The 55711-nt window shown below is 65.2% G+C and carries 63 protein-coding genes and 1 pseudogene (2 of these 64 only partly in view); 2 read left to right on the top strand and 62 right to left on the bottom strand.

Annotated features, from left to right (window positions below; translation table 11 throughout):
- Positions 1-85, top strand: the end of a protein-coding gene (coaA, locus tag AC1M2K_RS16610; protein ID WP_480239265.1) for a type I pantothenate kinase. It extends 872 nt beyond the left edge of the window; the window shows 85 of its 957 coding nt (coding positions 873-957); its start codon lies beyond the left edge, outside the window; its stop codon occupies positions 83-85.
- 54 nt (positions 86-139) lie between these two features.
- Here coaA and glmM read toward each other — a convergent pair whose 3' ends face one another.
- The 16 genes from glmM to AC1M2K_RS16530 all read right to left on the bottom strand — a co-directional run bounded on the left by glmM (position 140) and on the right by AC1M2K_RS16530 (position 12333).
- On the bottom strand, positions 140-1501 hold the full coding sequence (glmM, locus tag AC1M2K_RS16605; RefSeq protein ID WP_480241818.1) for a phosphoglucosamine mutase: 1362 nt from the start codon (positions 1499-1501) through the stop codon (positions 140-142).
- Between the two features lie 27 nt (positions 1502-1528).
- Positions 1529-2014: a 30S ribosomal protein S9 gene (rpsI, locus tag AC1M2K_RS16600; protein ID WP_480239263.1), complete on the bottom strand. Its 486-nt coding sequence runs from the start codon at positions 2012-2014 to the stop codon at positions 1529-1531.
- Positions 2015-2042: 28 nt separating this feature from the next.
- On the bottom strand, positions 2043-2489 hold the full coding sequence (rplM, locus tag AC1M2K_RS16595) for a 50S ribosomal protein L13 (protein ID WP_480239262.1): 447 nt from the start codon (positions 2487-2489) through the stop codon (positions 2043-2045).
- A 137-nt stretch (positions 2490-2626) separates the two neighbouring features.
- On the bottom strand, positions 2627-3562 hold the full coding sequence (truA, locus tag AC1M2K_RS16590; RefSeq protein WP_480241817.1) for a tRNA pseudouridine(38-40) synthase TruA: 936 nt from the start codon (positions 3560-3562) through the stop codon (positions 2627-2629).
- Between the two features lie 79 nt (positions 3563-3641).
- Positions 3642-4184: a 50S ribosomal protein L17 gene (gene rplQ / locus AC1M2K_RS16585; protein WP_480239260.1), complete on the bottom strand. Its 543-nt coding sequence runs from the start codon at positions 4182-4184 to the stop codon at positions 3642-3644.
- A 49-nt stretch (positions 4185-4233) separates the two neighbouring features.
- On the bottom strand, positions 4234-5226 hold the full coding sequence (locus AC1M2K_RS16580; protein WP_480239259.1) for a DNA-directed RNA polymerase subunit alpha: 993 nt from the start codon (positions 5224-5226) through the stop codon (positions 4234-4236).
- Between the two features lie 125 nt (positions 5227-5351).
- The gene (rpsK, locus tag AC1M2K_RS16575) at positions 5352-5750 is read right to left on the bottom strand and encodes a 30S ribosomal protein S11 (protein WP_090712357.1); all 399 of its coding nucleotides are present in this window, start codon (positions 5748-5750) and stop codon (positions 5352-5354) included.
- A gap of 43 nt (positions 5751-5793) precedes the next feature.
- Positions 5794-6168 (bottom strand): 30S ribosomal protein S13, encoded by a 375-nt coding sequence (rpsM, locus tag AC1M2K_RS16570; RefSeq protein WP_480239258.1) that lies wholly within the window; start codon positions 6166-6168, stop codon positions 5794-5796.
- A 143-nt stretch (positions 6169-6311) separates the two neighbouring features.
- Entirely contained in the window at positions 6312-6425 is a 114-nt protein-coding gene (gene rpmJ, locus AC1M2K_RS16565) for a 50S ribosomal protein L36 (protein WP_011186712.1), read from the bottom strand.
- Positions 6426-6506: 81 nt separating this feature from the next.
- Complete coding sequence (gene infA, locus AC1M2K_RS16560; RefSeq protein WP_111720612.1) at positions 6507-6728, bottom strand: translation initiation factor IF-1; 222 nt, start codon at positions 6726-6728, stop codon at positions 6507-6509.
- Between the two features lie 146 nt (positions 6729-6874).
- Positions 6875-8020, bottom strand: coding sequence for a mannitol-1-phosphate 5-dehydrogenase (locus tag AC1M2K_RS16555; RefSeq protein ID WP_480241816.1), 1146 nt, complete (start codon positions 8018-8020; stop codon positions 6875-6877).
- Positions 8017-8457: a PTS mannitol transporter subunit IIA gene (locus AC1M2K_RS16550; protein ID WP_480241815.1), complete on the bottom strand. Its 441-nt coding sequence runs from the start codon at positions 8455-8457 to the stop codon at positions 8017-8019. Before AC1M2K_RS16550 ends, AC1M2K_RS16555 begins: the two co-directional genes overlap by 4 nt.
- On the bottom strand, positions 8454-10037 hold the full coding sequence (locus AC1M2K_RS16545; RefSeq protein ID WP_480241814.1) for a PTS mannitol transporter subunit IIBC: 1584 nt from the start codon (positions 10035-10037) through the stop codon (positions 8454-8456). Before AC1M2K_RS16545 ends, AC1M2K_RS16550 begins: the two co-directional genes overlap by 4 nt.
- Entirely contained in the window at positions 10034-11728 is a 1695-nt protein-coding gene (gene ptsP / locus AC1M2K_RS16540; protein ID WP_480241813.1) for a phosphoenolpyruvate--protein phosphotransferase, read from the bottom strand. Before ptsP ends, AC1M2K_RS16545 begins: the two co-directional genes overlap by 4 nt.
- Positions 11718-11984, bottom strand: coding sequence for an HPr family phosphocarrier protein (locus AC1M2K_RS16535; RefSeq protein ID WP_480241812.1), 267 nt, complete (start codon positions 11982-11984; stop codon positions 11718-11720). Before AC1M2K_RS16535 ends, ptsP begins: the two co-directional genes overlap by 11 nt.
- The gene (locus AC1M2K_RS16530; RefSeq protein ID WP_480241811.1) at positions 11977-12333 is read right to left on the bottom strand and encodes a PTS sugar transporter; all 357 of its coding nucleotides are present in this window, start codon (positions 12331-12333) and stop codon (positions 11977-11979) included. Before AC1M2K_RS16530 ends, AC1M2K_RS16535 begins: the two co-directional genes overlap by 8 nt.
- A gap of 226 nt (positions 12334-12559) precedes the next feature.
- Here AC1M2K_RS16530 and AC1M2K_RS16525 point away from each other — a divergent pair, with 226 nt between their 5' ends.
- Positions 12560-14464, top strand: a complete 1905-nt coding sequence (locus tag AC1M2K_RS16525) for a BglG family transcription antiterminator (protein ID WP_480241810.1) — start codon at positions 12560-12562, stop codon at positions 14462-14464.
- An 18-nt stretch (positions 14465-14482) separates the two neighbouring features.
- Here AC1M2K_RS16525 and AC1M2K_RS16520 read toward each other — a convergent pair whose 3' ends face one another.
- The 46 genes and pseudogenes from AC1M2K_RS16520 to AC1M2K_RS16295 form a co-directional block, all read right to left on the bottom strand.
- Positions 14483-15364, bottom strand: coding sequence for an aminodeoxychorismate lyase (locus AC1M2K_RS16520; RefSeq protein ID WP_480241809.1), 882 nt, complete (start codon positions 15362-15364; stop codon positions 14483-14485).
- Positions 15365-15380: 16 nt separating this feature from the next.
- Positions 15381-16208, bottom strand: a complete 828-nt coding sequence (gene map, locus AC1M2K_RS16515) for a type I methionyl aminopeptidase (RefSeq protein ID WP_480239249.1) — start codon at positions 16206-16208, stop codon at positions 15381-15383.
- A gap of 9 nt (positions 16209-16217) precedes the next feature.
- Complete coding sequence (locus AC1M2K_RS16510; RefSeq protein ID WP_480239248.1) at positions 16218-16802, bottom strand: adenylate kinase; 585 nt, start codon at positions 16800-16802, stop codon at positions 16218-16220.
- Entirely contained in the window at positions 16799-18121 is a 1323-nt protein-coding gene (secY, locus tag AC1M2K_RS16505; protein WP_480239247.1) for a preprotein translocase subunit SecY, read from the bottom strand. The genes AC1M2K_RS16510 and secY overlap by 4 nt, the downstream gene beginning before the upstream one ends.
- A gap of 159 nt (positions 18122-18280) precedes the next feature.
- Positions 18281-18967 (bottom strand): 50S ribosomal protein L15, encoded by a 687-nt coding sequence (gene rplO, locus AC1M2K_RS16500; protein WP_480241808.1) that lies wholly within the window; start codon positions 18965-18967, stop codon positions 18281-18283.
- Complete coding sequence (rpmD, locus tag AC1M2K_RS16495; protein ID WP_196833377.1) at positions 18967-19149, bottom strand: 50S ribosomal protein L30; 183 nt, start codon at positions 19147-19149, stop codon at positions 18967-18969. Before rpmD ends, rplO begins: the two co-directional genes overlap by 1 nt.
- Positions 19149-19868, bottom strand: a complete 720-nt coding sequence (gene rpsE / locus AC1M2K_RS16490) for a 30S ribosomal protein S5 (RefSeq protein WP_480239245.1) — start codon at positions 19866-19868, stop codon at positions 19149-19151. Before rpsE ends, rpmD begins: the two co-directional genes overlap by 1 nt.
- Positions 19865-20224 carry a 50S ribosomal protein L18 gene (gene rplR, locus AC1M2K_RS16485; protein ID WP_090712305.1) on the bottom strand — a complete coding sequence of 120 codons (360 nt, stop codon included), beginning with the start codon at positions 20222-20224 and terminating at the stop codon, positions 19865-19867. Before rplR ends, rpsE begins: the two co-directional genes overlap by 4 nt.
- A gap of 2 nt (positions 20225-20226) precedes the next feature.
- Positions 20227-20763: a 50S ribosomal protein L6 gene (gene rplF, locus AC1M2K_RS16480; protein WP_480241807.1), complete on the bottom strand. Its 537-nt coding sequence runs from the start codon at positions 20761-20763 to the stop codon at positions 20227-20229.
- Between the two features lie 7 nt (positions 20764-20770).
- Complete coding sequence (rpsH, locus tag AC1M2K_RS16475; RefSeq protein WP_196833374.1) at positions 20771-21169, bottom strand: 30S ribosomal protein S8; 399 nt, start codon at positions 21167-21169, stop codon at positions 20771-20773.
- Between the two features lie 224 nt (positions 21170-21393).
- Complete coding sequence (gene rplE, locus AC1M2K_RS16470; RefSeq protein WP_480239243.1) at positions 21394-21981, bottom strand: 50S ribosomal protein L5; 588 nt, start codon at positions 21979-21981, stop codon at positions 21394-21396.
- On the bottom strand, positions 21981-22340 hold the full coding sequence (gene rplX, locus AC1M2K_RS16465; RefSeq protein WP_480239242.1) for a 50S ribosomal protein L24: 360 nt from the start codon (positions 22338-22340) through the stop codon (positions 21981-21983). The genes rplE and rplX overlap by 1 nt, the downstream gene beginning before the upstream one ends.
- A gap of 2 nt (positions 22341-22342) precedes the next feature.
- The gene (gene rplN / locus AC1M2K_RS16460; RefSeq protein ID WP_480239241.1) at positions 22343-22711 is read right to left on the bottom strand and encodes a 50S ribosomal protein L14; all 369 of its coding nucleotides are present in this window, start codon (positions 22709-22711) and stop codon (positions 22343-22345) included.
- A gap of 34 nt (positions 22712-22745) precedes the next feature.
- Positions 22746-23060: a 30S ribosomal protein S17 gene (gene rpsQ, locus AC1M2K_RS16455; protein WP_480239240.1), complete on the bottom strand. Its 315-nt coding sequence runs from the start codon at positions 23058-23060 to the stop codon at positions 22746-22748.
- On the bottom strand, positions 23060-23380 hold the full coding sequence (rpmC, locus tag AC1M2K_RS16450) for a 50S ribosomal protein L29 (RefSeq protein ID WP_480239239.1): 321 nt from the start codon (positions 23378-23380) through the stop codon (positions 23060-23062). Before rpmC ends, rpsQ begins: the two co-directional genes overlap by 1 nt.
- On the bottom strand, positions 23380-23799 hold the full coding sequence (rplP, locus tag AC1M2K_RS16445) for a 50S ribosomal protein L16 (protein WP_090712289.1): 420 nt from the start codon (positions 23797-23799) through the stop codon (positions 23380-23382). Before rplP ends, rpmC begins: the two co-directional genes overlap by 1 nt.
- A 2-nt stretch (positions 23800-23801) precedes the next feature.
- Positions 23802-24557 carry a 30S ribosomal protein S3 gene (gene rpsC, locus AC1M2K_RS16440; RefSeq protein ID WP_480239238.1) on the bottom strand — a complete coding sequence of 252 codons (756 nt, stop codon included), beginning with the start codon at positions 24555-24557 and terminating at the stop codon, positions 23802-23804.
- Entirely contained in the window at positions 24557-24922 is a 366-nt protein-coding gene (gene rplV, locus AC1M2K_RS16435) for a 50S ribosomal protein L22 (RefSeq protein ID WP_480239237.1), read from the bottom strand. Before rplV ends, rpsC begins: the two co-directional genes overlap by 1 nt.
- 25 nt (positions 24923-24947) lie before the next feature.
- Complete coding sequence (gene rpsS / locus AC1M2K_RS16430) at positions 24948-25229, bottom strand: 30S ribosomal protein S19 (RefSeq protein WP_480239236.1); 282 nt, start codon at positions 25227-25229, stop codon at positions 24948-24950.
- A 12-nt stretch (positions 25230-25241) separates the two neighbouring features.
- The gene (gene rplB, locus AC1M2K_RS16425; RefSeq protein ID WP_480239235.1) at positions 25242-26081 is read right to left on the bottom strand and encodes a 50S ribosomal protein L2; all 840 of its coding nucleotides are present in this window, start codon (positions 26079-26081) and stop codon (positions 25242-25244) included.
- Positions 26082-26098: 17 nt separating this feature from the next.
- Positions 26099-26398, bottom strand: a complete 300-nt coding sequence (rplW, locus tag AC1M2K_RS16420; RefSeq protein WP_480239234.1) for a 50S ribosomal protein L23 — start codon at positions 26396-26398, stop codon at positions 26099-26101.
- 2 nt (positions 26399-26400) lie between these two features.
- On the bottom strand, positions 26401-27099 hold the full coding sequence (gene rplD / locus AC1M2K_RS16415) for a 50S ribosomal protein L4 (RefSeq protein WP_480239233.1): 699 nt from the start codon (positions 27097-27099) through the stop codon (positions 26401-26403).
- A gap of 4 nt (positions 27100-27103) precedes the next feature.
- A complete protein-coding gene (gene rplC, locus AC1M2K_RS16410) occupies positions 27104-27760 on the bottom strand; it encodes a 50S ribosomal protein L3 (RefSeq protein WP_480239232.1) in 657 nt (218 codons plus the stop codon).
- Between the two features lie 8 nt (positions 27761-27768).
- Positions 27769-28077, bottom strand: a complete 309-nt coding sequence (gene rpsJ, locus AC1M2K_RS16405; RefSeq protein WP_005050520.1) for a 30S ribosomal protein S10 — start codon at positions 28075-28077, stop codon at positions 27769-27771.
- Positions 28078-28710: 633 nt separating this feature from the next.
- A complete protein-coding gene (gene tuf, locus AC1M2K_RS16400; protein WP_480239231.1) occupies positions 28711-29904 on the bottom strand; it encodes an elongation factor Tu in 1194 nt (397 codons plus the stop codon).
- Positions 29905-30047: 143 nt separating this feature from the next.
- Positions 30048-32162 (bottom strand): elongation factor G, encoded by a 2115-nt coding sequence (gene fusA / locus AC1M2K_RS16395; protein WP_480239230.1) that lies wholly within the window; start codon positions 32160-32162, stop codon positions 30048-30050.
- 89 nt (positions 32163-32251) lie between these two features.
- The gene (gene rpsG, locus AC1M2K_RS16390; protein ID WP_480239229.1) at positions 32252-32722 is read right to left on the bottom strand and encodes a 30S ribosomal protein S7; all 471 of its coding nucleotides are present in this window, start codon (positions 32720-32722) and stop codon (positions 32252-32254) included.
- The gene (gene rpsL, locus AC1M2K_RS16385; protein ID WP_108391783.1) at positions 32722-33096 is read right to left on the bottom strand and encodes a 30S ribosomal protein S12; all 375 of its coding nucleotides are present in this window, start codon (positions 33094-33096) and stop codon (positions 32722-32724) included. The genes rpsG and rpsL overlap by 1 nt, the downstream gene beginning before the upstream one ends.
- 275 nt (positions 33097-33371) lie before the next feature.
- The gene (locus tag AC1M2K_RS16380; RefSeq protein WP_480241806.1) at positions 33372-34733 is read right to left on the bottom strand and encodes a hypothetical protein; all 1362 of its coding nucleotides are present in this window, start codon (positions 34731-34733) and stop codon (positions 33372-33374) included.
- A gap of 99 nt (positions 34734-34832) precedes the next feature.
- Positions 34833-35468: a spermidine/putrescine ABC transporter substrate-binding protein gene (locus AC1M2K_RS16375; RefSeq protein ID WP_480239227.1), complete on the bottom strand. Its 636-nt coding sequence runs from the start codon at positions 35466-35468 to the stop codon at positions 34833-34835.
- Positions 35469-35487: 19 nt separating this feature from the next.
- Positions 35488-36030 carry a DUF6121 family protein gene (locus AC1M2K_RS16370; RefSeq protein WP_480241805.1) on the bottom strand — a complete coding sequence of 181 codons (543 nt, stop codon included), beginning with the start codon at positions 36028-36030 and terminating at the stop codon, positions 35488-35490.
- Between the two features lie 4 nt (positions 36031-36034).
- Positions 36035-36703, bottom strand: a complete 669-nt coding sequence (locus AC1M2K_RS16365) for an FHA domain-containing protein (RefSeq protein WP_480241804.1) — start codon at positions 36701-36703, stop codon at positions 36035-36037.
- Positions 36700-39249, bottom strand: a complete 2550-nt coding sequence (locus AC1M2K_RS16360) for a transglutaminase TgpA family protein (protein ID WP_480241803.1) — start codon at positions 39247-39249, stop codon at positions 36700-36702. The genes AC1M2K_RS16365 and AC1M2K_RS16360 overlap by 4 nt, the downstream gene beginning before the upstream one ends.
- Positions 39246-40616: a DUF58 domain-containing protein gene (locus AC1M2K_RS16355; protein ID WP_480241802.1), complete on the bottom strand. Its 1371-nt coding sequence runs from the start codon at positions 40614-40616 to the stop codon at positions 39246-39248. The genes AC1M2K_RS16360 and AC1M2K_RS16355 overlap by 4 nt, the downstream gene beginning before the upstream one ends.
- Before the next feature lie 17 nt (positions 40617-40633).
- Positions 40634-41602 carry an AAA family ATPase gene (locus AC1M2K_RS16350; protein ID WP_480241801.1) on the bottom strand — a complete coding sequence of 323 codons (969 nt, stop codon included), beginning with the start codon at positions 41600-41602 and terminating at the stop codon, positions 40634-40636.
- A gap of 37 nt (positions 41603-41639) precedes the next feature.
- Complete coding sequence (locus AC1M2K_RS16345; protein ID WP_480241800.1) at positions 41640-46916, bottom strand: Ig-like domain-containing protein; 5277 nt, start codon at positions 46914-46916, stop codon at positions 41640-41642.
- Between the two features lie 134 nt (positions 46917-47050).
- A complete protein-coding gene (locus tag AC1M2K_RS16340; protein ID WP_480239220.1) occupies positions 47051-47770 on the bottom strand; it encodes a hypothetical protein in 720 nt (239 codons plus the stop codon).
- Complete coding sequence (locus AC1M2K_RS16335; RefSeq protein ID WP_480241799.1) at positions 47767-49374, bottom strand: serine/threonine-protein kinase; 1608 nt, start codon at positions 49372-49374, stop codon at positions 47767-47769. Before AC1M2K_RS16335 ends, AC1M2K_RS16340 begins: the two co-directional genes overlap by 4 nt.
- A 1-nt stretch (position 49375) precedes the next feature.
- On the bottom strand, positions 49376-50686 hold the full coding sequence (locus AC1M2K_RS16330; RefSeq protein WP_480241798.1) for an FHA domain-containing protein: 1311 nt from the start codon (positions 50684-50686) through the stop codon (positions 49376-49378).
- An 8-nt stretch (positions 50687-50694) separates the two neighbouring features.
- Positions 50695-51528, bottom strand: coding sequence for a PP2C family protein-serine/threonine phosphatase (locus tag AC1M2K_RS16325; RefSeq protein WP_480241797.1), 834 nt, complete (start codon positions 51526-51528; stop codon positions 50695-50697).
- Between the two features lie 29 nt (positions 51529-51557).
- The gene (locus AC1M2K_RS16320) at positions 51558-52418 is read right to left on the bottom strand and encodes a hypothetical protein (protein ID WP_480241796.1); all 861 of its coding nucleotides are present in this window, start codon (positions 52416-52418) and stop codon (positions 51558-51560) included.
- Entirely contained in the window at positions 52411-53031 is a 621-nt protein-coding gene (locus AC1M2K_RS16315) for a hypothetical protein (RefSeq protein ID WP_480239215.1), read from the bottom strand. Before AC1M2K_RS16315 ends, AC1M2K_RS16320 begins: the two co-directional genes overlap by 8 nt.
- Positions 53028-53630 (bottom strand): hypothetical protein, encoded by a 603-nt coding sequence (locus AC1M2K_RS16310; RefSeq protein WP_480241795.1) that lies wholly within the window; start codon positions 53628-53630, stop codon positions 53028-53030. Before AC1M2K_RS16310 ends, AC1M2K_RS16315 begins: the two co-directional genes overlap by 4 nt.
- Positions 53631-53660: 30 nt before the next feature.
- Positions 53661-55019, bottom strand: a pseudogene (locus tag AC1M2K_RS16305) (putative T7SS-secreted protein); the annotation flags it as partial.
- 36 nt (positions 55020-55055) lie between these two features.
- Entirely contained in the window at positions 55056-55379 is a 324-nt protein-coding gene (locus AC1M2K_RS16300) for a hypothetical protein (RefSeq protein WP_480239212.1), read from the bottom strand.
- 81 nt (positions 55380-55460) lie between these two features.
- Positions 55461-55711: the 3' portion of a WXG100 family type VII secretion target gene (locus AC1M2K_RS16295; RefSeq protein WP_480239211.1), read on the bottom strand. The gene runs 46 nt beyond the window's last position; only the last 251 of its 297 coding nucleotides appear in the window; the start codon falls outside the window, past its right edge — the gene reads right to left on this strand; its stop codon occupies positions 55461-55463.

Raw genomic sequence — 55711 nt, 5'->3', positions numbered from 1 at the left:
CCGGCCGACCAGGGCTCGGGCGAAGCTTGTCCTGCGGAAGGCGTCCGACCACACGGTCAGCCAGGTCCTGCTCCGCAAGGTCTGACCTCAGAAGGCCCGGCCTGCCGCGGATGCGACAGCCGGGCCTCCCCGCGGTGTTCTAGACGGCCAGGCGCTCCCGGACGACGTCGGCGAGTGCGTGCGCCAGTCGGTCGGCGGTGGGCTGGTCAGCGGCCTCGACCATGACCCGGACGAGCTGCTCGGTGCCGCTCGGGCGGAGCAACACGCGACCGGTGTCTCCCAGCTCCGCTTCGGCAGTGCGGACTGCTTCGGCGAGGACCTCGTCGGTGTGGATGCCTGTGCGATCCACGTCCTTCACGTTCACGAGGATCTGCGGGTAGACGTCCATCACGCTGGCGAGCTCCGCGGCGGTCTTGCCGGTGCGCGCCATCTCGCTGACCAGGTGCAGCCCGGTCAGGATGCCGTCGCCCGTGGTCGCGTACTCGCTCATGATGACGTGGCCGGACTGTTCGCCGCCGAGGGCGAAGCCGCTCTTGTTCATGGCCTCGAGGACGTACCGGTCTCCGACCTTGGTCTGCACCATGGAGATGCCGTGTTCTTCCATCGCGATGCGCAGCCCGAGGTTGCTCATCACCGTCGCCACGAGGGTGTCGTCCGTGAGGTGTCCGCGTTCCTTCATCGAGACGGCCAGGATCGCCATGATCTGGTCGCCGTCGATGATCTTGCCGTTCGCATCGACGGCCAGGCAGCGGTCGGCGTCGCCGTCGTGGGCGATGCCGATGTCCGCCTTGTGCTCGATGACCGCCTTGGCCAGGAGGTCGAGGTGGGTGGAACCGACACCGTCGTTGATGTTCATGCCGTCAGGGTCGTTACCGATGACGGTGAGTTTCGCGCCTGCGTCCCTGAACACCTCAGGGGACACTCCTGCCGCAGCCCCGTGGGCGCAGTCGAGGACGACGTGCAGCCCGTCGAGCCGGTGAGGCAGGCTGGCGAGGAGGTGGAGGACGTAGCGGTCCTCGGCATCGGCGAAACGCCGGATGCGACCGACCCCTGCACCTGTCGGTGCGAGCTTGGGTTCGGTCAGGTAGCTCTCGATGCGGGCTTCGACCTCGTCAGGCAGCTTGCGTCCGCCGCGGGCGAAGATCTTGATGCCGTTGTCCGGCGCCGGGTTGTGGCTGGCCGAGATCATCACGCCGAAGTCGGCGTCGATGTCCGCGATGAGGAAAGCGGCAGCTGGGGTCGGGATCACGCCGGCGTCGAGCACGTCGACCCCGCTCGAGGCGAGTCCGGCGGCGACGGCGGCGGCGATGAACTCACCGGAGACGCGAGGGTCGCGGGCCAGGACGGCGACGGGGCGCTTTCCGGCGGCTCGGCGGGCCTCAGCACTTCGGCCCTGCCCAAGCACCACAGCGGTGGCTTGGGCAAGGCCGAGAGCGAGGTCTGCCGTCAGGTCGGCGTTCGCGAGACCGCGAACGCCGTCAGTACCAAACAGGCGAGGCATGTAATACAGTCCAGGACCGAGGCGCGATTAGCGCTTCGAGAACTGAGGTGCCTTACGTGCCTTCTTGAGTCCGGCCTTCTTGCGCTCCTTGACGCGAGCGTCACGGGAGAGGAAGCCGGCCTTCTTCAGGGTTGCGCGGTTGTTCTCTTCGTCGATCTGGTTGAGCGCACGCGCGATGCCGAGGCGAAGCGCGCCGGCCTGGCCGGACGGGCCACCACCCGAGATGCGGGCGATGACGTCGTAGCCACCAGCGAGGTCGAGGACCGTGAACGGGTCGTTGATCAGCTGCTGGTGCAGCTTGTTCGGGAAGTAGTCGGCGAGCTCACGGCCGTTGACCGTGATCGTGCCGGAGCCGGGGATGAGACGCACGCGGGCGATGGCCTGCTTGCGACGACCGACGGCTGCGCCGGGAACGCTGAGGGCCGGGCGAGCCGCCTTGGGGGCTGCCTCGGTCGGCGTCTCGGTGGAGAAGCTCTCCGGGGTCTCTGCGATGGAATCTGAAATCTTCGCCACTGTAGGAATCCTTATGTCTATCCGGCGCTTACTGGGCGACCTGGTCGAGGGTGTACGTCTTGGGCTGCTGAGCAGCGTGCGGGTGCTCTGCACCGGTGTAGACCTTCAGCTTGCGCAGCTGCGCGGCGCCGAGGGAGTTCTTGGGGAGCATGCCGCGGACAGCCTTCTCCACCGCGCGACCCGGGTTCTTCTCGAGCAGTTCGGCGTAGGTCACTGCCTTGATGCCGCCCGGGTAACCTGAGTGGCGGTAGGCCTTCTTCTGGAGGAGCTTCTGACCGGTCAGGGCGACCTTGTCAGCGTTGATGATGATGACGAAGTCACCGGTGTCCATGTGGTTGGCAAAGGTGGCCTTGTGCTTTCCACGGAGGAGGATGGCGACGTGGCTGGCCAGGCGGCCGAGCACAATGTCGGTGGCGTCGATGATGAACCAGTCACGCTGGATCTCAGATGCCTTGGGGGAATACGTGCGCGTCACAATAGTGCTGCTTTCTTGTCGTAAGTTGGTTGGTCGTGAATCCCGCTCCGTTGGGAGTTCCGGAACCGGAACGCCGCAGGTGGAGGGCTCAACTTCGGATGCCGCGCTGCAGACAGAGCAGACACCAAGGAGCAAGCTTACCCGGCGTCGTCTCCAGGGTCAAACTCCGCGAACGGGCCGGAATCAGCGAACGGATCGGTTCCGTCCTGCAGTGTCCTCCGCGACCGGGTCAGTTCGGCCCGCATCTTCAGCAGGGAGTCGGTCGGGTACCCGACCTCGGCGAGAGTGAGCCCGCGGGCTGGCATCACGGCGAATTCGTTGGATCGGTCGAGCTCGTCGCGCAGCCGTGCGGCATCCTCCACCTCGAGCTTGCCCTCCCCCACCGCGACACACACGCCGACCAGGGCGCGAACCATGCTGTGGCAGAACGCGTCGGCGCGAACGTCGGCCACGAGAACGCCCCTGGCGTCCCTGGCCCAGCCGAACCGCTGAAGGGTGCGGATGGTCGTCCTCCCCTCCCGGGGCCTGCAGTATGTGGCGAAGTCGTGGAGTCCGACGAGTGACGCGGCCGCCGCATCCATCCGGTCGACGTCGAGTGGCGAGGGATGCCAGACGGTCTGCGCCCGCTCGAGCGGGTTCCTGAACGAGATGCTGTCGGCGACCCGGTACTCGTACCGTCGCCACACCGCCGAGAACCGCGCGTCGAATCCCTCTGCTGCCGGTGCCGCGTTCGTGATCACGACGTCCGGGTACTGGCCGAGGACGCCGTTAACCTTGCGGCGAAGGGCACTGCCGGTCGGGTGGAGCCCATCCCGCGCCGGGCGGCCACGACGCACCCGCGCGATCCGGTCGGCGTCGAGGTCGAGGTGGGCGACCTGCCCGGTGGCGTGAACGCCGGCATCGGTACGACCGGCGACAGACACGACGATGTGGTCGCCGTGCTTGCCGAGGATCGTCGTGATCGCTTCTTCGAGCACACCCTGGACGGTGCGCAGCCCTGGTTGCTTCGCCCACCCGGCGAAGTTCGAGCCGTCGTATGCGATGTCGAGGCGGAATCGCTGCGGCTGGGTCACCCGCCCAGTTTACGGGGCGGCCAACGACGAAGCCCCCGGTGTCCTGTCGGACACCGGGGGCTTCACCCGAGCGGAATGCTTACTTGTCTTCGGCCTTGTCGGCTTCGACGGCGTCGGTCGACTCAGCGGAATCGGTCGACTCGGCAGCGGGGGTCTCCTCGGCTGCGGCGTCATCTGCCACGACCTCGGTCTCCTCTGCCGGGGCGGCCTCTGCCGGCTTCTCAGCCTTGGCAGCGGTCTTCGACTTCTTCACCTTGGGGGTGACGGGCTCGAGGACCAGTTCGATCTGCACCATAGACGCGTTGTCGCCCTTGCGGAAACCGAGCTTGGTGATGCGGGTGTAGCCACCCTCGCGCTCGGCGACGAGCGGAGCGATCTCGGTGAAGAGCTCGTGGACGACCGAGGTGTCGCCGATCACGCGCATGACGCGACGACGAGCGTGCAGGTCACCGCGCTTCGCGAACGTGATGAGACGCTCGGCGACCGGACGGAGGCGCTTGGCCTTCGTCTCGGTGGTCTTGATGCTCTTGTGGGTGAACAGGGCAGCGGCCAGGTTGGCGAGCATGAGGCGCTCGTGCGCTGGTCCGCCTCCCAGGCGGGGGCCTTTAGTGGGCTGAGGCATTGTCGTTAATCTCCAGAATCAAAAAGTGAAAAGGCGTCGAGGACGAGCCTTAGTTGCTGGTCTCGTCTTCGTAACCCGAGTAGAAGTGGGCGCCGTCGAATCCGGGAACCGAATCCTTCAGCGAAAGGCCCATCTCCACGAGCTTGTCGCGAACCTCGTCGACCGACTTCTGGCCGAAGTTGCGGATGTTCATCAGCTGCGTCTCGCTCAGGGCGACGAGCTCGGACACCGTGTTGATGCCCTCGCGCTTGAGGCAGTTGTACGAACGAACGGACAGGTCCAGGTCTTCGATCGGGATCGAGAGTTCGCTGGAGAGGACGGCGTCGACCGGCGCCGGGCCGATCTCGATGCCTTCTGCCGCGTTGTTCAGCTCGCGGGCGAGACCGAACAGTTCGACCAGGGTCTTACCGGCTGATGCGATGGCGTCGCGCGGCGTGATGGCCGGCTTCGTCTCGACGTCGACCACGAGGCGGTCGAAGTCGGTGCGCTCACCGGCACGAGTCGCCTCGACACGGTAGGTCACCTTGAGGACGGGCGAGTAGATCGAGTCGATCGGGATCTGGCCCGCCTCGGAGAACTCGTTGCGGTTCTGCGTCGCAGACACGTAGCCACGGCCACGCTCGATGGTGAGTTCGAGTTCGAACTTCGCCTTGTCGTTCAGCGTCGCGATGACGAGGTCGGGGTTGTGCACCTCGACGCCGGCAGGAGCCGAGATGTCTGCAGCGGTGACCTGGCCTGCGCCGGTCTTGCGGAGGTAAGCGGTGATCGGCTCGTCGTGCTCGCTCGAGACGACGAGGCCCTTGATGTTCAGGATGATCTCGGTGGCATCCTCTTTCACACCGGGGATGGTGCTGAACTCGTGCAGCACGCCGTCGATGCGAATGCTGGTCACAGCAGCGCCCGGGATCGAGGACAGCAGGGTACGGCGAAGCGAGTTACCGAGGGTGTAACCGAAGCCAGGCTCCAGGGGCTCAATCACGAACCGGCTGCGGAACTCTGAGATGTTCTCTTCGGTGAGCGTTGGGCGCTGTGCAATAAGCACTATGTATTCCTTTCGGCTAAGTGTCCGCTATATGACACTTGCAATGGCGATGTATTGAGTTGTGTTCGTCAACGGTCGATTGAGCAGTGCCGCCTGGCACTGCTCAATCGACCATGGTGAAAGGCTTAAACGCGGCGACGCTTCGGCGGGCGGCATCCGTTGTGCGCCTGCGGGGTGACGTCGTTGATCGAACCGACCTCGAGGCCAGCGGCCTGGAGCGAACGGATCGCGGTCTCGCGGCCGGAGCCGGGTCCCTTGACGAAGACGTCAACCTTCTTCATACCGTGCTCCTGCGCCTGGCGGGCAGCCGACTCGGCGGCCAGCTGTGCGGCGAACGGGGTCGACTTGCGCGAACCCTTGAAGCCGACTCCACCTGAGGATGCCCAGCTGATGACGGCACCAGTGGTGTCCGTGATCGACACGATCGTGTTGTTGAAGGTGGACTTGATGTGAGCCTGGCCCACAGCAATGTTCTTCTTCTCTTTTTTACGCGGCTTGCGAGTAGCCGACTTGGGTGCTGCCATTGATTTCTCCTAAATCTTCCTGGCGAGACTCGAGGCCGAAGGCCTAGCGAGCCTTCTTCTTGCCGGCTACGGTGCGCTTCGGGCCCTTACGGGTGCGAGCGTTGGTCTTGGTGCGCTGACCACGGACGGGCAGGCCGCGACGGTGGCGGATGCCCTCGTAGCTTCCGATCTCGACCTTGCGGCGGATGTCGGCCTGTACTTCACGGCGGAGGTCACCCTCAACCTTGTAGTTGCCTTCGATGTAGTCACGCAGCTGGATCAACTGATCGTCGCTGAGATCCTTCACGCGGATGTCTCCGCTAATTCCGGTGTCGGCGAGGGTCTTCAGGGCCCTCGTGCGTCCAACACCGTAGATGTACGTCAGTGCGATTTCCACGCGCTTGTCGCGTGGGATATCTACGCCGGCGAGACGTGCCATGGTGGCTTCTCCTAGGAGTTTCGTGGAGGTGTGGAGCAGTTCCTGTGCCCGGGCCTCCGACCCGAGGTGTCACTCGAATGAGATCTGGAACTGCCGATATTTGTGTTGCTGGTTACTGCCGTTGTCCTCGTGAAAACGAAGGACTAACCCTGACGCTGCTTGTGGCGCGGGTTCTCGCAGATGACCATGACGCGTCCGTTGCGACGGATGACCTTGCACTTGTCGCAGATCTTCTTGACGCTGGGGTTGACCTTCATGTGATTCTCTCTTTTCGCTGTCGTCGTGCCTGGGCGCCTGAGAAGACTCAGGTCGAGCCGGGCCGTTACTTACAGCACGTCCTACTTGTAGCGGTAAACGATCCGGCCGCGGGTCAGATCGTATGGGCTGAGCTCAACGATCACGCGGTCCTCAGGAAGGATGCGGATGTAGTGCTGGCGCATCTTGCCGCTAATGGTGGCAAGAACGCGGTGGCCGTTCGTCAACTCAACGCGGAACATCGCGTTGGGCAGAGCTTCGACAACTGCGCCTTCGATCTCAATGACACCGTCTTTTTTGGCCATAGCCTCACTGTCGCTAAAAATAGTTCGCACTGGTCGTGCGGATGGATTATGGTGCTGCAAAGTCCTGTTGGATGACACGCCAGAAGCGTGCACAAAGCACCAACGGACAATCCTATGGTATTCGGCGGCTTTTCGCCAACCGACGACTACGCCGTGCGCGCCGCGACGATGCCGACGAGCTCGGGGAAGAGCGGATGCCCCTCCGTGAGCCCCGTGACCCGCTCCACGAAGCCTTCAGCGGGCAGCTCGGCGAGCAGCTGCAGCATCTCGACACTCTGCTCGTCGTCCGCGACATCGAAGCGCAGAGCCTGCCCGACGGCGTCGACGAGAGCCGTGTGTCCGAGACCGCGTTCGGCCAGTTCGGCCGCAGGAGAGATGAATCGCTCGTTCCTCGAGAGCTTCCGCAGCGGCTGGCGCCCCACCCGCTGCACGGTGTCGGGGAGATGAGGATTGGCGAACCTGACGAGGATCTTCTCCCGGTAGGCACGCTGGACCTCCGCGTCGATGCCGTGCTTGGCCACGAGGAGCGATGACGTCTCCTCGAGGACCCGCCTGACGGCATCCGCCACCCCCGCATCGGCGAGGGCGTCCGAGATCCTGTCGATCCCGGCGGCGAACCCGTAGTACGCGGCAGTGGCGTGGCCGGTGTTGACCGTGAAGAGTTTCCGTTCGATGTACGGCCCGAGGGCGTCGACGAATGTCGCACCCGGGATTGCAGGGGTGTCGTCGCCGAACGGCCCGGATTCGATCACCCACTCATAGAACGCCTCGACGGTGACATCGATCCCCGCCGCGGCATCCTGGCCGGGAACGATCCGGTCGACGGCGGTGTTGGCGAAGACCGCGCGGGCCGCGATGACGTCCCACTCGTCAGGGCCGACGCTCGACTGCACTTCGGTCCTGAGCAGCTCGGTGGCGTTGATGGCGTTCTCACACGCCATCACGGCCAGTGGTGCGAGGCCCGGGTCGCGGAGCGCGAGGCCGCGGGCGATCACCGGGGCGACGAATCGCAGAATGTTCGGGCCGACCGCCGTCGTCACGACGTCTGCGGTCTGGATCTCCGCGATGAGCCCGGTCTCGTGCGTCGCACTATTGACGGCCCTGAAGCCGGCGACGGTGCGTTTCCCGCCTCCGTCACCGACCTCGTGGACCGTGTACGACTCGCTCGAGGCGAGCGCGTCGATCAGGTCGGCGTTCACGTCGGCGAAGACGACCTCGTAGCCGGCGTCGTGGAGGAGGAACCCGACGAAGCCCCGGCCGATGTTGCCTGCGCCGAAGTGAACAGCCTTCATTCTGCGTTGACCTCCTCGAGAAGCGAGAACAGCTCAGCGGCATCCGTCGCCTCGATGAGCTTCTGCACCTCGTCCTCGTCGGAGAACACGATGGCGATCTTCGAGAGGATCTCGAGGTGCTCGTTGTTCAGCCCGGCGATGCCGACGGCGAACCTGACCTCGTCGCCATCCCAGTCGATCGGTGTCTCGTAGCGGACCAGGGAGAGAGCCGACCGGGTGATCCCATCCTTCGCCTCGTTCGTTCCGTGAGGGATCGCGAGGTAGTTGCCCATGTAGGTGGACACGGATGACTCGCGTTCGAGCATCGCGTCCACGTATTCGGGCAAGACAGCCCCTGCGGCGACGAGGAGCTCCCCCGCCTCCCTGATGGCCTCGTCCTTCGTGGTGGCCGACCCTGCGGCCACCACGTTCTGCGGCGTGAGGATGTGATCTGTCATTCGGTGCCCCCCTGGCTGTCGTTGCGCTTGACGAGTTCGACCACGTCATCGTACTTCGGGCTGTTCATGAAGTTGTCGACCGAGATGTGCTGCGAGTTCGGCGACTTCTCCCGTGCCCGGTCGGTGAGGTCCTGGTGGGTGATGACGAGGTCGGCATCACCGGTCAGGTTCGCGATCGACTGGTTGGTGACGGTGACGCCGTCGACGCCCGCCTTCTTGATCTTGTTGCGGAGGACCGAAGCACCCATGGCGCTCGAGCCCATCCCGGCGTCGCACGCGAACACGATGTTGCGGACGAGCGTCGCCGTGGCCGTTCCGGTCGCGGTGCCCGTGTCTGCGCTGCCCTCGGCGACGAGGCCGTCGAGCACTGCGCTCCTCTTGCCCTTGTTCGCCTCGGTGGCGGCCACCGCTGCGCTCATGTCGCCGGCGTTGCCCGAAGCCAGGTCACGCTTGCGTGATGCGCGCAGGATGATGGCTGCGATGAGGAACGACGTCGTCGCGGCCAGGATGACCGACAGGATGACGCCGACCATGCTGGAGAACGGCGTCTGGATGAGCACCGCGATGATGCTCCCAGGGGACGCGGGTGCCCGCAGGCCGCTCTGGAAGGCCACGTTGGTGGCGACACCGACCATGCCTCCCGCGATGGCGGCGAAGACGAGCAGCGGCTTCATCAGCACGTACGGGAAGTAGATCTCGTGGATGCCGCCGAAGAACTGGATGATGATCGCACCAGGAGCGCTCGCCTTGGCGATGCCGAGCCCGAAGAACGAGTAGGCCAGCAGGATGCCGAGCCCGGGGCCGGGGTTGGCCTCGATGAGGAACAGGATGCTCTTGCCGCTCTCCTCCACCTGCTGGACGCCGAGCGGAGTGAAGACGCCGTGGTTAATGGCGTTGTTGAGGAAGAGGATCTTGCCCGGCTCGACGAAGATGCTGACCAGCGGAAGAAGCGACAGGGCGACGAGCCAGTTGACCACGCTTTCGAGCGCCGCGCTCAGTGCGGTGATGATGGGGGCGATGCCGAAGAACGCCACGATGGCGAGGATCGCGCCGAGGATGCCTGCCGAGAAGTTGTTGACGAGCATTTCGAAGCCGGCCTTGATCTTGCCGTCCCAGATGCTGTCGACCTTCTTCATCAGCCAGGCCGCGAGCGGGCCCATGATCATGGCGCCGATGAACATCGGGATGCTGGATCCGACGATGACACCCATGGTCGCGATCGTTCCGACCACGCCGCCGCGTTCACCGTAGATCATCCGCCCACCGGTGTTGGCGATGAGGAGCGGGAGCAGGTAGGTGATCATCGGGCCGACGAGGCCGACGTACTGGGTGAACGTCGTGCCGTCCTCGGTCTGCGCGAGCGCGGTGGCCGCACCCTGCCAGCCGATGACATCCGCGTCTCCGAAACCGCCGAGGATGCCGTTGGGAAGCCAGCCGGTGGCGATGAAGAACGCGGTGATGAGGCCCCACGCAATGAACGCTGCGATGTTGGGCATCACCATGCCGGAGAGGAAGGTCCCGAATCGCTGGACGCGGACCCGTGCACCTCCCGGCTTTGTTGGGGTAGACGTCGTCGTCATGATTGTGCCTCTTTCAGGGTGAGTGCAGCGGAAGCTACCGCTGCGCGGGATTCGGCCGCCCCATCGGCGGCCAGGGCGATTTCGGCGAGGTGTCGTGCCTCGTCGATGGTGAATTTCAGGAGCGAAGCCCGGACGTCGACGAGCGCCGGGGTGGACATGGAGAGGGTTGTTGCGCCGAGTCCGACGAGGACGACGGCCAGGAGCGGGTCGGCTGCGGCTTCACCACAGATGCCGACCGGTTTCCCTGCAGCTGCACCTGCCGCGCCGACCTCGCCGACGAGGCGGAGGACGGCCGGGTGCCACGGATCCTGGAAGGCCGCGACGGAGCCGAGCATCCGGTCGGCGGCGAGGGTGTACTGCGTGAGGTCGTTCGTCCCGATCGACGCGAAGTCGGCGGAGCCGAGGATGCGGTCGGCGAGCAGTGCAGCAGAGGGGACCTCCACCATCACACCAGCGGTGCGGATGCCGTATTCGCGGGCGAGCCCGACGAAGTACCTCGTCTCCTCGACGGTGGAGACCATCGGCGCCATCACCCACAGTTCCGCCTCGGTGGCGGCGTCCGCCTCGGCGAGCGCCGTCAACTGCTCCCGAAGGATGTCTTCGCTGGCGCGGAGCGAGCGGAGTCCGCGGAGTCCGAGCGCCGGGTTCTCCTCGTGTGCGTCGTTGAGGAACTGCAGGGGTTTGTCCGCCCCGGCGTCGAGCACGCGGACGACGACCTTTTTCCCGGGGAACGCCTGGAGCAACCGGACGTAGTGCTCGCGCTGCTGGTCGACCGTCGGAGCCGAACCGCCGGCGTCGAGGAAGAGGAACTCCGTGCGGAACAGCCCGACGCCTTCGGCGCCTGCGTCTGCTGCGGCCTGTGCGCCCGCTGATGATCCGAGGTTGGCCAGCAGGGGAACGGCGGTGCCGTCGGCGAGTGCGCCAGGGGTGACGGGGGCGACCGACGCCGCCTGCCGTTCGGCGATGCGGCGTTCGGCATCGGCCTTCTGCTCGTCGGTGGGGTTGGCGATCACCGTTCCTGCGGCCGCGTCGACGATGACGACGGTGCCGTCAGCCAGCCCGGCGGCATCCACTGCGCCGACGACGGCGACGATGGACTTCTCCCTGGCGAGGATGGCCGTGTGCGAGGTCGGTCCCCCGTCACTGGTGACGAGGCCGAGTACCTTGCCGAGGTCGAGCATGGCAGTGTCTGCGGGGGCGAGGTCGCGCGCCACGAGTACGAACGGATGGTCGGGGTCCGGTAGCCCGGGGGCACTGACGCCGCCGAGGTGCGCGATGACGCGCTGCGAGACGTCGTCGAGGTCTGCGGCCCGCTCCCCCAGGTAGCCGCCCATGGCGACGAGCTGGTCGCGGAACGAGGCGAACGCCTCGAAGACGGCTCGTTCTGCGGTCTTTCCTGCGGCGAGGGACTCATCGATGGCATCCGAGAGCATCGGGTCCTCCGCCATCATCGCCTGAGCCTCGAGCACGTCGCGCGCCGCGCCGCCTGCGGTCTGCCCGCGTTGTTCGAGTTCACGGGCGACGACCCCGAGGGATGCCCGCGCCCTGTCTGTCTCCTCCGCCTGCGTCCTGCTGCTTGCGGTGTCCTCAGGGGCAGGCAGCGGTTCGGCCATGCGGGCGACGACGCCGACGGTGACTCCCTGTCCGATCCCGGTGCCGACGACGGCGGTGTCGGGGCTGCTACTCGTCATGGTCGGTCACCAGAAGCTCGACGAGGCTGTCGAGGACCGTTTCGGCGTTGTCCCCGTCGGCGGTGAGGGTGACGTAGTCTCCGTGGTTCACTCCGAGCGAGATGACACCGAGGATGCTCGCCGCATTGACCGGTTTGCCGCTGCCCTTGGCGAGCGTGACCTTGGACCCGGATGCCGTCGCGGCCTGGGTGAAGAGCTTTGCCGGGCGGGCGTGCAGCCCGTGTGACGATCCGATTCGAACGGTGCGTTCAGCCATGGGTGGGTCCTCCGTCGCTGCGTTGTGGTTCCCCCCGTTGAGACGACGCCCCTGCAGCTTCCAGGGCGAGGTCGAGGGCTTCGTCGCCGACCGGCGACGAGAAGACGGTTGCCGGCATGACGGCGACGGCGACGCCGGCCGCATCGGCGAGGGCGCGCACGTCGGCGAGGCGGTCGCCGAGGTGGGGCCCGAGCAAAACGACGTGGGCGGTCGGGAGCTGCTGGGCGAGCGTGTCGAGCGGGCAGGCCTCAGCGGTGGCGTCGAGTTCGCGGGCGTCTGCGGTCTTGCGGATGCGCCTGGCGACGAACGTCGAAGACGCTCCAGCGCCACACACCACGAGGATCCTCATCGATCCGCCTCCGTTGCCGTTCCGTGTATCCGTCGGTGCCGCCCGGTTCACACGCGGGCTTGACCGATTCTCCCGCCAGCCCTTTCCTCCGTGCCACCACAAAGCTTTCCGCCCCACCGGAAAAGATCGTTTCCTCCCCCCGCCGCTCGCGCTCAGATGGTTGACTCTGAGAGGACACCGGAGCCCAGAGAACCGTTCTCGCCTGAGGGTGCTCCCGAGGGAGATCGTGACACGCGACAGACAGGACAGGATCCTCACCTACCTCGCCCGCGCGGGCACGTGGGTGACGGCGAGCGAGCTCGCCGACGTCCTCGGCGTCACACCACGCAGCATCCGCAGTTATGTCACGGCGGTGAAAGCCAGGCCCGCGGGCAGCGCCGTCGTCGAAGCGGGACCGAACGGCTACCGGATCAACGCGGATGCCTACGGAGCCTTCCGCGTTGCGGCATCCGCCGAGCAGTCGGAGACGCCGCGCGACCGGCTGTACGGGATCGTCAGACGGCTCGTCGACAGCCCGGACGGGCTCGATGTGTTCGAACTCGCCGAGAGCCTGCACGTGTCTGAGTCGACCATAGAGTCCGACCTCGCCCGCGTGCGCCAGCTCCTCGCCGAAGCGGAACTCTCGCTGTCGAGGAGCGGGAGCACGGTGACCATGTCAGGAACCGAGCTCGCCAGCAGGCGACTGCTCTCGCGGATGTTCCGCGACGAGACGGAACGCGGGCTGATCGAACTCGAGGCGATCCAGCGCGAGTTCTCCTCCGACAGCCTCAGCGAGTTCAAGACCGCGCTGATCGACATGCTCACAGACAGGGGCTACGCCCTCAACGATTATGGGATCGACAACGTCCTCCTGCACATCGCCATCGCCGTGGACCGGGTGTCGAAGAACCGTCTCGTCCCCGAACCTCCCGCCAGACCGGTCGCCCCGCCCGACGGCATCCCCGCTGCCCTCTCCGCGCTCATCACCGCGCACTTCGACACAGCGCTCGGCGAGGCAGACATCGACTACCTCGCCTACCTGCTCTCCACGCGGGCCGTGACGATAGCCGCTGACGCCCCTGACTCGGGCTATCTCAACCAGGCCGACCTCGACATCGTCCGCGGCATCGTGCAGAACGCCGGCGAGGAGTACCTCGTCGACCTGTCGGACGAGGACTTCATCACCCGGCTCACCCTGCACGTGCAGAACCTGCTCAGGCGGGCCCACGACCACTCCTACTCGCGGAACCCGATGGCCAGGTCGATCAAGACCTCGTATCCGATGATCTACGAGCTGGCCGTCTACATCGCCAGCCGGCTGCAGCAGCACGGCGACGTCGAGATCAACGACGACGAGATCGCCTACATCGCCATGCACGTCGGCGCCCACCTGCAGCAGCAGTCGCGATCGGACGAGCCGCTTCGCTGCGTGATCGTCTGCCCCAACTACTACGACATGCACCTGATGCTGCGCGACAGGGTCATGCTCATGCTCGGTGACGCGCTCGAGGTGACCCGCGTGGTGACCCGCAGCGACGTCTCCTGGGCGGCTCTCGACGCAGACATCGTCCTGACCACGATCGAGCCTCCTGTGCCAGACGACGCCGTCCTCGTGATCCAGCCGTTCTTCACCCAGGGCGATGCCGACCGGGTACGCCAGGCGGTCAGCCGGCTCCGCCGGGTGCGCAGGCGGGCGCTGATCAAGGACGAGGTGCTCAAGTACTTCGACGAGTCGCTGTTCCTCCGCAACGTGAGGGCGAGGGACGAGACGAGCATGATCAGGCAGCTCGGCGACCTCATGGTTGCGCGGGGCGTCATCGACGAGAGCTACGTCGACGGGGCGATCGAACGCGAACGGATGTCATCGACGGCGTTCACCGACTCCCTCGCGGTCCCCCACGCCATGGCCATGACCGCTCGGTCGACGTCGATCGCCATCGCCGTCAATGAATCGAGCATGCCCTGGGGAGAGAACCGGGTGAACGTCGTCGCCTTCATCGCGTTCAGCGCGGCGGAGCGGGCCAACTTCCAGAGGGTGTTCGACCAGTTCGTCGAGGTGTTCTCCGAACGGGAGGATGTGCAGCGCATCGTCAAGAAATCCGTCGACTTCGGTGCGTTCATCGACGAGCTCGTCCACACCATGGACTCCTGACCGGGGCCGGGGTCGTTCTCAGGCCAGCAGCGCCGCGTTCATCCGATCGGTGAGGTCGGCGTCCCTGCCGATGGGCGTGCCGTCGACGGCGGTGACAGGGGCGGCGAGCCTCACGCTGGAGACGAGCCAGACGGCATCCGATCGAAGGAGCTCGCCGACCTGGACGGTGCGGTAGACGCAGTCGAACCCCTGTGCCGTGAGGTACGCGAACAGGTCGGCCTGGGTGGTCCCGGCGAGGATGCCGTGCTGGATCACCGGGGTGACGATGGTGGTGCCTTGCCGGAGCAGCAGAGACGAGGTCGGGCCCTCGAGAGCGAAGCCGTCCGTCGACGTGAATACGGCGTCGTCTGCGCCTCGGCGCCTGGCCTCCCGAAGCGCTGCCATGTTGAGGGCGTACGACAGGGTTTTCGCGCCGACGAGCAGCCAGGGCGAATCGGCGCCGACGTCGTTCGCGTACCCGCGACTGAGGGTGACGATGCGGATGCCTTCGGTGCGCTCGGGGACCTCATCGGCAATAGCGCTGCCGGTGAGCCAGCAGGTCGGTGGCCCGTCGGCGCCTGTTCCTCGCGTCATCACCAGCCGGATCGAGGCCTGGCCCTTCGATGGCAACGCTTCGAGGATCTCTGCGATCGCGAGCCGCCACTGGCCGAGGTGCGGCGCAGGCAGGTCGAGCTTCCTCGCGGACGCCGTCAGCCGCTCGAGGTGGGCGTCGATCCCCCTGGCGCGCCCGTCATGTGCGCCGAGCGTCTCGAAGATCCCGTCACCGCGTCCGGCGCCGGCGTCGAACGCCGACAGGATCGGTTCGGCGGGCGGTACGAAACTCAGCGTTGCCGCCAGCGCGGCGTCGTTCGCGTCGGAGTCGGCGGCGACGGGGTCGAGGAGTAGCACGAGTGACGTCATCGGTGGATCCTCGCGGTCAGGCGATCGGGGTGGGGGTGACGCCGAACGGAGCCAGACCCCGTGCACCGCCGTCTTCAGCGGTCAGGACCCAGATTCCGTCCTTGTGGACGGCGACGCTGTGCTCCCAGTGGGCGGCGGCGAGTCCGTCATCCGTGGCGACCGTCCAGTCGTCATCCCTGACATGGGTGTCGATGCTGCCGAGGACGACCATCGGTTCGATGGCGACGACCAGACCGGGTTTGACCTCTGGCCCTTTGGGCCTCACCCGGTAGTTGAAGACGGGAGGGGCTTCGTGCATGGAGCGACCGATGCCGTGTCCCACGTAGTCGGTGAGGATTCCGTAGCTGCCGCGATCCTCGATGTAACCCTGCACGGCGTCACCGACCTCGTTGAGGTGGGACGCGGAGGCGAGCCGGGCGATCCCTGCCCAGAGCGACCCCTCGGTCACATCGGACAGCTTCTGCCGTTCGGCGACGAGGTCGGGCCGTGCCGGGTCTGGCAGCACGAGGCTGAATGCGGCATCGCCGTTCCAGCCACCGAGGACGGCGCCGCTGTCGACCGAGACGATGTCGCCCGGCTCGAGCACCCGGTCGTTCGGGATGCCGTGAACCACGTCCTCGTTCACGGAGGCACAGATGGTGTGGAAGTAGCCGGGTTCCAGTTTGAAGTTGGATGCTCCCCCGAGGGCGAGGATCGCCGCTTCGGCGGCGGCGTCGACCTCAGTCGTCGTTCCCCCGACGCGCAGGGCGCCCCTGGCCGCGACGAGCGAGGCGGCTGTCGCCAGACCCGGCTCGACCATCAGACGCAGCTGGGCCGGGGTCTTGTAAATGGATTTACGAAGCATCGACCGGGCTCAGAACGCGATGCCGTGGCCGGCGAGGGCGGCACGGACGCGTGCGCTGACCTCATCGACGGCTCCGAGGCCATCCACCTCGACGACGATGCCGCGATCCTTGTATGCGGCGATCACCGGCTCGGTCTGCTCGTGGTAGACATCCTGGCGGTGACGGATGACCGCTTCGGTGTCGTCGGCGCGGCCCTGCTCGGCTGCACGCTTGAGCAGTCGGGTGACGACCTCGTCCGGGTCTGCGACGAGCTGCACGACAGCTCCGAGCTCCGAACCGGTCTCGGCGAGGATCCTGTCGAGTTCCGCGACCTGTTCCGCTGTACGCGGATACCCGTCGAGGAGGAACCCATCGACGGCGTCCGGCTGGTGGAGCCTGTCCTGCACGATGGCGTTGGTGAGCGAGTCGGGGACGTATCCGCCAGATGACACGATCTCCTGGACTTTGAGTCCGAGTTCCGTGCCTTCCTTGATGTTCGCACGGAAGATGTCTCCGGTGGAGATGGCCGGGATGCCCAGTGCGTCGGCGAGAACAGCGGCCTGCGTTCCCTTGCCAGCACCCGGTGGCCCGACGATCAACAGTCTGGCGCTCATCGGAGGAGTCCCTCGTAGTGGCGCTGCTGGAGCTGCGCGTCGATCTGCTTCACCGTCTCGAGCCCGACACCCACGATGATGAGGATGCTGGCGCCGCCGAACGGGAAGTTCTGGTTGGCGCCGACGAGCGAGAGAGCAACGAGCGGGATGAGCGCGACGAAGCCGAGGTACAGTGCGCCGGCGAGGGTGACACGGGTGAGAACGAAGTCGAGGTACTCGGCGGTCGGGCGCCCGGCGCGGATACCCGGGATGAAGCCGCCGTACTTCTTCATGTTGTCCGCGACTTCCTCAGGGTTGAAGGTGATCGCCACGTAGAAGTAGGTGAATCCGACGACGAGCAGGAAGTAGAGCAGCATGTACAACGGGTGGTCGCCACTGGTGAGGTAGGTGGTGATCCAGGTCACCCACGCGGCGGGCTCCTGGCCTGCTGCCGGCTGGTTGAACTGCGCGATCAGGGCGGGCAGGTACAGCAGCGACGACGCGAAGATCACTGGGATGACGCCGGCCATGTTGACCTTGATCGGGATGTAGGTGTTGTTGCCACCGTAGGTGCGACGGCCGACCATCCGCTTGGCGTACTGCACGGGGATGCGGCGCTGCGACTGTTCGACGAACACGACGAGCATCATGATGACGAGGCCGACCGCGAGGACGAGCAGGAAGGTCTCGAATCCGCGGCTCTGGGCGATTGCAGCGAGCGAGCCCGGGAAGGTTGCGGCGATCGAGGTGAAGATGAGGAGCGACATTCCGTTGCCGATGCCGCGCTCGGTGATCAGCTCGCCGAACCACATGATGAGGCCGGTTCCTGCGGTCATCGTGATGACCATGAGGAGAACGGCGTACCAGGTGTCGTTGGTGAGCAGCTGGCTGCATTCCGCGCTGTTGTTGGTACCGAACAGGGCGCCGCTTCGCGCCACGGTGATGAGGGTCGTCGACTGAAGGATGCCGAGGAAGATGGTCAGGTAGCGGGTGTACTGAGTGAGCTTGCCCTGGCCTGACTGGCCCTCCTTGTGGAGGGTTTCGAAGTGTGGGATGACCACGCGCAACAACTGCACGATGATCGAGGCCGTGATGTACGGCATGATCCCCAGCGCGAAGATCGACAGCTGGAGCAATGCGCCACCTGAGAACAGGTTGACGAGGTCGTAGAGGCCGGAGGTGCCCTGGTTCTGGGCCAGACAGGCCTGGACGTTGCCGAAGTCTACGAACGGTGCCGGGACGAACGACCCGAGTCGGTACAGGGCCATGATGCCCAGTGTGAAACCGATCTTCCGGCGAAGGTCTGGCGTGCGGAAGATCCGCGCAACGGCGCTAAACAAAAAAGGCCTCCTGATTTCGAGCCGGTTTTTCAGCTCTTGATGCCGGTCAGTGGTCCCTGTAGTCGAACAGGCCCGGCAATCGAATCTACTCGATTACCGGGCCTGTCGAACAATCGGTGACCGTTCGCTCACGCGAAGGACAGACCGGCGTCTGTGGAATTACTTGACAGAACCGCCGGCGGCAACGATCTTCTGCTCGGCTGAACCGGAGACCTTGTCCACCGAGATGTTCAGCTTCACGTCGATGTCGCCGTTTCCGAGGACCTTGACCTTCTCGTTCTTGCGAACGGCGCCCTTGGCCACGAGGTCGGAGACGGTGACGTCGCCGCCCTTCGGGTAGAGCTCGGCGAGCTTCTCGAGGTTGACCACCTGGTACTCGACGCGGAACGGGTTCTTGAACCCGCGCAGCTTCGGAGTACGCATGTGCAGCGGAAGCTGTCCACCCTGGAAACCGGGGCGAACGGTGTAGCGAGCCTTCGTACCCTTGGTACCACGGCCTGCCGTCTTACCCTTCGAGCCTTCACCACGGCCGACACGGGTCCGGGCCTTCTTGGATCCCTCAGCAGGACGGAGGTGGTGAACCTTGAGCACCTGGGCGCGGGGGGTCACTTCCTCTTCCTTCTTGGCGGGAGCCTTCTTGGCCGGGGCCTTCTTTGCCGGAGCCTTCGCCTTGGGAGCGTCGGCTGCTGCGGTGTCAGCCTTGGCGGACTCTGCCTTGGCCGGAGCCTTCTTGGCCGGAGCCTTCTTGGCAGCGGGCGCCTTGGTGTCGGCCGACTTTGCAGCGGCCTTCTTCGCGGGAGCCTTCTTGGCGGTCTCCTCGGTGACGTCCTTCTTGTCGTCAGCCATTAGTCGATCTCCTCAACCTTTACGAGGTGAGCAACAGTGTTGACGTAGCCACGGTTCTGCTTGTTGTCCTCGCGGATAACAACATCACCGATGCGCTTCAGTCCCAGGCTGCGCAGTGTGTCGCGCTGGTTCTGCTTCTCACTAATTTTGGACTTGGTCTGCGTGACCTTCAGCTGAGCCATCAGGCACCTACCTTTGCGGAGGCCGCAGCCTTCGCGGCGGCCTGTGCCTCGACCTGCAGCAGCTTGGCAGGAGCGATTTCGGAGTACTCCTTGCCACGGCGTGCGGCGACGGCGCGGGGCTCTTCGAGCATCTTCAGCGCCGTAACCGTGGCGTGAACGATGTTGATCGTGTTGGACGAACCGAGCGACTTGCTCAGGACGTCGTGGATGCCGGCGCACTCGAGTACGGCGCGGACAGGACCACCGGCGATAACACCGGTACCTGCAGCGGCCGGACGCAGGAGGACGACTCCGGCAGCAGCCTCACCCTGGACGGGGTGCGGGATCGTCGAACCGACGCGGGGGACGCGGAAGAAGTTCTTCTTCGCCTCCTCGACGCCCTTCGAGATCGCGAGAGGAACTTCGCGTGCCTTGCCGTAGCCGACTCCGACCAGACCGTTGCCGTCTCCGACGACGACGAGAGCGGTGAAGCTGAAGCGACGACCACCCTTGACGACCTTGGACACGCGGTTGATGGTGACGACGCGCTCGAGGAACTGGCTCTTGTCAGCGTCGCGGCTGTTGCGCTCGCGACCCTGGTTACGCTCGCCGCGTCCGCCGCGACGACCGTCGCCACGTGCGTCAGTGCGCCCGGAGCTCTCGGTTCCCGCTGCGGTCTCGACCGGCTTTTCGACTGGCTGGTCCGCGGTAACGGCCTCAACCTTGCTTGCTTCACTCACAGGTTCAACCCACCCTCTCGAGCACCTTCGGCGATGGCCGCGACGCGGCCCGCGTAACGGTTACCACCACGGTCAAAAACGACTTCTTCGATGCCGGCGCTCTTCGCGCGCTCTGCAACGAGTTCGCCGACCTTCCTGGCTTTGGCGGTCTTGTCACCGTCAAAGGTACGGAGGTCAGCTTCAAGGGTGGATGCCGACGCGAGGGTGAAACCCTTGCTGTCGTCAACGACCTGGACGAATACGTGACGAGCCGAACGGGTCACGACGAGACGCGGACGAGCCGCGGTTCCATCGATCTTCTTACGGAGGCGCGCGTGACGACGGTCACGGGCAGCCGACTTGGACTTTACGGCCATGGTTACTTACCAGCCTTTCCGGCCTTGCGGCGAACGATCTCGCCGGCGTAACGCACACCCTTGCCCTTGTAGGGCTCAGGCTTGCGAATCTTACGGATGTTGGCAGCAGCCTCGCCGACGGCCTGCTTGTCGATCCCGGACACCGTGAGCTTGTTGTTGCCCTCGACGGTGAGCGTGATGCCAGCAGGCGGTTCGATCAGGACCGGGTGCGAGAAGCCAAGGGCGAACTCGACCGAGCTGCCCTTCTGGGCGACGCGGTAACCGGTACCGACGACCTCGAGGCCCTTGGTGTAGCCCTGGGTCACACCGATGATCTGGTTGCTGATGAGAGTGCGGGTGAGTCCGTGCAGGGAGCGCGACTCGCGCTCGTCGTCTGGACGGGTGACGAGCACCTGACCGTCTTCGACCTTGGCCTCGATGGGGTTGGCGACGGTGAGCGTCAGCTCGCCCTTCGGGCCCTTGACGGTGACGACGGAGCCGTCGACCGCAACGGTGACCCCTGCGGGGATCTCAATGGGGAGTCTTCCAATACGCGACATGTTGTGGCTACCACACGTAGGCGAGGACTTCCCCACCCACGCCCTTCTTCTCAGCCTGGCGGTCGGTGAGCAGACCGGAGGAGGTGGACAGGATGGCGACGCCGAGGCCACCGAGAACCTTGGGGATCTCAGTCGACTTCGCGTACACGCGCAGTCCGGGCTTCGAAACACGCTTGATGCCCACGATGGAGCGTTCGCGGTTCGGGCCGAACTTGAGGTTCAGGGTCAGGGTCTGGCCGACGCGAGCGTCTGCAACTTCCCAGCCGGAGATGTAGCCCTCAGAGGTGAGGATGTCGGCGATGTGCGACTTGAGCTTCGAGTGCGGCATCGACACGGTTTCGTGGTGTGCCGAGTTCGCGTTGCGCAGTCTGGTCAGCATGTCTGCGACCGGATCTGTCATTGTCATATGATTTTTCCTTCGTTCACCAGGTTTCGTTCACCCGTTACACGAATGACGACCTGTGGTGGTTAGGGGTGAAACGGATGCTCCGCCCCCCTGATCTCGACGCCGCAGTGCGCCGGTCAGGCGATTTCTCGAGGAAATCGACTGACCGGCGCCCCTGGGCGATCAAGTTCTTCAGTTGTGTTGCGGCACGTAAGCCGGCTGCAAGCAACCGACCTAATATACCGTTACTTTGCTGAGTCTGTTGACTGGAACGGGAATCCGAGCGCCTTCAGCAGCGCGCGACCCTGGTCGTCAGTCTTCGCGGTCGTGACGACCGTGATGTCCATTCCGCGTACGCGGTCGATCTTGTCCTGGTCGATTTCGTGGAACATCGACTGCTCGGTCAGACCGAAGGTGTAGTTGCCAGTGCCGTCGAACTGCTTCGGGCTCAGACCGCGGAAGTCGCGGATACGAGGAAGCGCGAGGCTCAGCAGGCGGTCGAGGAACTCCCACATGCGGTCGCCACGAAGTGTGACGTGGGCGCCGATGGGCTGTCCCTCGCGCAGCTTGAACTGAGCGATCGACTTGCGGGCCTTGGTGACCTGCGGCTTCTGACCGGTGATCTTCACCAGGTCGGCGACGGCGCCATCGATGATCTTGCCATCGCGGGCTGCCTCGCCGACACCCATGTTCACGACGATCTTGGTGAGCGTCGGGATCTGGTGCACGTTGGTGAGGCCGAGGTCCTTGAGCAGCTGCTCCTGGATCTCTGCCTTGTACTTCTCCTTGAGGCGGGGCTGGATTTTGCCAGCCGCCACAGCCGTGTCAGTCATCAAAGGTCCTTACCTGACTTCTTGGCGTAGCGAACGCGGACCGTCTTGCTGACGCCGTTCTTCACTACCTGCTCGTTGCGGTGACCGACGCGAGTCGGCTTCTTGGTCTCGGGGTCGACGATCGCCACGTTCGAGATGTGGATCGGAGCCTCGTGGGTTTCGATCCCACCGGTCTTCGTTCCACGCTGGCTCTGGCCCTGGCGGACGTGCTTGGTGACGTAGTTGACACCCTCGACGATGACGCGGTTCTTCTCCACGAGCACCTCGATGACACGACCCTGCTTGCCGCGTGAACCGCCGCGAGCCTGGGTGGGTCCTGAGATGACCTGGACGAGGTCGCCCTTTTTGATCTTCGCCATGACTAAATAACCTCCGGTGCCAGCGAGACGATCTTCATGAACTTCTTGTCGCGAAGCTCGCGACCGACCGGTCCGAAGATACGGGTACCGCGAGGGTCTCCGTCAGCCTTCAGGATCACTGCTGCGTTCTCATCGAACTTGATGTAGGAGCCATCCGGACGACGGACTTCCTTCTTGGTGCGAACGATGACCGCCTTGACGACGTCACCCTTCTTGACGTTTCCGCCCGGGATCGCGTCCTTGACGGTTGCGACGATCGTGTCGCCGAGGCTGGCGTAACGACGGCCTGATCCACCGAGAACGCGGATGGTGAGAAGCTCCTTGGCGCCGGTGTTGTCGGCGACCTTTACTCGGGATTCCTGCTGAAGCATTTTCTAACTCCTTCTGACAAGCAAGCCGCGAGGCTTACTTGGCCTTCTCGAGGATCTCGACCAGGCGCCAGCGCTTCGTGGCGCTGAGCGGACGGGTCTCGCTGATCAGAACGAGGTCGCCGATGCCGGCGGCGTTGAGCTCGTCGTGCACCTTCCTCTTGGAAGTGCGGCGGATGACCTTGCCGTAAAGCGGGTGCTTCACTCGGTCTTCGACCTCAACGACGATGGTCTTGTCCATGCGGTCGCTGATGACGTAGCCACGTGCGGTCTTGCGGTAGCCACGAACAACGGCCTCGGCCTCTACTGCGGCGACCTCGGGTGCTGCGCCCTTAGCGTCAGTCTTAGCCATTACTTGGCCTCCTCAGTCTCGGTGTCGGATGCTGCGTCAGCGGCATCCTTCTTCTTGGTCTTCTTCGCAGCCTTGGCGGGCACCTCTACGGCGACGGGCGTTGCCCGGATGCCGAGCTCGCGCTCACGAATGATCGTGTAGATGCGAGAGATGTCGCGCTTCACGGCACGCAGGCGGCCGTGGGTTTCGAGCTGGCCTGTAGCGGCCTGGAAGCGCAGGTTGAACAGCTCTTCCTTGGCCTTGCGCAGCTCGTCGACAAGACGTTCGTCTTCAAATGTGTCGAGCTCAACGGGGGTGAGCTCCTTGGAACCGATCGCCATTATGCGTCGCCCTCCTCGCGCTTGATGATGCGTGCCTTGAGAGGCAGCTTGTGGATTGCACGGGTGAGTGCCTCGCGGGCCAGTGTCTCGGAGACACCGGCGACCTCGAAGAGCACGCGGCCGGGCTTGACGTTCGCGACCCACCACTCGGGCGAACCCTTACCGGAACCCATGCGGGTTTCGGCCGGCTTCTTGGTGAGCGGACGGTCGGGGTAGATGTTGATCCACACCTTTCCACCACGCTTGATGTGACGCGTCATGGCGATACGAGCGGACTCGATCTGACGGTTGGTCACGTAAGCGGGTGTGAGGGCCTGGATGCCGTACTCACCGAAGCTCACAACGGTTCCACCGGTGGCCTGGCCAGTGCGGTGGGGACGGTGCTGCTTGCGGTGCTTGACACGACGTGGAATAAGCATGATTAAGCCGTTGCCCCTTCTGCGACCGGAGCCTCGGCGCGCGGTGCGCGGCGCGGACGGTCACTGCGCTCTGGGCGGCTCGACTTTGCGTTGGCCTGCTCGCGAGCGAGTTCCTTGTTGGTGATGTCGCCCTTGTAGATCCAGACCTTCACGCCGATGCGGCCGAAGGTGGTCTTTGCCTCGTAGAAGCCGTAGTCGATGTTCGCGCGGAGGGTGTGCAGCGGCACGCGACCTTCGCGGTAGAACTCTGAACGGCTCATCTCGGCGCCGCCGAGGCGGCCAGAGACCTGGATGCGGACACCCTTGACGGTCGACGTGCGCTGGGCGCCCTGCAGGCCCTTACGCATCGCGCGGCGGAATGCCACACGTGCGGAGAGCTGCTCGGCGATACCCTGCGCGACCAGCTGGGCGTCAGCCTCGGGGTTCTTGACCTCGAGGATGTTCAGCTGGATCTGCTTTCCGGTGAGCTTCTCGAGGTCGGTGCGGATGCGCTCGGCCTCGGCGCCGCGGCGACCGATCACGATGCCCGGACGGGCGGTGTGGATGTCGACGCGAACGCGGTCACGGGTGCGCTCGATCTCGATGCGGGAGACACCGGCGCGGTCAAGCGACGTGCCCAGCAGTCGACGGATCTTGACGTCCTCAGCGACATAGTCGCTGTAACGCTGACCAGGCTTGGTGCTGTCGGCGAACCAACGCGACACGTGGTCGGTGGTGATGCCGAGACGGAAGCCGTATGGATTTACTTTCTGACCCATTACTTCGTACCCTCCTCAGGAGTGGCGAGCACAACAGTGATGTGGCTGGTGCGCTTCAGAATCTGGAATGCGCGGCCCTGGGCACGCGGCTGGAAACGCTTGAGGGTCGTGCCCTCGTCAACGAATGCCTTGGCGATGTACAGGTCCTGCTCGTCCAGGAACTGGTTGTCTTTGTCTGCCTTGACGCGAGCGTTCGCGATGGCAGAGGCGACCAGCTTGTAGACGGGTTCTGACGCACCCTGCGGTGCGAACTTCAGAATGGCCAGGGCCTCAGCGGCCTGCTTTCCGCGGATCATGTTGACGACGCGGCGGGCCTTCATGGGGGTGACGCGGATGTGACGCACTCGTGCGACTGACTCCACCATTTCTCTCCTCCTTTTCGCCACCGCGTTAGCGGCGACGACCCTTCTTGTCATCCTTCACGTGTCCACGGAAGGTGCGGGTGGGTGCAAACTCGCCGAGCTTGTGCCCGACCATCGTCTCGGTGACGAACACCGGGATGTGCTTGCGACCGTCGTGCACCGCGATGGTGTGCCCAAGCATGGAGGGAACGATCATCGAACGGCGCGACCAGGTCTTGATCACGTTTTTGCTGTTGGCCTCGTTCTGGCGAACCACCTTGCGGAGCAGGTGGTCATCAACGAAGGGGCCCTTCTTAAGACTGCGTGGCATCTTCTACAACTCCTACTTACGCTTCTTGGTGGCGGTACGGCGACGAACGATGAGCTTGTCGCTTTCCTTGTTCGGGTGGCGGGTGCGGCCTTCTTTCTGGCCCCACGGGCTGACCGGGTGACGTCCACCCGAGGTCTTACCCTCACCACCACCGTGTGGGTGGTCGACCGGGTTCATGGCGACACCGCGGACGGTCGGGCGAACGCCCTTCCAGCGCTTGCGGCCGGCCTTTCCCCAGTTGATGTTCGACTGCTCGGCGTTGCCGACCTCGCCGATGGTTGCGCGGCAGCGTGCGTCGACGTTGCGGATTTCACCTGACGGCAGACGGAGCTGCGCGTAGATGCCGTCCTTGGCGACGAGACGAACCGATGCGCCGGCCGAACGTGCCATCTTGGCGCCTCCACCCGGACGCAATTCGATTGCGTGGATGACGGTACCGGTCGGGATGTTCTTCAGCGGCAGGTTGTTGCCCGGCTTGATGTCAGCGCCGGCACCCGACTCGACAACATCGCCCTGTGCGAGCTTGTTGGGAGCGAGGATGTAGCGCTTGGTGCCGTCGACGAAGTGCAGCAGTGCGATGCGCGCCGTGCGGTTGGGGTCGTACTCGATGTGAGCGACACGGGCGTTGACGCCGTCCTTGTCGTTACGACGGAAGTCGATAACGCGGTACTGGCGCTTGTGGCCACCACCGATGTGACGGGTCGTGATGCGGCCCTGGTTGTTGCGACCACCGGTCTTCGAGAGGGGACGCAGAAGCGACTTCTCGGGGGTCGAACGCGTGATTTCTGCGAAATCGGAAACGCTCGATCCACGGCGACCTGGGGTCGTGGGCTTGTACTTACGAATAGCCATAGTTTTTCCTTACGCTCCTAGCCGACAGCCGTGAAGATGTCGATGGAACCGGATTTGAGCGTCACGATGGCGCGCTTGGTGTCCTTGCGCTTGCCGATGCCGAACTTGGTACGACGAGTCTTGCCGGTGCGGTTCAGGGTGTTGACCGAAGCAACCTCGACCTTGAAGATCTTCTCGATGGCGAGCTTGATCTCGGTCTTGTTGGCGCGCGGGTCGACGACGAAGGTGTACTTACCCTCGTCGATCAAGCCGTAGCTCTTCTCTGAAACAACCGGCGAGATGATGATGTCGCGCGGGTCCTTGTTGATGTTGGTCATGGCTAGGCCTCCTCAGTGACGTCAGCAGACGAAGCAACAGCCTTGACCGACTTGCCCTTGGCCGGACCTGCGACGAAAGCGTCGAAAGCAGCCTTGGTGAAGACGATGTCGTCTGACACGAGCACGTCGTAGGCGTTCAGCTGGTCATGGTTGATGACGTGAACGGTTGGGATGTTGCGAACAGCCTTGTAGCTCTCGACGTCGGCGCGTTCGAGAACGACCAGGACGTGGGGAGACGTGGCAATCGTCGCCAGGTAGTCGACAGCGGCCTTCGTGATGCGCTCTTCAGCGATCACGAGGGTCTCGACGACGTGGATCCGCTCGCCGCGGGCCCGGTCGGAGAGTGCACCGCGGAGGGCGGCGGCAATCATCTTCTTGGGGGTGCGCTGCGAGTAGTCACGCGGCTGCGGTCCGTGGACGATGCCACCACCGGTCATCTGGGGTGCACGGATCGATCCCTGACGGGCGCGACCGGTTCCCTTCTGCTTGAACGGCTTGCGGCCTGCACCGGAAACTTCACCACGACGCTTGGTCTTGTGGGTTCCCTGACGTGCTGCAGCGAGCTGGGCAACAACGACCTGGTGAATCAGCGGGACGTTGGTCTGGACGTCGAACAACTCGGCGGGAAGCTCGACGGAGCCGGACTTCTTGCCCTTCGTGTCGAGAACGTCGAGCGTTGCGGTGCTAGTTGCGTTAGGCATCTAACTACGCTCCCTTCACTGCGTTACGGACGAAAACGATGCGGCCACGAGCGCCGGGAACGGCGCCCTTGACGAGCAGCAGGCCCTTTTCGGCGTCAACCGAGTGGACGTGCAGGTTGAGCACGGTGACGCGCTCTCCACCCATACGACCGGCCATGCGCATGCCCTTGAAGACACGGCTCGGGGTCGACGAAGCACCGATGGAACCGGGCTTGCGGTGGTTGCGGTGCGCACCGTGAGATGCGGAGACACCCTTGAAGTTGTGGCGCTTCATCACACCGGCGAAACCCTTACCCTTGCTGGTTCCGACGACGTCGACCTTCTGGCCGGCCTCGAACGTGCCATCAACGGTGAGCTCCTGGCCCGGGGTGTATTCGCCGGCGTCAGCGGTGCGGACCTCGGTGACGTGACGGCGAGGCGTGACGCCTGCCTTGTCGAAGTGTCCTGCGTCCGGCTTGTTCACCTTGCGGGGGTCGATCTGGCCGTAAGCGATCTGAACCGCGTTGTAGCCGTCGACCTCGGGCGTGCGAATCTGCGTCACGACGTTCGGGGTGATTTCGATGACGGTCACGGGTACGAGCTTGTTGTTCTCGTCCCAGACCTGGGTCATGCCCAGCTTCGTGCCGAGCAGACCTTTGCTGGTCTTGTTCTGCGTAGACATGCGTTCCCTTAGAGCTTGATCTCGATGTTGACGTCCGCCGGCAGGTCGAGTCGCATGAGCGAGTCGACGGCCTTGGGCGTCGGGTCAATGATGTCGATCAGACGCTTGTGGGTGCGCATCTCGAAGTGCTCCCGGCTGTCCTTGTACTTGTGGGGAGAACGGATGACACACACCACGTTCTTCTCCGTCGGAAGCGGCACCGGGCCGACAACCGTGGCACCCGCGCGGGTTACCGTATCGACGATCTTGCGCGCCGAGGTGTCAATGACCTCGTGGTCATATGACTTAAGTCGAATGCGGATCTTCTGTCCCGCCATGTTTGACTCACTCTCTGTCTTGCGTCTTACGAATCTCTTCGCATTGGACGCGCTTCTTAGCGTTGAGGACAACGCTGGGCACTACTTGCTGTCGCACCACTGTTTTACTGTCAAGTCTTTGTCTTCCATCCCCCGCCGGCCCTGCAGCACGCGCAGAGATACCCTGCGTTTGCGGCTCACGCCAGTTGTTGGGGATTGTCGACCAAGTCGATGTTCTGCTGCCCGCGGCCTAGGTTTGCTTGCTCGGTTTCGAACGTGACCTATGCACTGCCTGGCAGTGATCCCAGCGCGGCACGGAGGCACGCACAAGAAATGTTGAACTAGATGAGTCTGACAGATGGAGCGGCATTGTGCAACCCGGGCGTGTCGCGCTCGGCGCGTCGTCGCCCCGACAGCCCCGATGGCCCGTTTCTCCGGCAGGAGAACGGCCAGCCGGCGGCCCCTGAGGGGGTGGGGCCGCCGGTGGTCGTGACCGATGAGGTATTTTCACGGCTGACAACCAGACTGCCAGACCTGAGGATTTATCACATCTGTTTTGGCGGACTCCCTGTCCCCCAGTTCGGGTGCCGTCCGATGACACGAAAAAGGGCCCGGCCTTTCGGCCGGACCCTTTTCTCGATCTATCGGTTCAGACTACTTGAGAACCTTGGTGACGGTACCGGCACCGACGGTGCGGCCACCCTCACGGATCGCGTAGCCGAGGCCCTCTTCCATGGCGATGGGCTGGATCAGCTCAACGGTCATTTCGGTGGTGTCGCCAGGCATGACCATCTCGGTGCCCTCAGGCAGCGTGATGACGCCGGTGACGTCCGTGGTGCGGAAGTAGAACTGCGGGCGGTAGTTCGCGTAGAACGGGTTGTGACGCCCACCCTCGTCCTTGGACAGGATGTATGCCGTGCCCTCGAAGTTGGTGTGAGGGGTGACAGAACCCGGCTTGACGACGACCTGGCCGCGCTCGACGTCCTCACGCTTGGTGCCGCGGAGCAGGAGACCACAGTTCTCGCCGGCCCATGCCTCGTCGAGCTGCTTGTGGAACATCTCGATACCCGTGACGATGGTCTTCTGCGTCGGGCGGATGCCGACGATTTCGACCTCGGAGTTCAGGGCGAGGGTTCCGCGCTCTGCACGGCCGGTGACGACGGTTCCACGACCGGTGATCGTGAAGACGTCCTCGATCGGCATGAGGAACGGCTTGTCCTTGTCGCGGATCGGGTCAGGAACGCTGTTGTCGACAGCTTCCATGAGCTCGAGGATCGAAGCGACCCACTTCTCGTCGCCTTCAAGAGCCTTGAGGCCCGAGACGCGGACGACAGGAGCGTCGTCGCCGGGGAAGCCCTGGCTCGAGAGGAGCTCGCGAACCTCGAGCTCGACGAGCTCAAGGATCTCTTCGTCATCGACCATGTCGGACTTGTTCAGTGCGACGAGCAGGTAGGGAACGCCGACCTGCTTTGCGAGCAGAACGTGCTCACGAGTCTGGGCCATCGGACCGTCGGTAGCGGCAACCACGAGGATCGCGCCGTCCATCTGAGCAGCACCGGTGATCATGTTCTTGATGTAGTCGGCGTGGCCGGGTGCATCGACGTGAGCGTAGTGACGCGCAGGCGTCTCGTACTCGACGTGCGAGATGTTGATCGTGATACCGCGCTGGCGCTCTTCGGGAGCCGAGTCGATCGACGCGAAGTCGCGCTGAACGTTCGTTGCCGAAGGGTACTTGTCAGCAAGCACCTTGGAGATGGCGGCGGTAAGGGTGGTCTTGCCGTGGTCGACGTGACCGATCGTACCGATGTTTACGTGCGGCTTGGTCCGCTCGAACTTGGCCTTAGCCACTATGGTCCTCCTCAGGACTGATGTAGCGAAGCCGGGCACTGGTTTGCAACCGGTTTGCTACGGGGATTTGTGTATTTATGTTACTAGGTTGCGGCTGGGGAATGCACAAGAGCTCTCTCGCGCACTCCCCAGACGCAGGGCGATTACTCGCCCTTGCTCTTCTGGATGATTTCCTCGGCGACAGCCTTCGGAACCTCCGCGTAGCTCTCGAATGTCATCGAGTACACGGCGCGGCCAGAGGTCTTCGACCTCAGGTCGCCGATGTAACCGAACATCTCCGACAGCGGGACCTTCGCGGCAATCACCTTGACACCGGACGCGTCCTCCATTGACTGGATCTGGCCGCGGCGGGAGTTGATGTCACCGATGACGTCGCCCATGTACTCCTCAGGGGTACGCACTTCGACGGCCATGAGCGGCTCAAGAAGAACCGGGTCAGCCTTGCGCGCGGCCTCTTTGAAGCCCATCGATCCGGCGATCTTGAACGCCATTTCAGACGAGTCAACATCGTGGGCGGCTCCGTCGAGCAGGATCGCCTTCACACCGACGAGCGGGTATCCGGCGAGGATTCCGACCTGCAGTGCATCCTGGAATCCGGCATCGATGGAGGGAATGTATTCACGAGGGATACGCCCACCGGTGACCTTGTTGTCGAACTCGTAGGTCTTGTCGGCGGTGATCTCCAGCGGCTCGAGGCCGAACTGGATCTTTGCGAACTGTCCCGATCCACCCGTCTGCTTCTTGTGGGTGTAGTCGTGCTTCGGGACGGCCCGGCGAATCGTCTCGCGGTAGGCGACCTGGGGCTTGCCCACGTTCGCCTCAACCTTGAACTCACGCTTCATGCGGTCGACGAGGATGTCGAGGTGGAGCTCGCCCATACCGTGGATGACGGTCTGGCCGGTCTCCTGGTTCTGCTCGACGCGGAACGTCGGGTCCTCTTCGGCCAGCTTCTGGATCGCTGTTCCGAGCTTCTCCTGGTCCTGCTTCGTCTTCGGCTCGATAGCGACCGAGATGACGGGCTCAGGGAAGGTCATCGACTCGAGGACGACCTGGTCGCTCGGGTCGCTCAGGGTGTCACCGGTGGTGGTGTCCTTGAGGCCGATGACGGCGTAGATGTGACCTGCGGTCACGAAATCGACCGGGTTCTCCTTGTTGGCGTGCATCTGGAAGATCTTCCCGATGCGCTCCTTCTTGCCCTTGGTCGAGTTGATGACCTGGGCGCCGGAGTCCAGACGACCCGAGTACACGCGAATGTAGGTCAGGCGGCCGAAGAACGGGTGAACCGCGACCTTGAACGCGAGAGCAGCGAACGGCTCGGACGCGTCAGGGTGGCGCAGGATGATCTTCTCTTCGTCGCGGGGGTCGCGAGCCTCGGTGGCCGGCACGTCGAGCGGGTTCGGCAGGTAGTCGATGACGGCATCGAGCATCGGCTGAACGCCGCGGTTCTTGAACGCAGAGCCACAGAGGACCGGGTAGATCTCGCTGTTGACGGTGAGCTTGCGGATCGCAGCCTTGATCTCGGCGACGGTCAGCTCTTCGCCACCGAAGTACTTCTCGAGCAGCGCGTCGTCGGTCTCGGCGACGGTCTCGAGGAGAAGCTTGCGGTACTCGGCAGCCTTCTCGACGAGGTCGGCGGGGATCTCTTCGATGGCGTACTTGGCGCCCATCTCGACGTCACCCTTCGAGTCGCCGCGCCAGGTCAGCGCACGCATCTCGACGAGGTCGACGACGCCCTCGAACTCGCTCTCAGCGCCGATGGGCAGCTGGATGACGAGAGGCTTGGCGCCGAGGCGCTTGATGATCGTGTCGACGGTGAAGTAGAAGTCGGCGCCGAGCTTGTCCATCTTGTTGACGAAGCAGATGCGCGGGACGTCGTACTTGTCGGCCTGGCGCCAGACGGTCTCGGACTGGGGCTCAACGCCCTCCTTGCCGTCGAACACTGCGACTGCGCCGTCGAGGACGCGGAGCGAACGCTCCACCTCGACGGTGAAGTCGACGTGACCGGGGGTGTCGATGATGTTGATCTGGTTGTCGCCCCAGAAACAGGTGGTGGCGGCAGACGTGATCGTGATGCCGCGTTCCTGCTCCTGCTCCATCCAGTCCATCGTGGAGGCACCGTCGTGGGTCTCACCGATCTTGTGGTTGACACCGGTGTAGAACAGGATGCGCTCGGTGGTGGTTGTCTTACCGGCATCGATGTGGGCCATGATGCCAATGTTGCGGACCTTGTTCAGGTCGGTGAGCACGTCAAGTGCCACTGGGTTCCTCCAGGAAGTTGAATGTGGATAGGTCGAACAGGCGGAACGGATGCCTCAGCGATCGGAATCGCCGAGGCATCCGCGCGCGACTACCAGCGGTAGTGAGCGAAGGCCTTGTTCGACTCGGCCATCTTGTGCGTGTCTTCGCGGCGCTTGACCGCGGCGCCGAGGCCGTTCGATGCGTCGAGGATCTCGTTGGTGAGACGCTCGGTCATGGTCTTCTCCCTGCGGCCCTTGGCGTAGCTGGTGAGCCAGCGAAGCGCGAGGGTGTTCGCACGGTGAGGCTTGACCTCGACGGGCACCTGGTAGGTCGAGCCACCGACGCGGCGTGACCGGACCTCAAGGGTGGGGCGCACGTTGTCGAGCGCCTTCTTGAGGGTGACGACGGCGTCCTGGCCGTTCTTGGAGGACACGCCTTCGAGTGCGTTGTAGACGATGCGCTCGGCGAGCCCCTTCTTGCCGTCAACGAGGATCTTGTTGACGAGCTGGCTGACGATCGGTGCGCCGTAGACGGGGTCTGCGACGACGGGGCGCTTTGGTGCTGGTCCCTTACGAGGCATTACTTCTTCTCCATCTTTGCGCCGTAGCGGCTGCGAGCCTGCTTGCGGTTCTTGACGGCCTGCGTGTCGAGCGCGCCGCGGATGATCTTGTAGCGAACACCGGGGAGGTCCTTCACACGTCCACCACGGACGAGGACCATCGAGTGCTCCTGAAGGTTGTGGCCTTCACCGGGGATGTAGGCGGTGACCTCGGTGCCGTTGGAGAGCTTCACACGAGCGACCTTGCGCATCGCCGAGTTCGGCTTCTTCGGGGTGGTGGTGTACACACGGGTGCATACGCCACGCTGCTGTGGGTTGGCCTTCAGGGCGGGGGCCTTGGTCTTTGTGACCTTCGGCGTGCGACCCTTGCGGACCAACTGCTGAATAGTTGGCACTACTTCTCCTTGTTTTTGCTGCACGGTGACAGCTGCAATGTGTTTGCTAGCATTCGCGCGAGGCGAGTTCATTTGGACCCACCGGCATCGCAGAAGAGCTTTGCTTTGAGGTGGTGGGTATGCCGTGGGGGGTGGCGCATGTGCAATCCGCCCCTGTGGTGTGTCATTCGTCCAGCTTCGCGTCGCACCGTTTCGGGCACGATCAGCTAGCGCGACAAAGCACACACCTCAAGAATAATAGCCTGTCGCGGTATGGCGGTCAAATGACCGCCGGTTCACTCGGCAGGAACGTACGCTGCACCGTCATCCGTGAATCCTTCGATGACGCCTCCGATGTCGAACGAGAACGGATCCGTGAAGATCTGGCCGGTCCCGCCAGTGGATGGGTCCCTGGCGTCTGCTGTCGCCTTGGCCGATCCAGGCGTCTCGGTGACGATGGCCCAGGTGCCGTCCGAGAACTCCCCGATGGTGAACGTGGGCTTGGTGACTGTCCAGACGAGATTGGAGATCTCATAGTTCTGGGAGTTCGTGGCAGAGAACGGGCAACCGGACGGCGTGAGATCCGTCGAGGCGGTGCAGTCGTCGAGCCAGGCTTCGACTGCATCCGTCGCAGCCTGGGTGCCTTCATCGGTCAGCGCGATCACGAGCGGCTCGGCCTCTGCGGCTTCGCCACCGAATCCGACGACGGACGCCGAGGTGGGCTCCGCGTCGTAGAACACGGCGTCACCACCGAGTGCGACTGCATACGTGCCTGGCAGCGCGCGCAACTCGACGGCGCCTTCGCTGCGAGCGGACGACGCGTCGATTCCGCTTACTTCGACGACCGCATCCTCCGGAGCGACCACACCGACGGACATCACACCGATGGTGGGCGCCTCGAGCGCCCACTTGTCGAAGATCACCGCATCCTTGCCTGCCTTCGTCAACGAGAACTCCTGGTCGTATTTCTCGCCGCCCTGTGTGATGCTCGCCGTGACGGTCGCTGTGTCGCCCTCGACGCTCGAGTCGGCGATCGTGTATCGCGTGATCTTGTCCTCGGCGTTCTCGTACGCCTCATCGGTGAGCAGCAGGTCCGTCTTCTCGACCTTGGTGCCAGAGAGCGTGAGCGCTGCCTCGGCGTCACCCTTCTTCAGCGCGTCGAGGTATGCCTGGACCTGGAGCTCAGGCGCATGGGCTGCGTTGCCCAGGTTGAGGCCGACGACGCCACCGACGATGAGGAGGAGGAGAACGACGGATGCCGCGATCCACGGCCACGCCTTACGCTTCTTCTTCGGCGGCTCCACCGGCGGCTGGGCACCCCAGGCGGGGTAGGTCTCCGTGGGCGCTGTGGCGCCCGCCGGCTGCGCGTACGCGTTCGTCGGCTGGGCCTGGCTGTACGGGTTCGGCGCCTGCTGCCCGTACGGGTTCGGCTCCTGTGGAGCCTGACCGTATGGGTTCGGCTCCTGTGGAGCCTGACCGTATGGGTTCTGACTGTACGGGTTCTGCGGCGCCTGGCCGTATGGGTCCGGTCCCGGCTGCTGCTCGCCCTGCTGGGCGGCCGGCGGCTGCGCCTGATTGTACGGGTTCTGCGGGGACGGCTGCTGCCCGCGCCACGGACCTGCGGCCGGGGGCCCTTGAGTAGCGTCGTCGTTCGTCATTGCATCCCCCGTTGAGTGTCGTGCGGCCGTCAGCGCCAGCATAGCGATCGGGCGCCTGCTGCCACAGGGGCAGAACTGCCCATCGGCTCGGCCGCGTCGTCACCAGGACGGTGGTGAGTCCAGTTCGAGGGTGAGGTCGGCGAGAAGCGCCTCGACCTGCGGTTCGACGTACAGGGCGACGGCAGCCTGAATGCGTTCGCGGTGCGCCTCGATGGAGATGCAGACGAGCTTGCCTGCATGGATCGCGCATTCGTCCGCGAGGCGGATCTCGGTACGGAGCGCGGCCTTCTCCTCATCGCTGAGGGGGTCAGGCGTGTCTTCTTCCCATGGTTCATCACCGGCGAGGCCTGCAAGGGTGAACAGGTACGGTTCCCCCGGCACCGGCTCGGGGTCGACGGGAAGGCCGTCGTACTCCGGGTCGAGCCCCCTGTCGGGCCGGTACTTGCTCGACCGCCGGAGCTCCGCCTCGCGGAGTTCCCTCTGCAGCAGGGGAAGATTGCGCTGCGTGTAGTCGTCGACGATGTCGTCGACGATGGCCTTCACCCTGGTAGAGAGACCATGCTGCACGGCGTGGGGCACGTCGTGGTCGAGGCCGACTGCCGCCATGATCGGCGACCCGAAGCAACGGCGGCACAGGCGGGTCCTTCCGCGGTGCGTGGACGGTTGCCAGCGCGGCAGCCAGCGCAGCCACGCATCGACTGCCTGACTCACTCGCGTGTCGAGCGACCGGTCCATGACTCCGAGGGTACTCGCCCTAGCGCTCCCACGGCCATAACGGACGCGCCGGATGTTCGCCACCCGTCGCGAGGACGAGCATGTAGACCGCGGACACCACCGAAGCGAGAACCCCGGCGGACACGGCGTAACCGCGAAGAGCCGAGTCGGCGGCGAAGAGGACGAAACTGAACGGCTCTCCTGTCGTGATCGCGTAGAGCGCTGCGCCGACGAGAACGTAGACCGCATAGGCGACGAAGCCGATCAGGATCGAGCGGCCGAGAGGGATCCTCACCGGATCCCCTGAGAAGGCTGCGATGGCGGCACGAAGGTCGAGTTCGTAGCGCCTGGCCACGCCGAGGAGGAACAGCAGAACGGTGAGCACGGCGGCGCCAGTTGCCGCAGGTCCGACGAGCGGACCGGCATCCGACTGGCTCACGACGTCGGTGTCGGTGAGCAGGCTGACGAATCCGAAGGCGCAGACCACGAGGGCGAAGTACGCGACGACCGCGAAGACCACGAGCGTGTACGGAAACGATGCCGGCCGGATCGGCGGAGGCAGCTCCCCGTTGTCTCTGGACACGAGATCAATCGAAGGCGACGCGCACCCGGTATTCGCCGAAACGCACGTCGGTCTTCGCTGGAAGCGGTGTGGCGACCTCGGGAGTGCACAGGGTTTCTGTGCCGTCTGCGGCGATGAGCACGGTACCGTTCGTCGAGTTGAGGTCGATGACCCAGACGCGCCCGTCCGAGATGCCGAGGATTGCGTGGGTCTTGGACACGCTGCGTTCGACGTCGTGAAGCGTGGCACGCGCCCGGACGCCGTAACCTTCCTGCTCCTGGGGATCCCGCCCGACGATGAGCCCCCCGGCCAGGGGAAGGACGGTGCCGTCGGGGAGGACGAGTCGGGGATTGTTGAGAGGAGCGACAGGCGCTGGCGCTGTCACCGGCGCCCCGGTCGCGGCTGCTGCAGCGGGCGCGAACGGCGTCGGCGCAACACCGAACTCCGGCCTCGCAACCGGGACGGGGGCGGCGTGGTCGGACGACGGGACCGTGTCGAGAGACGGTTCCATGCCAGGGGGCATGCCGATCCGGCGCACGGCGGTCGATGCTGCCTCGCCGGCGGCAGGGGCGGATGCCGTCTCCGCAGGTGGGACAGGTGGTGCAGGCGGGAGCTCAGGTGGGGCCTGCGGGGCAGGTACAGGGAGCGGCGGACGCGGCGGGATCGGGTGGCCGTTCCATTCGGTGTCGCTCATTTCGTCCCTCCGCCGGGTCGTCGACCGGGTCCGCGCCTCGGCGCTGTGAGGCGTTCCATCACCGAGCGTCCTGAATTGACGCGGAATCGGCTGACCTGTCGACGCCACCAGCCTACCGCCGCGCCGGCGCTCTCACTCGATTCGGCCGTCGTGCGCCAGAGCTCCTCGATCCGGTCGTCAGGCACGTCCCGTCCGGCGAACACCGCCTCGTCCGTGTCGCGCGCGAGCAGGGTCAGGGTGGCGACGCCTCCTGCCCGTTCGCCCGTGGCATCCGCATCGCCCGACGGAGTTGCCGGTGCGGTGGCGTCGAGCTGACCTTCGAGGTCTTCGGCGAACATCCGCCTCGTGCCGACGTCGGGAACGACGAACCCGAACTCCGCATACCGGTCGAGAAGTTCGTCCCATGCGCCGGCCGCGCGCGCGTCCGAGGTCTCCGCCTCGAGCCGGCGTCGCATCCGCCTGCGCTTGATGGCGGCCACGATGAGGAGGGGTACGAAGTACAGCAGAAGCGGGATGCCGACGATCGCAGCGAGGATCCAGGCCCACATCGGAAGGACGAATGCTCCGTCGTCCTTGTCGTCGTCTTCGCTGTCGTTGATGTCGACCTCGGTGAGCAGGTCGTCGTCCTGCTTCTCCGCGCGCGGAGGCTGCCGGACCTGGGGCTGCGGTTCGGTCTTCGGCTTCGGGTTCTGGTCCTGCGGGATCTCCTTCTCGTCGGGCGTCGGCGAGAAGCTGACCCAGCCGACTCCCTGGAACGGTACCTCGACCCAGGCGGTGACGTCGTCACCGGTCACGGTGATGGTCTCACCGTCCTTGATGTCCTTCGGCGCGAACCCCATGACCACACGGGCCGGGTAACCGAGAGACCTCGCCATGAGGGCGAACGCCGCAGCGAACTGTTCCTCGTCGCCGATCATCTGGTTCCTGGTGAAGAGTTCCTCGATCCGGTCAGCGCCATGCCCTGCCCGGGACGGGACGCTGTCGGATGCGAGGCCGTGACTGAGGAAGCCGTTGAATTTAACGGCCTGTTCCATCGCACGCAGCTTCTCGATCGGGGTCGTTGCGGTGCCGACGTACTCGGCGGCCTTCGCGGCGACGACATCCGGCACGCGCTCGACGATAGGCAGTTCCACAGCGGCGACCGGGACGTTCTTGAGTGCTTCCTCACTGAACTCGTCCTGCACGTCTGAGGTGAAGCTGTAGCTGTATCCGTCTTCGACGCCTGAGGTGAGCACTGTCGTCGCCGTTGCGGCGTTGTAGCGGAGGTCCTGAGTCTTGTCGACAGGTGCCGTAGGGAGGGAGAGCGTCTCCGGGTAGCCGACGACGGGAAGCCAGACGCCTGAGTAGCCGCCCACGGTGATGCTCACGGTGCGCCCCGCCGAGGACTCGATCAGTGGAGGCGCCGGAAGTTCGGAGCCGACGAGACGGAACGAGCCCGAACCGTCGGTCTGGTCTTCGGGACCGGAGACATCCCACAGGCGTCCGTCGTAGCTGTCCATCACGGCGAGCCGGATCCGGTCGGACGCTGTCAGTCCCGTGGCGGTGAACAGTTCGGTCTCGCCGAGGTCCTTCGTGTACTTGCGGAACCCGCTGAGCGGACTCGGGTAGTCCTGCGGGTCGAACGGCGGCACGACCTCTTCGCGCAGGACAAAGCGGGACTCGGGTGCGGGGATGAGGATCGAGCCTGCGAGTGCGGCCACGAGGATGGCGGACACGGCGACGATCGCGCTGCCGAGAAGCTTGGTACGGTTCAGCCCGCGACGTTCCTGGAGACTCGCGTTCTGCGCGGACCCTCGCCTCCAGCCGAGCCAGAGGAGGGCGAGAACCGCGAAGGCGATTCCGCGGAGGCTGGCGAGGAACGGTGTGGAGGTACCGATGAGGACGCCGAAGGCGTACAGGGCTACCGGTCCGATAAGCAGTGTGGAGAGCCGCGCCGCCGAGCGGTCGTGACGCGGGAGCCAGCGGAGGGCGAGCACTGCGCTGACCAGTCCGACCAGCCAGGCGGCGACGTACGGCAGCACGGTGATGTAGTCAGGTGCTCCTGCGGGCGCGCCGAGGGTCACGATGTCGGTCCAGCCGAACACCGAGCCGAGCGCCAGACCGCGCAGGGTGGTGAGGCTCGGAACGACCGCGAACAGCGCATCCGCCGGCATCGCGAATCCGCTGCCGAACACGAAGTAGAGGGCGATAGCGCCGAGTCCTGTGAAGAACGCGTTCAGCCGGAACAGGTGCGAGAGGTACCCTGCTGCGGTGCCGACGGCGAGTCCGCCCAGGCCTGCGAGCAGGTATCCGCTTCCGCCGAACGCCGGCGAGAATCCCCAGATACCGAGCGCGGACAACGTCGAGACGACGGCGAGGTCGCGCCAGGCCGCCGGTGAGACGGTTCCGCGGGGCAGCTTGGGCGTTGGTGGGATCTCGGCTCGCTCCGCCCTGGGCGGTTTCGGTGCTTTCGGTGCCTTTGGGGCCTTCGGTGCTTTCGGGTTCTTCCGAAGCCGGGGAGTCTTCGGCGCCTGTGCTGCGTTGTCCGCTGCTGTCGGGTCGGTCATACGGCCCTCGCCATCACTCGGGGCAGGTCGCCGATGGCGCCGATGGTCACGATGGACAGCCCGGCCATCTCCTGGACACGCGGCCTCGACCCGTGAGCGATCTTCAGGGCGATCACATTCGTCTCGCCGCCGAAGAGCCGTTGAATGGCCCGGTAATCCTGTGCATCCATGCCTGAGCCCGCGACGATGACGACGACACTGGGCGGCGGAAGCCGCTTGGTGGCCTCCCTGGCGAAGTCGCGGGCCGATGCGGTCGAATCGGTGATCTTCTCGATCCGGCAGCTGTCGTCGAGCAGTGAGGTCACCGAGTGGGTCTTGAGGATCCGTCCCTCGGTCACGACGCTGATCTGGGTTCCGTCGCGGATCACCTGGGCGCCGATGGATGCCGACACCGACACCGCGAGCTCGAACTCGTCATCGCTGGCGTAATAGCGCTCGTCGCTCGTGTGAATGATGGTCAGCTGACTGCGCCTGGACTCCTCGAACTGGCGGATCATCAGTTGACCGGTGCGGGCGGAGGTCCTCCAGTGGACGTAGCGGACGTCGTCGCCGGTCACATAGGCACGGAGCGCATGGAACGAGATGTCGTTGTTGGTGATCTTCTTCGTGATCTGACCCTCGAGGTCGCGCACGAGTCCCGCAGCGGTGGGGTGCAGCCGTGTGGTCACCGGGTGGACGAACAATTCGATGGTGTCTGTCCAGCGCACGGCACGCCGGAACAGTCCGAGCTGGTCACCCCGGACCGAGACGGCAGGCCCTGCGAGGATGACGGCACGCCGGTTGGTGGGCACGGCGAAGAGTTCCTCGGTGTCGGCTCCAGGCTGGAGCGAGCCGATGGCGAACTCGGCCAGGCCTTCGCCGACCGGCACCTCGAGCGTTGTCGCCGCCGCGGTCTTCTTCCCCGTGTTGGTGACGAGGACTCGGCCGATGGCGCGCTCCCCCACGGTCACCCGACGCGGGTTGAGGGCGATGTCGACGGCGTAGCTCGCGCGCCCGATGAGGAACAGGGCGGCGACGGCCAGGGCAGCGAACAGGGTCAGGGCGACGACGGTCAGTTCGGCCCAGCCGAGGATCACTCCGACGATCAGCGCAACGACGGCACTGCCGAGGACAAGTGCGCCGAGCCCGCTGATGATGCTGAGGTATGGACGCACCCCGGCCCAGGCCCATCCGACCCACGACGAGACGATGCGCCAGACGGCCGAGGCCGGCGTGGCGATCGCCCGGCCGGCCCGCCGCAGCGGCCCCAGGTCGAGCCTCAGGCGCCGTGCCGGCTTCGCGGCCGGTGGCACGGCTCTGCCGGGCTCCTGGCGTGGCTCGTCGACGACCGGCTCAGGGAGCACGGGCGCTTCAAGGCTTGTCGTCATGGGTGGTTTCCGGGGATTCAGGCGGCGCGGTACGCGGGAACGGGAAGCTCCACGAGGATGCCGGCGATGACGTCCTCGGCTTTGACGCCGGCGAACTCGCTCTCGGCGTCGACGATGAGACGGTGGGCCAGCACGGGGACGGCGAGCCGGTTGACGTCGTCAGGCGTCGCGTAGGCGCGGCCGTGGGCGAGTGCCCAGGTCTTGATCATGCGAGCGAGGGCGAGGCCACCGCGCATGCTCACGCCGAGAGCGACGTCCTTGTGCGACCTGGTCGCGTGCACGATGTCGGTGATGTACTCCATCACCGAACGGTCGACGTGAACGGCGGATGCCAGCTGCGACATGGCGATGAGCGATGGGCCGCCGATGATGGGGCTGATCTGTGACGCCCGGGAACGGTTCGCGGAGTCGAGCAGGAGGTCGACGGCGGTCGCGCGGTCGGGGTAGCCGAGCGACGTCTTGATCAGGAAGCGGTCGAGCTGGGCTTCCGGGAGCTTGTACGTCCCAGCCTGTTCGACCGGGTTCTGAGTCGCGATCACCATGAACGGCTTGCCGACCGGGTAGCTCTCGCCATCGACGGTGACGACACCTTCTTCCATCACCTCGAGGAGCGCTGACTGCGTCTTCGGGGACGCCCGGTTGATCTCATCGGCCAGGACGACGGAGGCGAAGATCGGGCCCTTGTGGAACTCGAACTTGTTCGTCGACTGGTTGTAGATGGTGACACCGGTGACGTCGGACGGCAGCAGGTCAGGGGTGAACTGGATGCGCGAGTTCGTGCCCTCGAGAGTGTTTGCCAGCGCCTTGGCGAGCACTGTCTTGCCCGTCCCGGGGAAGTCCTCCAGGAGCACGTGCCCCTCGGACAGCATGGAGGCGAGCACGAGCTTGATCGTCTCTTCCTTGCCGAGGATCGCCAGGCTCACGTTGGCCACGAGGGACTCGAATGCCCCGGCGAACCACGCCGACTGCTCTTGCGTTACTGACACGTTTTCGTTCTCTTTCGTTGGGGCTGAGGAGGTCGGATCACGGGAAGCTGTATCCGTCGCTGGGGGTTCCGTTCACGAGGACACGGATTCCGCACGAGGCCAGGTTGACCTGCACGAATGCGGTTGTCGTGTGGGAATTGTTGCCACTCATCGGCACACTGTAGGTCCGCGAGACGTCATGCCACGAACCACCGCTGCAATACTGCGGCGTGATGTTGTACGACCCGCCGGGGTATTCCGCCCAGGAGAATCCCACGACGTACGTGTTCGAGACGGGGTTTCCGTAGGGATCGTTCCGCGTCTTCGGACCATCGGTGCCGTACACGTCGGTGATCCGCGGGTTCGGTGGTGGCGGTGGTGGCTCGTTCTCTACGATCACACTGTTCGACACCTCGCCCCACGGGCCACAGCCACCGTTGCCGCAGGCCTGTACTCGGCCGTTGCTGTAAGTTCCCGCGCCGACGCTGTTGGTCTTCGCGGAGGTGTTGTTGGCTCCGTTGACAGTGCCGTTTCCGCCGCCGTTCCCGACTTCCCAGTTGTAGCTGGTGATGCTGCCGCCGGTGTCGCCAGGTTTGTCCCAAGTCAGCGTCATCGTCGTTTTCGCCCATCGCCCGTCGCGCGACAGTTTCACATTGGTCGGGGCGCTCGGCTTGCCGTATGAGATGGCGGATGCGGACGGCGAACGTTCGCTGTCGCCCACCTTGTTCGTTGCGTAGACGTTGAACGTGTACTCGGTGCCGTTCGTACCAGTGAACGCGAGCACGTTTCCGGCCTGGCCCTTCTGAACGACGTTCGCACCCCCACCAGTGCGCGTCACTGTGTACTCGGTAATCTCAGCGCCGTTGCTCGATGGTGACGGATTGATCGTGACCCTGATCCGGTCAGCCTCCGCCACGAGCGTCGGGGTCTGCGGCTGGTCGGGGGCGCTGGTGACGATGACGTCTGCGCGTCCCTGCGCCTGGCGGTTGGGATCCTGGGTGGCATCCTGCACCTTGTAGATCACGCTGACCTGCTGGCTCTTGTCCGGCCCAGGGGTGATGATGAGGTTCGGCCCGCTGATCGACACGGTGGCGTTGCCGGAGTTCACCGTCGCGTCGATGATCTTCAACGGCTTGTCCGGGAACGGGTTGAAGTCGTTGGCGAGCACGTTGATCGTCTCGGTCTGGCTCGACCGCCCGTTCGGCTCGAGGTCGTCCACGGTCGACGGGAGCGGCTGGGAGGACGACACGACCCGCACATGCACGGTGCCCGGGATGGTGAACTTCTTGTAGGTGATCGTGAAGTTCAGCGTCGTCGCCGTTCCGGGCTGGACGCCGAAGGGGGCCGAAACCGAGAGGGTCGAGCCAGACAGCCCTGCGACGATTCCCCCGGTCGCTGCTGAGAGACCGCTGTAGCTGAGTGCAGCCAGGACCTCGGGGTTCGGGTGGTCGCTCGCCATGCGCAGGTCGAGCGTCTGCGCGGGCTCCCCGGCTTCGATGGTGAGTTCGGGCGGCGTGAAGGTCGGGGGAACGTCCTTCATCTCCGGATCGCCGACGGTGATCGGGAGCACGAGCACAGCAACCCCGGTGCTCGACCCGTCTGTCGCTTCGAAGGTGATGCTCGCCGGGCCGCGGTAGTCAAGAGCGGGCGTGAAGGTGAGCGTGTCGTCGTCGACGTAGTTCGGGGTGCCGTCACTCTTGATGGCGCTGACAGTGTTTTCGCCGGTGATGCGGATGTCCTTGCCGGTGGGCGACTCGGCGATGTCGGACAGCTTCCACGACTTCGTCTCGTTCATGTCGACGTACTGGGTCGGCAGGTTGAGCTTGATCCGCGGCGGGAGGCCGTCAGAGTACGGCGGCACGACGATGAAGGCGGCCGCGCTGAGATCGTCCGTGGTGTTCGTCAGCCGGTACGCAACCGCCGTCCTGGCGTCGCCCAGAGTGACGCGGACCTTCCCGTCGGCGAGCAGTTCGGCGCTGTCCTTGTTGGGCCCTTCGATCGAGATCTCGAGGTCTTCGACCCGCCCGCCGGAGTTGTTCGCACCCTTCGTCACGTCGATGTCGACGGTCTTCTTCGCCAGTACGTCCTCGGGCTCGACGATGTGGTCGATCAGGGTTGGTGGCGCGATCGTGGCATCCTTGGTCACCCGCACCTGGACGAACGCGGTGTCGAAGCCGCCCTGGCCGTTCGTGATCTCGTAGCGGACGACGAAGCTCGTCTCCTCATCCGGCGCTTCGATCTCTACCGCACGCTTGTTCTTGACGGTCGCCGTGATGCCCTCAGGCACGTCCTTGAGCTTTTTGCTCACTTCGATCGTGTAGCCGTTGGGGTCCGAGTCGTTGCCGAGCACTGGCACGGTGGCGACGCGGCCCGGTTGGACCTCGATCGTGTCGTCCACGGCGATCGGCGGTGAGTCCTGCTCGGGCCGTTCGATGACACCGATTCGCACCACTCCGAGTGCCGTCGCGCCGTAGACATCCTTGACCTTGTAACTGAACACGTCGGTGCCTGCCGAGCCGGGCGCAGCGGTGTAGGTGAACGACGTGCTGGTGGAGTCGGTGACGCTTCCGTACGCCGGCGCTGTCGCCAACCCGTCGAAGACGACGGAGTCGCCGTTCGGGTCGAGGCCGTCGAGGGGAACGTTCACGGTCACCGAGGAGTCGGCGAAGACCCTGGCGGTAAGTGTCTTCGGCGCCGGTTCCTCATTGACGTTCTTGTCGGCGGCGACGACGTTGAAGGTGACCGTCGCGACGGCCTTCTGCTTGAAGTCGTCTGTGACCGCGTATGTGACCGTGTAGACACCGGGTTCGCGCGGGGCCTGGTACCTGACCCTGTCACCGGCGACGAAGGCGAGACCGGCCTGCACCGGCTCGGCGAGGTCGGGAGCGAGCGTCATGACGGCGTTGTCCGGGTGGATGTCGTTGTCGAGAACGGGCACGCTCGCGATGTCGCCGGCTCGGACGGTGACGACGTCGTTGGCCGCGATCGGAGCCTGGTGCTTGGTCAGCGGAGGCACGGGGACGATCGCGATGGTGCTGACTGCCTCGTTGACGCCGTCAGAGACGGTGTAGCTGAACTGCAGCTGTTCGGTCACCGCGGCGCTCGACGTCACTCGCACGACCGAAGAGTTGAGCACCTCGATCGACAGGACGCGCGCCTCATCTGGGATGTCGAGGGACCGGAGGGCGAGGACCTTGCCGCTCGGGGAAACATCGTTGGTCAGCACGTTGAGCACGGTGGGCTCGTTCGGACGGAGGTAGCCGGTGTCGTGGACGGCGATCGGCGGCTGGACCTTCTCCGGGACATCCTTGACGTCGACCCGCATCATTCCGATGCTCGTCGCGGCGCCTGCGCCAACCGTGTACTGGATGTAGTAGACCCCGGTCTTGCCCGAGACGATCTGCATCGAGTTGGTGTCCGGCTTGAGCGTGATCGACATCCCGCCCTGCAGGGCCTCGGCTCCGAGGAGGGCCAGCTGCCCGCCGTTCGTCGAAAGGTCGTTGGCGATCGGGAAGGCTTCGACGGGCTCACCGACGAACGTCTCGACGTGGTCGGGGGTGCCGATCGGGTTGAGAGTGCCGGTCGCCTTGACGTCGACTGTGAAGGTTCCTGACGCCGTCTCGTTGCCGTCGGAGACGACGTAGACGATGTCACGGGGCCCGATCTGGCCGGAGGTGTGCGTGACGGTGACGAAGCCCTCGTGAGAGAAGCGCACCAGGTCGCCGTTGTCCGACACTGCCGACTGGAGGAACACGTCGTCGCCGTCAGGGTCACGCCAGTCGATCAGCGGGTTGTACGTGATGCTCTGGCCTGCTTCGACCGAGACAGCGCCCTTGCGCTGCTCGACGGGTGCCGAGTTGGCCTCCGTCGGCATGATCGTCACGCTGACGTTGGCCTCGGAGACGCCGCCGGTGCGCCCGTCGGAGACGGAATATCGGAACGAGATCGTCCCGGCTGCCTGATCCGCGTTCGGCGTAAACTGGAGCGCCCGGCCACCGTCGATGAACTCGACGGTGCCAGATTCCGGCACGAGACCCTGCAGGTTCCTGCCGATGGTGAGCACGTCGCCGTCGGGGTCCGTGTCGTTGTCGAGCACGGGCAGAATGGTGCTCTTCCCCGGCCGCGCACCGAGGACGTCGTCCCTGGCGATCGGCGGCCGGTTCTGTTCGGTGCGGTCGGCGAGGGTGTCCTCGAACGACTGGGTGGAGGCCTTCTCGTCGCCCTCTTCGCCGTCATCCTCCTGCGGGGGTGTGACTTCTTCCCAGTTCTTGACCAGGCGCATGTTGGCGTCGACCAGCCAGACATCCCCGGTCTGCAGGTTGTTGAGCGCGATGACGTTGCGGTTCACCCGGAATTCGAGCTTCGCGCCCTCGGCGAGTGGTTCGATGGCCTGTCGGGACACCGGGGCGTCACCACAGGCGGCGACGTAGACGCTCGCCCCTGACCACGCACCGTGGGCGCAGCCGTTGAGGTTCACCGGCGAACTCACCTCGCCCGGCTTGGTGATCGCGTTCGTGATGTTCGCCTTGATCGTCTGCGGGGTGCTGTCGTTGAGCCTGACGCGGAGGAGCGACGAGCCTGTGGCGACGATGACCTCTCCCCCTGTCGCACTGACTTGCTGGAGCTTGAGCGCCTTGCCGGGGAGATCGATGGATGTCGAGGCATCCGTCACGATGCGGTTCTTCGAGAGGTCGAGGATGACGGCCTGCTCCCCCGCGGCGGTGAGCTGGTAGTCCTTGAGCGCAGGGAGAGCCGTCACGGTGGGTTCTCCACCGGCGAGCGGGTAGGCGTAGAGCTTCTTCTTCTTCGGCGACACCGCGAAGACCGTTCCCTTGCTCGAGACGACGCTCTGGGCGTTCGCGCCGAGCTTGGCGATCGGGTCGGTGTCGATCGTCGAGAAACGCAGTTCCCCTGCCGTGCTCGTCACCCACAGTTCGCCCGTGTCAGGCTCGAGGATCGACAGCATCGCGTCTCCGAGCGAGAGCGTGGCATTCGGCGGGAGTTCTGCGCGCTGAACGAGGGTGGTGAAGGCGGAGTCGATGCGTTCGACACTCGAAGCGGACCGGTCGTGCAGGAGCACGTTCTCGCCGTTCTGCAGCACGTCGATGTCGTTGGAGACGGTGGAGACGGCCGCGTTGAGCTCCTCGATCTGGCGGTTCAGCCGGCCGGCCTGCAGCTCGGTGCCGTTCGTGACCCAGACGTCCCGCGCGCTGAGGTCGACGTCGGTGACCGGGAACCCCTCGTGGAGCACCGCGACGGTGACAGGAACAGCGACGAGAAGGGAGAGCGCGACGACGGAGGCAGTGACCTTTCGCGTCTTCAACCACTTCAACACGTTGTCGTCCCCCCACGGCCCATACGGTTGTCGGTTCCCGGAATACTCAGACAGGAACCGGGTCTACGCTAACACGCCGATCACGCCGCAATTTACAGTCATTTGAATGCGTCCAAACGCCCCTCGGACGAGGGTCAGGAGTCGGTGAGCGCGGATGCTTCTGCCGGTTTTTCCCGGTCCAGGAGGACCAGGTCATCGGTGTCGACGAGCCTCGAGGACACGGCGTATTCCACGAGTCTCGCCCGGCGTCCTGTGGCGAGTTTCCCCCGGCCGCCACGCAAGCCGCGAACCCCGATGCGATCAAGTTTGTCGCAGACGTTGTCGAGTTTGCGGTTGAAGGCGGTCTGCGTCCAGCCGAGCCTCGCGGCGGCATCCGACGACGCCGGAATCTCGCCCCTGCCGGGGGAATCCTGCCTGAGCACGTTCTCGGCAAGCGCCACGATGAGCAGGCGCTGGCTGCTCGTCAGGTGCACGGGCCCGACGGTCGTCGTTCCTGACTGCAGTGTCGTCATTGCGGTCGTGCCGAAGTACTCCGGCTCCGAGTGGATCGTGAACTCGTACGTCGTCGACCCGGCACTGAACATCACCTGGAGCTCGGGGAAGACGACCGGCAGTCGGGCACCGGGCGCGAGCCACGCCTGCACCTGGCCAGTGGTGTCCGTGACCGTCGCAGCGAGGAGGTTGCCGACGTTGGTCAGCCACCAGAGATCGTTCTCGTGGCTGATCGAGAGGAAGCGCCGGTGAAGAAACGGGTTCTCGTCGATGATCAGGTCTGACTCACGCCCGACGAAGAATGGTTCCCCAGGGGTGATGTCGTACCACTCCCCACAGAACTCGATGCGTGGCGCTTTCACTTGCTGCACATCTCCAGTGGCTCGGTTGACGTCTTGCCTGTGCTCCGGCGGAGAACGACCTCGATGCAGACCTGGCTGCCGTTCGTGACGCCGTCGATGGTCGCCGACTCGGATGCCGTCGGCACCTGTTCGCCCGCGTTGGGACCGTCACTGCGGTGCCAGATGTACTTGTCGCCGTCCTGCGGGTCAGGGTTGGCCCAGGTGAAGGTGAAGGCCGTGCCGGCGGCATTGGGGGCGACGCTGACCTCGTCAGGGGTCGGGACACCGACCGTCACGATGTCGGACGTCGCGGTCGGGCTCGGCGTGGGGTCCTCAGGCGCGGGCGCGAAGATCACCGCAGCGGCGATCCCGCCCCCGAGAACCAGCACGCCTGCGGCGCCTGCGAGGATCGGCCAGAGCTTCCGGCGACGAACCGGTTCGCTCACCGGCTGCGGCTCGACGAGGGCCTCTCCCCGCTGACGGATAACGGTGTGTTCGGGGGCATCGGCGACCGCGGGGGTCTCGTGAGGCTGCACAGACGGCATCCTGCGGATCACGGTGGGGTCGGCGGCGGAACGGGGCGCTGCGGGCTCGACCGGCGGCTGTACTGCCGGCTGGGCGTGCACGGTGGCCACCCCGCGGATCCTGGTCGCATCCCCGGCGTCTGCGGCGTCCGCGTCGTGGACGCGTTCAAGGATGGTCAGGTTGGGCACGTCGATGGCGGTCGGAGCGTATGAGAGCTCCATCTCGACGCGCTGCAGCGCGCGGGCGAAGTCCACCGCTGTGGCGAACCGGTCATCTGCGGAGACCGACATCCCCTTGGTGAGGATGGAGACGAGCGACCTCGGGATGTCGTCACGCGTGATCGGGGTGATGCTCCCGCGTTCGATCCGGCCGATCAGGTCGACGGTGCCGTTCGGCTTGCCGGGGACTTCGAACGGGGTGTGGCCGACGAGGAGGGTGTAGAGCGTTGCCGCCAGCGAGAACACGTCGCTGCGGACGTCTGGCTGGGGGTGGTCGTCGAACATCTCAGGCGGGGACCACGGAATGGACATGCCGATGGTGCCTGTGGCCGTCGCCGCGCCTGCCGCGTTCATGGCATCCCGCGTCGTCGTGTTCACCGGCAGTTCGATGTCGACGGCGCTCGAGATGCCGAAATCGGTGAGGGCCGGCCAGCCGTAGTTGTTCGTGAGAACGTTCGCCGGCTTGATGTCGCGGTGCAGGATGCCGGCAGCGTGCGCGGTCGCGACGGCGCTCGAGAGTCGGACACCGGTACGCAGGGCGTCTGCCACGGCGAACCGGGACCGCTTGTACTGTTCGGCGAGGCTCGGTCCCGAGCAGTACTCCATCACGAAGTACGGGCGTCCGTCTGCGGCGACGGCCGCGTTGTAGATGGTGACGATGTACGGGTGCGCCGACAGCTGCGCCATCAGGTTCGCCTCGGCCACGAAGGCCGTCCGGGAGGTGTCGCTCAGGTCTTCAGACGCGAGGACCTTCACCGCCACGAGCCGCTTGGGCAGTTCCTGCTCGTAGAGGTAGACGTCGCTGAATCCGCCGGAGCCGAGCAGGCGGCTGTACCGCAACCCGGGGAGCTCAGGCGGGGTGGCGACCTGGCGTGCCGCCACGCTATGCCTCGCTCACCCGGAGGACGATGTCGCTGCCGAGGTCGATGGCCGTGCCCGTGATCACCGGCGTCGGCTCGCCCGCGCGCAACAGCTGCGGGAGCTTGCCAGGTGCGATGACGTGCGTTCCGTTGCTGGAGTGCAGGTCGGTCACGACGACGGTGTCGCCTTCGACGGACACCCGGACGTGGCTGCGTGAGATGTCGTCGCCCGTGAGGGTGACGAGGTGCGGAAGAACGGATGCCGGGACGTTGGAGACGCTGGGAGCGCGACCCAGGATGACCGGGGCGGTGAGCGCCTGGGATTCGCCGCCAGGCAGTTCGAGAACGTAGCGATGCCCTGCGGGCCGCTGGGCCGGCGACTGTGGGGCAGGCACCCGAGGTGCGGCGCCTGCAGCGGTCTTCTGTCGAGCGGCGAGGATGTCTGAGGCGAGCATCGTCCGACCGTCGTGGTCCCCTGGCGCAGAAGTCTTCTCTGCCGCGGGAGCGGCCGACGTCGTCCGCGGCGTGCTGAGGAACGCGGGCTCGGGCATCGACACGGCATCGTCGTCCTCCGACGGCTGCTCGACGGCGGCGGCGCCGACCGGGCGGAAGACCGTCGCGCCGAAGAGGTAGTCGTAGCCGTCAGCATCCGCCTCGGCTGCGGGCGCTTCGGTGGCCGCGGCGTCGTCTGACGCGCCCCGCGTCGCGGTGTGGAAGACCCGGGTCTCTTCGTGCAGGGAGGCGGCAGGCGCCTCGACCGGCGCTTCATCAGGCGCATCGACAGGTGGCTTCGGCGCGCTGGCGGCGGCCGCAGGCGGCGTGACCGGTGCGGGTACAGCGGATGCCGACTCCGGTCGTGTCGAGGCTGTCGCGTGGTCGCCGGCGAGGGTCACCCTGCTGACCCAGGCTGCGCCGCTCTGCAGCGGGAGGACGGGCACGGCTGACGGTGCCGATGGGTTCAGTTCGACGGTGAATCCGGTCGGCGACTCGATCACTTGTTCGGTCCAGGTCGTGACTCCGCGCGAGGAAACGCTGACGGTTCCGTCTGCGGTGTCCACGGTCACCACGGCGTCGCCGCGCACGATCACCCCGAGGCCTTTGTCGGTCAGCTCTCCGTCGACCCAGAACAACAGGGCGAACGGGCCGGTGGCGCGAAGCCCCTGTGCCGTGAGGACTTCGAGTACCTGCTGGACGGACGTGCCCGCATCGCCCGTCGCCGCGAGCAACCCGACCCGGTCGGAGCCGTCGTCGACGCGCGCCACAAGAAGACGGCCGGCCGTCGCGACGGCCAGCCACTCGTGCGTCTGCGCAGGCGCATAGCTGTACCCGGTCATGCCACCCCTCACACTCTCGGCAGGGTCTGCTCGAGATAACCGAGAGACCGATTTTCATGATAGCCCGGGCGCGGCGGAGTCGTGTTGACGGTGCGGGAATCGACGATGAGCACGGTGACGTTGTCGTGGGCGCCTGCTTCGAGGGCGAGCTCGACCAGACGATCGGCCGGATCGGCGACTCCCGAGCGCAGGACCGCCTCGATCTGTTCCGTCGACACCTCCCTGGTGAGACCGTCCGAGCAGATCAGGAAGACCTGGTGGTCGGACGCGGGAAGCAGCCACACGTCGGGGTCGGCATCGACCTCGACCCCGACCGCGCGGGTCACGACGTTGCGCTCCGGGTGCGTGAGCGCCTCGAACGCGGTGATCGACCCGGCGTCGAGAAGTTCCTGGATCGCCGAATGGTCGACAGTGACCTGGCGGAGAACGTTGTTGTCCCAGAGATAGACGCGGGAGTCGCCGATGTTGAACGCCATCCAGTGGCAGTCGGCCTGGCTGGACAGGCTGACGAGGGCGAGACCGGCGACCGTGGTCCCGGCGATCCCGGACTGCTCAGCCCACGACATGATGAAGGAGTTCGCCGCGGTGATTGCGGTGAAGACGGCCTCAGGGGTCGTCGGCTCCCCCGGTCGGATGCTGTGCGACAGCTGGTGGACCATGGCCTGGCTGGCGAGGTCCCCCCGGGAGTGACCTCCCATGCCGTCCGCGACGGCGAAGATCGGGGCCGCGGCCACGAGGCTGTCCTCGTTGTGCTCGCGCACGTGGCCGGTGTCGCTCCGACCGGTCACCGCGACGGTGACGATCGACCGCGAGGTCCTGATGGTCTCGACCCTGGGGGCCATCTCTACTCGATCCTCTGAACGCGCATGGCTCAGGTGTACGACTCGACGCGTTCGACCGGCAGACCGGACCGCCACGAGTTGAGGGCGACCACGACGGAGGCGATGATCAGGCCGGTCCCTGCCGCGGCGAGGGCGAGTCCGTACGTGATGCTGTCGAGGTGGATGCCGAGCGGGCTCAGTCCGAGGGCGGCTCCACCGAGCGCAGCGATCATGAGCTCCCCGCGCCAGATGTGCGAGAACCTGCGCCAGGCGACCTGCGACGGCGATCCGTCGACGATGGTGTCTCGGCCTCGCTGGAGAAGCCGGTTGTAGGTCAGTTTCTTCACCAGGGACACTCCGACGACGGCGGCGATCGCCCCGGTCACGACGCCGTAGACGACGACGGTGAACCAGAACTGTTCAGCGGCCGATGAGCCCTCGTCTGCGCCGATCGTCCCTGCGGACTGCAGCAGAACGGGCAGCGGGAGGACAAGGAGCCACGCGACGACCGCGAGGAGGAAGAACACGACGTGCAGACCGACACTGATCGGGCGGAGCACGACGCGGAATGTCCCGCTGCTCCAGGTCGACGTGTTGTCTCCCATCCCCCAGCGACCGCGAGAGGCGAATTGTCCGAAGAAGAATCCGATCATGGACAGCACGAGGAGGAGGAATGGGACGGCGATCGTCATCGTGCCCGAACGGTCGTCTTCGAAGACGTCACCGATCGAGACATCCTGATTCGTGAACCAGAGGAGTGCTGCGACAGCGGCGATCGCGGCCAGCAGGGCGACGGCGCCGACGGTGTTGCCGATCAGGGCGATCGTCCTGCGGGTGCGCTCGTGTTTCTGCCTGTCGTCGGCCGACTCGTCGCTCACCGTGGTCTTCGTGCCGGTCTTCGCCTCAGCCAACGATTGCTCCTTCTTCGGCACGTGTGCCATTGAGCCAGCCCAGCGAGCCGACGATGGTGTCGAACAGTTCGAGCCAGAGTGCGGGGGTGTGCGCCATCGGCGCCTTCACGTAGACGCGGGCGAGCCGGGTCCCGTCGCCGGCGGGGAGCCAGTAGTTCACCCGCAGGTCGGTGGACGACTGCGTCTCGTATGTGGTCGTGACCAGTTCGTGGCGACGCACGATCGGCCGTTCGCTGCCCTCTTCGACGAGGGTGGATCCGGGGAATGCCGCAAGCAGACGCTGCTCCTCGGTCGGATCCCCGTCGAGAGGCGTTGCCGGCCAGTCGAGCGGGAGGATCACGAGCGATGCGGGGAACGGGATGCCGGGGAGGATCTCGAGGGAGATGGCGAAACCGACTGCGCCGATTGCGATCGCCTCTTCGGCGGACTGGATCAGGCTCGTCTTGAGTTCGCGGCGGACGTGCGCCAGCCTGTCGTTCCTGCCGACCTGCTTCTTGATCAGGGCGGCGATCCTGTGCTGGGCCGCATCCCTGTCGGTGAGCGGGACGACGGCCCATGACCCGGGGAGGATCAGGGAGAGGTCCGCACCGGTGAGGGTGACTTCGCGGGTCATGCGGGCTCCAGTTCCAGCTCCATGTTGCCGACCATCGCGGCGGCTTCGGCGGTGATGTCCTCGAAGATTCCGAGTCGCGCCGAGCGGAATGTGATCTGCACGAGCCGCGTCGTCGACTCGGGGAAGAGCGTGAAGACGACGCGCTCCTCGAGGCTGCTCTCATCGCTGCCGGGGAGGGTGACCAGCGCGAGGTGGCTGAACGCCACGAACTCACCGAACGGGTGGGTGCCTGTCCAGGACTGGAACGCGCTGATGTCGAGCTCGGGGCTGCGCAGGTCGCTGTGGGTGTTCACGAAGGCGAGGAAACTCTCCGGGGTGTCGTTGGGCCCGCGCTCGAGTAGTTCGAAGAGCATGGCTGCACCGATGATCCCCCGGTTCGGCGAGACCAGGTGGATGGCGGCAACGTCGACATCGTCAGCGATGAGGGCGTCGCGGAGCGACGTCAGCATGCCCGCGAAGACCTCGCGGTCCACGTTGTCGTCGTACGCCACGGGAATCGAGGCGATCCAGTCGCGCGCGTCATCGGCATCCAGGTCGACGTCGTACCAGTCGTCGGGCAGGTTGAGCCGTACTCCGACGATTTCCGATGTGGTCACCATTTACGCCACCCTACAGAGATCTGAGAGCCACTACCGCGCATCGACGACGTCGCCCAGCTTGGATGTGACCGCGTCGTTGCCCTTGGAGATCAGGGAATCGACCGTCAGGGGCACGTCGATGAACGGCGCAGTCAGGGTCTCAGCCGCTCCGCCGAAGACCTTCGATCCCTCGAGGATGACCTCGGCCTTGAGGCTTGCAGGCATGTCGGACCAGTCCATGGAGTTGATCGCCTTGGAGAAGTCGGTGACATCGCCCTGCTGAAGGAGTTTCGCCAGGGGGCCGTCCTTGCCCTCCGCGAGGGAACGCAGGAATTCGGATGCCTCCGGCGGCGACTTGAAGGCATCCTTCAGGTCCTTGAACGGCTTCACCGCTGAATCGGTCAGCTCCTTGCCGAGCTTCTTCGGGTTGAATGTGTCCTTGAGGTCCTTCACGGCCTCTCGGTGCGCCTTGTCCGCGCGGTTCTTCGCGCTGCGCAGGGGCTTCGAGCGAGTCTGCTTGTTTGCATTCGACATGAGGTTGTCGAGTCGCTTGGTCGCCTTCGCGAGCTTGCTTCCTGTGCGGAGAGCCTTGAGGCCCTTGATGGCGACGACGAGGACCTTGCCGCCGATGAGGCTGAGGACGACGCCGACAGCGGCACCGATCACTTCGCCGAGCGTCATCTCGCCGTTGGCGAACTTGATGAGCGAGTCGATGAGCTTGATGATGCTGATCAGTGCGGAGACGGCGAGGAGGATCTGGCCGAGCACAGGGACCCAGGACAGCAACAGTGCGGCGATGGCCACCCAGTCGCCGATCTTCTCGCAGAAGTCGACGAGCTTGTCCCACCAGCTGTCGCTGAGGTCGTCCTCTGAGACGACCTGCTCGATGGCATCCGCCGCCGTGTTGCCCGCGGATTCCTTGTCGGCGACGGCTTCGTCGTACTTGGTCTGCGCTGACGACATCGCCGAAGCGAACTGTCCGGCCTGGGTGTCCCAGGTCGTGAACGATTTGGAGTCGGCGGCCTGGGTCGCGCCGGGGACGGCTGCCTTCTCCTCGTACTCCTTCGCCTTGGACTCAGCCGAGGCGTGGCTCCCGCTCGCGGTCTCGTGCTCGGAGCGGGCTTCCGCCGCCTTCTTCTGGGCGTCTTCCAGCGCCGATGCGTACGTGTTCAACGCGGTGGCTGTGGTGCGGTAGCGCTTCTCGGCCTGGCCGATGCTCTCCGCACCCTTCTTCGCCTTGCCTCGGATCTCGTCCACGGCGAGCGACAAGGTCCCGTCGCTGTTGTCTCCGACCGCCTTGAGCGTGGCCGAGGCATTCTGGATGGCGTCTGCGAGGTTCAGGTAACGCGCGGCGTAGACCTTCAGCTGACCCGGGTCACCCGTGAGTTCAGGAAAAGACATCGAAGTACGACCTAACTGTCGAGAAAGAAGCGAGAGTGGTGCTGGCTAAACGGCGTCTGGCACGCCGGGGATCGGGTCGCCCGTCGTCTCGGAGAGCGCCTTGGCCAGGTCGGCGTCGAGGCTGTCGAACGTGTCGGCGATGCCGCCCACGGAGTCCTTGAGCGCCTTCACTGATTCGATGACTTCTTCGCGCTTGATGTTCCAGCTCGAGGCGAAGTCCTTCACCCGCCCCTCGAGGCGGTTGTGGCCGGTCAGGTCGGCGACGGTTTCGCTGAACTTCTCCGCACCCTCGAACTCGGTGAGGATCGACTGCAGGTTCGTCTGCGTCTGCTTGAGTAGGTCGCCCTTGACGATGAGCTGGTCGCCCATGATGTCCCCCCGGAAAGTTGTGGTGTGAGAAGGATGAAGCGGGGAGGGTCAGCCTGAGCCGGCCCTCCCCGTTCGGTGCGGCTAGCCGCGAATGGCGTTGGCCAGCTCCTGGTCAGCGCTCTCGAGCGAGTCGGCTGCCTTGGTGAGGTAGTCGGCCATTCCCTGGGCGCCGCCGACAGCCTGGGTCGCACCCTGCGTGAAGGTGGTGAACGAGTCGTGGAACGCACCCGATGCCTGGTCGGTCACGAAGCCGCTCGAGACGAGGTCGGTGACGAGACGCTGCAGTTCATTGATCTTGTCCTCGAGGGCTCCCTTGCCGGTGAGAATCTGGC

It is taken from the genome of Mycetocola sp. Y171 (assembly GCF_056713165.1).
Note: the sequence above shows the minus strand (reverse complement) of the source record. Positions and strands in the feature narration are given on the sequence as shown.

What these genes read in the sequence shown, in the direction of transcription:
- rpsM (WP_480239258.1), bottom strand. Translation starts at nt 6,168, where the DNA reads ATGGCACGTCTCGCCGGCGTAGATATCCCACGCGACAAGCGCGTGGAA.
- AC1M2K_RS16545 (WP_480241814.1), bottom strand. Translation starts at nt 10,037, where the DNA reads ATGACGACGACGTCTACCCCAACAAAGCCGGGAGGTGCACGGGTCCGC.
- rplP (WP_090712289.1), bottom strand. Translation starts at nt 23,799, where the DNA reads ATGCTTATTCCACGTCGTGTCAAGCACCGCAAGCAGCACCGTCCCCAC.
- AC1M2K_RS16315 (WP_480239215.1), bottom strand. Translation starts at nt 53,031, where the DNA reads ATGACCCGCGAAGTCACCCTCACCGGTGCGGACCTCTCCCTGATCCTC.
- AC1M2K_RS16310 (WP_480241795.1), bottom strand. Translation starts at nt 53,630, where the DNA reads ATGGTGACCACATCGGAAATCGTCGGAGTACGGCTCAACCTGCCCGAC.
- AC1M2K_RS16510 (WP_480239248.1), bottom strand. Translation starts at nt 16,802, where the DNA reads ATGAGCGCCAGACTGTTGATCGTCGGGCCACCGGGTGCTGGCAAGGGA.
- rplD (WP_480239233.1), bottom strand. Translation starts at nt 27,099, where the DNA reads ATGCCTAACGCAACTAGCACCGCAACGCTCGACGTTCTCGACACGAAG.
- AC1M2K_RS16530 (WP_480241811.1), bottom strand. Translation starts at nt 12,333, where the DNA reads ATGAGGATCCTCGTGGTGTGTGGCGCTGGAGCGTCTTCGACGTTCGTC.
- rplR (WP_090712305.1), bottom strand. Translation starts at nt 20,224, where the DNA reads ATGGCCGTAAAGTCCAAGTCGGCTGCCCGTGACCGTCGTCACGCGCGC.
- AC1M2K_RS16300 (WP_480239212.1), bottom strand. Translation starts at nt 55,379, where the DNA reads ATGGGCGACCAGCTCATCGTCAAGGGCGACCTACTCAAGCAGACGCAG.
- rplC (WP_480239232.1), bottom strand. Translation starts at nt 27,760, where the DNA reads ATGTCTACGCAGAACAAGACCAGCAAAGGTCTGCTCGGCACGAAGCTG.
- AC1M2K_RS16555 (WP_480241816.1), bottom strand. Translation starts at nt 8,020, where the DNA reads ATGAAGGCTGTTCACTTCGGCGCAGGCAACATCGGCCGGGGCTTCGTC.
- AC1M2K_RS16550 (WP_480241815.1), bottom strand. Translation starts at nt 8,457, where the DNA reads ATGACAGATCACATCCTCACGCCGCAGAACGTGGTGGCCGCAGGGTCG.
- rpsC (WP_480239238.1), bottom strand. Translation starts at nt 24,557, where the DNA reads ATGGGTCAGAAAGTAAATCCATACGGCTTCCGTCTCGGCATCACCACC.
- AC1M2K_RS16360 (WP_480241803.1), bottom strand. Translation starts at nt 39,249, where the DNA reads ATGACCGACCCGACAGCAGCGGACAACGCAGCACAGGCGCCGAAGACT.
- rplO (WP_480241808.1), bottom strand. Translation starts at nt 18,967, where the DNA reads ATGGCTGACGACAAGAAGGACGTCACCGAGGAGACCGCCAAGAAGGCT.
- rpsQ (WP_480239240.1), bottom strand. Translation starts at nt 23,060, where the DNA reads ATGGCTAAGACTGACGCTAAGGGCGCAGCACCCGAGGTCGCCGCAGTA.
- rplB (WP_480239235.1), bottom strand. Translation starts at nt 26,081, where the DNA reads ATGGCTATTCGTAAGTACAAGCCCACGACCCCAGGTCGCCGTGGATCG.
- rpsS (WP_480239236.1), bottom strand. Translation starts at nt 25,229, where the DNA reads ATGCCACGCAGTCTTAAGAAGGGCCCCTTCGTTGATGACCACCTGCTC.
- rplN (WP_480239241.1), bottom strand. Translation starts at nt 22,711, where the DNA reads ATGCTTCAGCAGGAATCCCGAGTAAAGGTCGCCGACAACACCGGCGCC.
- rpmD (WP_196833377.1), bottom strand. Translation starts at nt 19,149, where the DNA reads ATGGCTCAGCTGAAGGTCACGCAGACCAAGTCCAAAATTAGTGAGAAG.
- infA (WP_111720612.1), bottom strand. Translation starts at nt 6,728, where the DNA reads ATGGCCAAAAAAGACGGTGTCATTGAGATCGAAGGCGCAGTTGTCGAA.
- rplW (WP_480239234.1), bottom strand. Translation starts at nt 26,398, where the DNA reads ATGACCAACATCAACAAGGACCCGCGCGACATCATCATCTCGCCGGTT.
- AC1M2K_RS16535 (WP_480241812.1), bottom strand. Translation starts at nt 11,984, where the DNA reads ATGGCTGAACGCACCGTTCGAATCGGATCGTCACACGGGCTGCACGCC.
- AC1M2K_RS16365 (WP_480241804.1), bottom strand. Translation starts at nt 36,703, where the DNA reads ATGAGCGACACCGAATGGAACGGCCACCCGATCCCGCCGCGTCCGCCG.
- rplE (WP_480239243.1), bottom strand. Translation starts at nt 21,981, where the DNA reads ATGACTGACACGGCTGTGGCGGCTGGCAAAATCCAGCCCCGCCTCAAG.
- rplQ (WP_480239260.1), bottom strand. Translation starts at nt 4,184, where the DNA reads ATGCCTCAGCCCACTAAAGGCCCCCGCCTGGGAGGCGGACCAGCGCAC.
- rpsG (WP_480239229.1), bottom strand. Translation starts at nt 32,722, where the DNA reads ATGCCTCGTAAGGGACCAGCACCAAAGCGCCCCGTCGTCGCAGACCCC.
- rplV (WP_480239237.1), bottom strand. Translation starts at nt 24,922, where the DNA reads ATGGTGGAGTCAGTCGCACGAGTGCGTCACATCCGCGTCACCCCCATG.
- AC1M2K_RS16380 (WP_480241806.1), bottom strand. Translation starts at nt 34,733, where the DNA reads ATGACGAACGACGACGCTACTCAAGGGCCCCCGGCCGCAGGTCCGTGG.
- rpsK (WP_090712357.1), bottom strand. Translation starts at nt 5,750, where the DNA reads ATGGCAGCACCCAAGTCGGCTACTCGCAAGCCGCGTAAAAAAGAGAAG.
- ptsP (WP_480241813.1), bottom strand. Translation starts at nt 11,728, where the DNA reads ATGACGAGTAGCAGCCCCGACACCGCCGTCGTCGGCACCGGGATCGGA.
- rpmJ (WP_011186712.1), bottom strand. Translation starts at nt 6,425, where the DNA reads ATGAAGGTCAACCCCAGCGTCAAGAAGATCTGCGACAAGTGCAAGGTC.
- rplF (WP_480241807.1), bottom strand. Translation starts at nt 20,763, where the DNA reads ATGTCGCGTATTGGAAGACTCCCCATTGAGATCCCCGCAGGGGTCACC.
- rpsH (WP_196833374.1), bottom strand. Translation starts at nt 21,169, where the DNA reads ATGACAATGACAGATCCGGTCGCAGACATGCTGACCAGACTGCGCAAC.
- rpmC (WP_480239239.1), bottom strand. Translation starts at nt 23,380, where the DNA reads ATGGCGATCGGTTCCAAGGAGCTCACCCCCGTTGAGCTCGACACATTT.
- rplX (WP_480239242.1), bottom strand. Translation starts at nt 22,340, where the DNA reads ATGGCGAAGATCAAAAAGGGCGACCTCGTCCAGGTCATCTCAGGACCC.
- map (WP_480239249.1), bottom strand. Translation starts at nt 16,208, where the DNA reads ATGCTTCGTAAATCCATTTACAAGACCCCGGCCCAGCTGCGTCTGATG.
- AC1M2K_RS16375 (WP_480239227.1), bottom strand. Translation starts at nt 35,468, where the DNA reads ATGGACCGGTCGCTCGACACGCGAGTGAGTCAGGCAGTCGATGCGTGG.
- AC1M2K_RS16520 (WP_480241809.1), bottom strand. Translation starts at nt 15,364, where the DNA reads ATGACGTCACTCGTGCTACTCCTCGACCCCGTCGCCGCCGACTCCGAC.
- rpsJ (WP_005050520.1), bottom strand. Translation starts at nt 28,077, where the DNA reads ATGGCGGGACAGAAGATCCGCATTCGACTTAAGTCATATGACCACGAG.
- glmM (WP_480241818.1), bottom strand. Translation starts at nt 1,501, where the DNA reads ATGCCTCGCCTGTTTGGTACTGACGGCGTTCGCGGTCTCGCGAACGCC.
- AC1M2K_RS16325 (WP_480241797.1), bottom strand. Translation starts at nt 51,528, where the DNA reads ATGGCCCCCAGGGTCGAGACCATCAGGACCTCGCGGTCGATCGTCACC.
- AC1M2K_RS16330 (WP_480241798.1), bottom strand. Translation starts at nt 50,686, where the DNA reads ATGACCGGGTACAGCTATGCGCCTGCGCAGACGCACGAGTGGCTGGCC.
- AC1M2K_RS16355 (WP_480241802.1), bottom strand. Translation starts at nt 40,616, where the DNA reads ATGACGACAAGCCTTGAAGCGCCCGTGCTCCCTGAGCCGGTCGTCGAC.